Source organism: Desulfosediminicola sp. (genome assembly GCF_048381775.1).
GTDB lineage: Bacteria > Desulfobacterota > Desulfobulbia > Desulfobulbales > Desulfocapsaceae > Desulfopila > Desulfopila ganghwensis.
In genome coordinates this window covers 1-57,671 of record NZ_JBLXGE010000010.1, presented here as the reverse complement: position 1 = coordinate 57,671, position 57,671 = coordinate 1, and the positions used below count along the sequence as shown (strand labels likewise).

Here is a 57,671-nt window from a genome sequence, read left to right as displayed (position 1 = left end):
TTAAGTGAATTAGGCAAAAAACAGATGACAGCCGTAAAGGCTCGACTGGATCAGCACACGTACGATTTTGTCTATGTCAGCCCTTTGCTGCGTGCGTATCAATCGTATCAGATTGCCTCCCCGAAGGCGTGCTATGTGGAACTTGATAACCGCATCACCGAAAACAATGCGGGCAGAAATTGGTATCAGTCGATGGTCGGATATCTGCCGGCGGATCGACTTACCTGTCGATGTGGTGACGGCTGGCTGATTCCCTGTGAAAAACGGGCTGAAATGATTGCTGCAAACATAGCCGCCAACGGTGCGGAGAAAATCCTTATTTTCGGCCACCAGGAGATCATTAAATGTCTTATAGCGACCTGGCTTGGAGTAGATGGTGTCAAGCTGCATGAAAATCTGGTTCTCGATAATGGGTCATTCACCGGCCTACTGCTTGACTCGACGGGATGCAGGCGGGTGAAGTATGTGAACGACTCCAGCCATTTGACTTTCGCTCAAGCTCATCAGGCAAAGTCTATGAACCCGTGGGGGCAAGCTGAGTTTCAGGGCGCTGGGGCAATGCGTCAGCAAAAAAAGAACGATGATTGAAGGCGGACATTGAAAATACTTCCGTATGTACTGGGAATGTGTTGTGAATTTTTATGAAATATTCGGTGCGGGAGTTGAGTAATGAGCGATACCATCATCAGAAACGATCTCACTTTGAAGTTTGAAGATTCTGAAGAGATAAGCCGTCAGCAGGATGCGCCTGAGGCGATTGAGGCCAAGGCGTGGGAGATTATTTCAGGTGGTTGGCTGCACCACGGCTATTTTGATGAAGCCAATGTAGATGCCAGTCTGGCGGAGGGGGCTGAGCGATTTGCCCGGATGATGATTGATAAGACCTCCATTTCCGCCGGACAGACTTTTTGTGATCTGGGTTGTGGGGTCGGCCGTACGGCTATTATGCTGGCTGCAGAGCGGGGCTGCTTTGTAGAGGGCGTGACCAACAGTTATCACCAGCAGCAAATTGCGACTAGACATGCCTGGCTGGCGGGTCTGGATCATCTGGTGGCATTTCATCTTGAAGATGCCAGGGATCTGCCCTTTGCCGGAGAGTCGATGGCCGGTGGCTGGTTTTTCGAGTCGATCTCACGCATAGGCCATGAAAAGGCGTTGATCGAGGCAAGACGGGTCTTGAAAAGTGGTTCTACACTCCTCATTGCAGACCTTTACCTGCGGGGGGAGGCCCAGCGCGGCTTTTGCCAATATGCGGTTCGGGAGATGCAAACTCAAATCATCCGCTTGCAGGCGTATCGTGAGGTGCTCGCCGATTGTGGTTTTGAAGTTGTTGAACTGGAAGACGTGAGCACATTTGTCGGTAAACCTTTTCCGCAGAAATTTGCCGAGGCCTTTCACCTCCACCGACATGAGATCGCTCATCTTGTCGGGGAAAAAGAGGTTAAAAGATGGCTCGAGGTTCATGAGACAATTGCCAGAAATACCGGCTATATCACTGTTGCTGCCAAAGCTGTGTAACACCGGAGCCGACCTGTCTATGGGCCAGAAGTGCGGTTGACTGTGGTGAAGAAAGACAATCCTGCAATCCACACTGGGAGATGTTGACGTGCTAAAGAAACGAATGATGAAAACAGGGTACTTGATTACCGGCGGTTTGAAAATTTTCGCTCTGGTTTGCTCCATTACTTTCTTCTGTACAGGATTGTCGGCGGCGCAACTGGAACGCATTCCTTCTCCGAAATCTTTTTCAGCAGATGAGGTTCATTTCATAGTCTTCGGTGACAGCCGCAAGAACGTTCTGGTGGGGAAAGACAGGTATGACGAAGATAAGGTACGCAGTGCCCGCAGATACAACCATTTTCGACATCTGGTTTTTTCGGATGTGGCGGCAAGTCTGGAAAAGCGTGAGGCGGATTTTACACTTTTTACCGGAGATTTTATCTGGATGGGAGGCGATAAGAAACAATGGCAGGAAATCCATCGGTATTTCCCACGGGGGCTGCGCAGCAACGGTTCTGCGCAGATGTTTCCGGTACTCGGTAACCATGAGTTGCTGCAGGAGCCGGGCAAACAGGACGCGCTCAAGAATTACTTTGCAACCTTTCCCTATCTCACCGACGGCGGGAAAGGGCTGCATAACTACTATTTCACCGTTGGCTCAAACCTCTTCGTGTCTCTTTGCAGCGGTAATACCACTGATGATGAGAAAAAGGTGCGCCGTGAGTTGGACCAGTACTGGAATTGCGATTGCGTGGTCTCTTTCGATAGCCTGATGCTGGAATTACTGTCACTGCTCGATGGGGTGATGCTGGAAGATGGCTTGCAGAATGTTTTCGTGCAGTATCATAAGCCGTCATTCAGCAATTCGGTTCATCCGCCCCTGAACAGCTCATTCGACCCACTGATGGCTTTAGGGCAGTGGAAGAAAGAGCATCCGGAGGTGAATGTGGCTGTCTTTAACGGGCATAACCATACGACTGAGATGTATCGTACTCAGGAGGGAATTCTGGTGATGGTAACCGGAGGTGGCGGTGCTTCCCAGGATGGCTATCTGGCAGCACACCAGCACACCAAACAGACACCCGATGAACTGTTCTGGCAAACTCTGGGTAAGGTTGAACGTGAGCCGCGGATAAATTATTTCAGGGTCGATATCGATGCAGAAGGGCAGGCTGTCATCCGTGAGATGGTATTGGTGATAGACGGTGGGCTTTTCCCTCATCTGAAGACCCATTTCGCAGAAGGAGTGAGGATTCTGGCCAATGGGGAAATGTTGCCACCCGTTATTCAGCTGGAAAGCATCAGGATGAAAAGGCTGCTCCATGCCAGAATGGGAGCAAGGTAAGTTTCTTGCGTTATATGCTGGTTGAGTCGACTGGAGGGCCACTAGGCGCAAGGTTGCTGTTGCTTGACTAATAGCTGGGCGTCAAGCGATAATGAAGCACGTTTGGCCTCGTTTGTAACAGTTGATGCCCTGAGAAGCAGCTAAATGATTCTCTGAGTTCGTGTTACTTGAAAGATCACACGTTAGGTTCTCCGGGTTGATTCTCAATCTTTTCCATGGAGAGGTTGCTATGCGATGGAAAGTATTTTTTGCCTTCCTGTTGGCTGTCCTTTTGTGTGTAACAGTAGCCCAGGCCGAAAATCAGTGTCTGACTTGCCATGAGGGGATTGAGCCAATTTCCGAAGATCCGGAAGTACATGATATGGAGTGCGTGGAGTGTCATTTCGGTGACGCTTCTGCCACAGATGCTGAGGCGGCGCATAAGGGGATGTTTGCCAATCCCAGTGACATGCGGGTTATCGATCAAACCTGTGGTACCTGCCATGACGAGATTGTGGAGCATGTGAAAAAATCACTCCATGCCACCAGCGCCGGAAAAATTTCAGGCACGCGCTACGCCTGGGGGTTGCAGGATAAAATGGCTGCAGAGTACGCCACCTACGCTGTCGAGGATGACAGTCCGGAAGGTGAGCATGCAGTCAAATCCCTGGCCCAGCTCCCCATGTACAAGTATGACCAGCCAGAGAGCCCGGACAACCACCCGGCCAACGATTATTTACGGAACCAGTGCTTGCGCTGCCATGTCTGGAGTGATGGACACCAGCGCGATGGGGACTACCGTGCCAGTGGCTGTGCTTCCTGCCATGTGGAGTATTCTGATGCAGGGCTTTATGAGGGTGGTGACCCAACTATACCGAAGGATCAGAAGGATCGCCCCAAGCTGCATCGCATTACCAAAAAAATAACTGAGACCCAGTGTCTGCATTGCCATAATCGTGGTGGACGTACCGGCGTGAGCTATATAGGCACCATCGAAAGTGATGGCTACGGTACCCCATGGCGTGCCGATGGCAGCAAGCAACCCAAGCTGCATGGCAAGAATTACAACCATCTGCAGGCCAATATTCACTATGAAAGGGGAATGACCTGTATTGACTGCCATACCATGCTGGAGTTGCACGGTGACGGAAATATATATCTAAAACGGGAACATGCGCTGGAGGTTGTCTGTGTGAATTGTCATGGCACCCTTGAAGCCGCAACGGATATGAAGACCAGCCGTGGCAATGAGATGACGAATCTTGCCAAAAAGGGTGATTCGATTGTGCTTACTTCAAAGCTTGATGGCAAGGAACATGTGGTTCCGCAATTGGTGGAAGCAGAGCTTTCTCCTGAGGCGTATGTGGCCAAAAAGGCGGTGCCGGTACATATGGAGAAACTTGAATGTTATTCCTGCCATGCCAGGTGGGCTTCTCAATGTTATGGCTGCCATGCCAAGCAGGATGTCTCAAAGCCATCGGGCGATTGGCTGCAGGGCAAACCCGGTGGCGATCCGAGTAAGAATTCCATGAAGGGGAATCGCGAAAACAGTGCCTACGCCTGGGATGAGTCCCGCTCCTATGTGCGTTGGATAACCCCGGTTCTGGGGATCAACTCCAGGGGCAAGGTGAGCCCCCTTATTCCTGGTTGCCAGGCTATTTTCACCCAGGTTGATGGCGAAAACCCGCTGGTAAACAATAAGGTATTTACCACCAGGGATGGACTCACAGGTATCAGTCATACGCCGATTCACCCCCACACTACTTCTATAAAAGCCAGAAGTTGTATGGACTGCCATGCAAACCGCAAAACTCTGGGACTAGGAGGTGGAATATATGATATCGAAGGAAATTTCCCCGACGGAGCGCCCATCGATTTTGAGCTTGAGCGAATAGTGGATGAAAACGGTACGCAGCTACAGGCTATTCCCCATGAGGTCGCACGGCCATTTAACAAGGAAGAGTTGGAGCTTATGCAAAAGGCGGGGACCTGCATCGCTTGCCACAAGAAGGATCAGAAATTCTGGATGAGCCTTAAAGAGAAAAGTGGAATTAAAGGAGCGCCGAATGACGAATTGCACCAGAAGGCGATTGAGGCGATTCTGGAACATGGTAGCAAGTAGCTGAAACGGAATAAAAAGATGTAATGAGCCGACAGCCGCTACAATACATATCTGTGCTGTATATGGCTACTCCTGCACGAAGCTCTTAACATAGGCCAGGTGCTGGTTATAGCTGTCGGTTCCGAGTTCGTTGGTCATCAGGCTGAAGCCCAGTACCGAATCGGTTGACAGACGAACCATGCCCTTGGTGAGGTATTTAAAAACACCAGCGGGGATTTGCTCTTTATCTGCGAGCTGCCTGTCGGAGAGAATCGTCAGGTAGCCGCGTCGGTTTTTCCAGAAAAACTCCCGTAGCGCTACTTCCGTTTCAACGACATAAGGCAGGTATGGTGTGGCTGCCTGGTACAGGTTGTCCCGGATCTTTTGGGCAGTATCAAATTGGGCGAGATCGGGAGTGTCGCTTTTGAAAAAGAGCAGGAGGTCAAAATCTTTGCCATTTTGGGGAGTGACCTGAACATTGGCAAAGCGGAGGATAAGTTGCTTCTGGAGAGTGACCTTGTATTCCTCTGTATCCTTGACGATGAAATAATCATTAAGGCTCAGACGAATCCGGTATTCTTTGGGGCCGCTCGCAAAAGAACTGTTTTGCCAGAAAAGCGACAGTAGAATCAGTAACTGGAGAAGCCTCATGCGCTCTCCCTTTAGTAGAATATGTGTGAAACCCTATCACGTTACTGCATCAAGTTATCTCTTTTTCAATTGCAACGCAAGACTAATTTGTTTGTTATGGTCAGCTATAAATTTCTGAGGGAGGGGGACAAAGGGGGGAGGTGTGGCTTGATCGTAACAAGTAGGGCTGTAAATTTTTTACTATTTAATATCAATGCGATAGGGTGAATGACATAGTAACTCAACGCAAACTGCATCAGGGCTGCGCCTGACCAGCTCTTGTTGAGTCCCAGGGTGGAACAAAAAAATGAGTAAAAACAGTCCGTTGAGATCTTCTGGGGGCGATAATTATAATTTTCTCTGGATGTAGGAGCTGTAATCCTGCAGCTGTGGATGATACTCCTGCCGCATTAACGGCGATGAAATCAGGAAATCTGCGCTGGAGCGGTTATTCGCCGTGGGAAGATTGTAGAGTACGGTAATTCTCAAGAGTGCCTTTACGTCGACATCGTGCGGGTGTGGCTGCATCGGGTCCCAGAGGAAAATCAGCATATCCACTTTCCCTTCAGCGATCATCCCGCCCAGCTGCTGGTCACCGCCTAAAGGCCCGCTTTTCAGCTTGGTGATCAACGGGGCTGGCGCACCGTTTTGGCATAGACACTCCTCCACCAGTTTGCCGGTGGTGCCTGTGCAGATAAGTTCATGTTTTAGGAGTTCGTCACGGTTGTGATCAACCCATTCGATGAGTGCCTCTTTCCTGTTGTCGTGGGCCACCAGGCCAATTCTTTTTTGTACTTTCATAGTTGATCATTCTAATTCCTTCAGAATAAAAGGCTATATGATTTCGGTTATTTTTCCGATAAAGATTCGGTTCTGTCGTCTCGCTGTTGTAGAGTGTTTTATAACCCGTTAACCCTGAAAAGGAGTATCACATGTATATCGTAAGTGTATGTTTTGTTATAAAGGATACATATGTCGAACTGTTTAAAAAGGAGATGAGCCAACAGGCCAGAAGGTGTCTGGACAGGGAGGAAGGCTGTCTTCAGTTCGATCTGGGGCAGGACCCGGATAACCCCAGCCGTTTTTTCCTCTACGAGTTGTATACCGATGAGGCTGCCTTTGAGGTGCACAAAAAGACCGAGCATTTTGTCTCTTTTGCGGAGCTGGTGGGAGATTGGATTGCCGAAAGAAGCCTGGATACCTGGCAGAGGATAGAGCAGCAATAGCAGATCTGCATTTGCCCGGAAAGCAAATTGGCGGTTGAGCAAGATGGAATAGCAAAAGCCCCGTCGGGTGACGGGGCTTTTGCGTTTTTACAAAGAGTAAGGATGTGGTTTCGGATCAGTCTGTCTTGACTGGATTGCAGAGACGACCGGAATCTGCGGAAACTCTGCCGCAGGAGTCACAGGTAAATTGCATTTCAGTTATCTTCTCCTGGCATACAGGATCTTTTGCTGAGTCGCTGGTGCCGCACAGGGGGGCCCCTGGTACCTCGTCGATGGGATTGCAGAGATGGCCCGGGGCTTTTGCCGAGACTCCGCAGGTTTTACATGTATATGCCATTTCGTTACTCCTCCAAGCGCCTGATACAGATAGGCGCAATCGGGTCATCGTATAACGATCTTCAATCGCTGTGGCGGGTTTGAGTCTCTTGGACTGCTTTTAAGGAATTTCATTGAGCAATCAAGTTCTGTCGAACCCAGCTCAAAAATTAAAACTGTATCCTGCTGCTGTCAAGTTGGCGGGCTGGCGTCGCTCGCGGTATACAACCAACAAACCAGGAGCCGGCAGGTTGCCTGCGTCAATGTGTTTTGCCTTTTACCATTCATGTATTATCTCTTCTACAAGGCCTCTTGAAGGCTGCAAATATGATCAGCGCAAGACGTTATGAGGTACATACATGTTAGCATCAGATAAGATTGCCGGAGCTTTCCTGGCAATAGTCGAGGAAGCGGAAAAACTTCGTGGCACCAGTCTGAATGAAGAGCAGGAGAAAGCGGTGAAAACTATTATCTCCATCGCCAAACACCAAAGTGACATTAGAAATGCTAAAGCGGGCGAATGTCCGGCACATCCATGATGTGAATAGCCGATATTGAAATACCCTGCAAACAATGGGATTACCGACTCGTATCCGGTACTCCCATTGCTTTTCAGCGTGCCAGGTGCAGTTCAGTTTTTAAACCTGACATATATCAGCCAGTGCTCCTCGGGTAAGCGTCAGTAAATCATTGTGGTTCAGCTCAATTTCCAACCCTCTTCTCCCTGCACTTACATGGATGGTGGGGAAGGTGGCGGCACTCGCATCAATATAGGTTTTCAGCAGTTTCTTCTGGCCGAGCGGGCTCACTCCACCCAATACGTAGCCGGTGGTTTTCTCCACTTTTGCTTTATCAGCCATGGTAGCTTTTTTGGCGCCGGCGGCTTTTGCCAGCAATTTCATGCTGAGCATCTGATTGACGGGGATGATGGCAACGACCAGGGATCCATCACCGAGTTCCGCCACCAGGGTCTTGAAAACCTGATCAGGGTCCAGGCCAAGCTTTTCAGCCGCTTCAAGACCGTAGGATGGATGGTCGCCGTCATGGCTGTAGGAGTGAACTTTATGGGTGATTTTCTTTTTCTTCAGGATATTGATTGCGGGTGTCATAACAGGATTACGTAAGAAGTGGCTAAGTGCCGTGATTGATAATTGTTCTAGTCGGACTGGTCTGCAACGGATCATCAGGGAATTTCTCTGACAACAAGCCCGACAGATAATATGTCATGCATTTTCTCGTCTGTAAATCGTTTGTCGATATAATCATTCTTCCCGGCAGCAAGGCATCGCTTGCCTTCTCATCCGGAGGTACCGTCCAGCCAATCCCTGAGGGCACTACAAGTATACCTATGCCTGGGGAACTGAACAAGTTGAAAGCATAGTGGAAATTGGAACTTGAACCATTCTGGATGTATCCACGATAGTCCCGGTCCTTGAGCCTCAACCAGCCGGAGTGACGGAATCTGCACCGGTAATGAAGGGAGAGCCTGAAATTCCTACCTGTTTAAGATGCATAAACGCCCACCAATGATTACCATCTATTTTACGTAAACAATGAAATATGCTGTTGCGGCAGCAGTTCAGTATTTGCCGGTGCTGTCGTTAAGCCAAGCGCTGTTCGTTACTGAGCAGAGGTCCTATAACTCTATACTTTCAATGTAAAACTGGAAAATATGTGGCAGGCCATGACAACACTTTCGTAACTGCAAAAGTGGTTTGAACGAGAAGAAAAGTTTTTGAAAAATGGTTGACTTAAACGTAAAGGTACGGTATCTAGGGGTTGATGCATAAGTTTTCCGCGTGAGAGTGGGCAATAGTGTCAGTGTGAAAATTAGTGTGGAGCAGATGAATTATGAACTTTCTGTCATATCAGTCGGTCCCAGCAATTCTCAGAGACAATGCCAGGAAATATGCCGGAAGGACGGCTATCAGCTATAAAAAGCGTGGGGTATTTCTTTCCCTGACCTACCAGGAGTTTTATGAACGGGTAATACTGTTGGCGCGAGGTCTGAAGAAGGCTGGCGTCAAGCCCGGGGACAGGGTGGCGATTTTTTCCGAAAACAGATTGGGCTGGGCGATTTCCGATTTTGGAATTCAGTCGGCGGGGGCCATTACAGTCCCGATCTACGCAACAAACACCGGCAAGCAGGCGGCATACGTTATCAACCACTGTGAGGCCAAGGTAGTCTTCGTTTCAACCAAGTCGCAGTACGAAAAGCTTTTTGCCATACGGGATCAGATTCCCAACGTCGAACTGGTTATCTCATATGAACGTTTTATGGGAGACCGCTCTTTTCCGGTTTACACCCAGTATCAGCTTTCTGAAGTATCGACTCCGCTTTCTGAAGAAGATTGTAGTGTTATTGAAAAGGAGATCGATTCAATCAAGCAGGAAGATATCATCACCATTATTTACACCTCTGGCACCACCGGTGTTCCCAAGGGCGTGCTGCTCACCCAGAGGAACATCCTGGCCAATGCCCATCACGGTATCAAAAGAGTAAAAGTGACGGAGAGTCAGCAGACATTTTTGTCCTTTCTGCCACTCAGTCACGTGTTGGAGCGTACCGGCGGGTATTACACTACGCTGCTTACTGGCAATCACGTCGCTTTTGCCGAGAATGTGCAGAAGGTCATGGAAAACATGGTCGAGATACGTCCGACCAACATGGTCAGCGTACCGCGTCTGTTCGAGAAGATCTATTCCCGCATTTACGAGAACGTCCATCAGGCATCAAACTTCAAGCGTAACCTGTTCCACAGGGCGGTTGAGGTCGGGCGGGAATATGTGCATAAAAAGTATATTAAAAAAGAGCCACTCGGTTTGCTCGAGTTGCGCTATCAATTCTTTGACCGTCTGGTTTTCAAAAAGGTCCGAGAACGTTTTGGCGGTAAGCTCGATTACTTTATCTGCGGCGGTGCACCGCTTGACAAGACCGTCAACGAGTTCATGTGGATTATCGGTCTGCCGGTCTTTAACGGCTACGGTCTGACTGAAACCAGCCCTGCGGTAACGCTTTCAAGTTACCAGGATGTTCGTTTCGACTCTGTTGGTAAACCGTTGGATGAAACCGAGGTGAAGCTCGGTGACGACGGTGAGCTCTTTGTCAAAGGTCCGCAGGTCATGCGTGAGTATTACAAGAATGATGAAGCCACCAGTAAAAACCTCGAAGATGGTTGGTTCCGGACCGGCGATATCGCCACCATAGACGAGCAGGGGTTTGTCTATATCATCGACCGCAAAAAAGAGATCATCGTTACAGCGGGTGGCAAGAATATCGCTCCGCAACCAATCGAAAATGAATTGAAGCTTGATAAGTACATCTCCCAGGCCTACGTGTACGGCGACATGAAACCGTATCTGGTGGCACTGCTCACCCCGAATCTCGAACGTCTGATCGATTTGGGCCGTGAACTGGAGGTGGACTATATCGACATGGAAGAGCTTGTTACCCATAAAAAGGTGATGGAGCTTTATACCGAGCGTGTGGAGGCACTCAATGCGAATTTGCCTTCATATAAAACCATTAAACGATTTGCCCTTCTTCCTCGGGAATTCACCATTGAAGGAGGCGAGCTGACCCCCACTCTCAAACTGAAACGTAAAGAAATCTTCAACAAGTACAAAGACACCATTGAAGAATTGTACATGAAAGCTGGTAACGGCTTAGTCGGCCGGCCGAAAACAGATAATGGAGATAACAAATGAGGCAGATTAATCGTGTAGGTGTACTCGGCGCCGGAGTCATGGGAGCGACTATCGCTGCTCATCTGGCAAATGCTGGGCTTGAGGTTCTTTTGCTGGATATCGTGCCGAAGGAACTTACTGAGCAGGAGCAGGCAAAAGGCCTGACCATGGAAAGCCCCCAGGTGCGTAATCGCATCGCCCAGGCTGGTCGTGACGGACTGCTGAAGATGAAACCGGCCCCGTTTTATTTGAAAGAATATGTTGCTCAGATTGCAGTGGGCAACCTGGAAGATGACCTGGCTAAACTTAAAGAGTGCGACTGGGTTATTGAAGTCGTGGTCGAGTACATGCCTATCAAACTCGACTTGCTGAAGAAACTGGTACCTAATCTTGCTCCGGGTGCGATTCTTTCCACCAACACTTCAGGACTCTCGGCAAACGAGATGGCCGAGGTGCTTCCTGCGGAGATTCGCAAAAATTTCCTGGTAACCCATTTCTTCAATCCACCGCGCTACATGCGTCTGATGGAGCTGGTGCCAACCACTGCCACCGACCCGGCAGTTATGAAGGGCATGGCCGATTTTATCTCCAGCCGTCTGGGTAAGGGTATTGTTTTCGCCAAGGATACCGCAAACTTCATCGGTAACCGCATCGGTGTCTATGCCATTTACAAGGCCATGCAGCATATGGTCGAGATGGATATGACAGTAGAAGAGGTTGACGCAGTAGCAGGTCCGGCCACAGCACGGCCCAAGAGTGCCGCTTTTAGAACCGCTGATCTGGTTGGTCTCGATACCCTGGCCCATGTAGGGAAAAACTCGTATGATCTTTGCCCGGATGATGAGGAGCGTGAGGTCTTCAAGACACCTGATTTCATGGCCAAGCTGGTTGAGAATGGCTGGTTGGGTAACAAGACCAGGCAGGGCTTTTATAAAAAAGCGAAGGTAGATGGCAAGCGCCAGATCTTTTACTTCGATTACAAAGAAGGTGACTACAAGCCGTTGGCCAAGCCGAAGTTCGCTTCTGTAGGCATGGTCAAGCAGGTGGATGACCCAGCCCAGAAAATCAAGATGATCGTTGGTGCCGCCGACAAAGGTGCTGAGTTTGCCTGGAAATCAATCCGCGACACCCTCATTTATGCTTTTAACCGCATTCCGGAAATTGCTGACGACGTAGTCAATATAGACAACGCCATGAAGTGGGGTTTTAACTGGGAAATCGGCCCATTCGAGATGCTGGATGCAATCGGTATTGCTTCTTTCGTCAAGCGGGCGGAAAAAGACGGTGTGGTTGTTCCCGAGAAAATGAAGGGAATTGAGAGCTTCTATCGCTTCGCTGATAACGGAACCCAGGAATACTACGACGTTCTCAAGGGCGAATACGTACCTGTACCGTTGAAAGAGGGTCAGATCAAGCTCGATATCCTGAAGAAAGCCGGCAAGGTTGTCGAGAAAAACGCCAACTGTTCCATCATCGATCTGGGTGACGGTGTTTTCGGTTTCGAGTTCCATTCCAAGATGAACTCTATCAGTGGCGACATCCTGGCCATGACCCATAAAGCGGTCAAGCGGGCTGAAGAAGAAGGTGTTGGCCTGGTGGTCGGTAACCACGGGGCGAACTTCTCCGTAGGTGCCAATCTGATGATGCTGGCAGTCGCCATGGCCGAGGGTGCGTACGACGACATCAATATGGTGCTCAAGAATTTCCAGAATGCCACCATGGCTCTCAAATACGCCAAGGTGCCGGTTGTTGCAGCTCCATTTGGTATGGCTCTGGGCGGTGGTTGTGAGTTCAGCCTCCACGCCGATGCTATGAATGCCTATGCCGAAACATATATGGGGCTGGTTGAAATCGGTGTTGGCCTGCTGCCTGCGGGTGGTGGTACCAAGGAGATGTGTGTTCGTGCGGTTGATATCGCAGCTCAGTATAAAACCGACCCACAACCATTTGTCTTCAAACACTTCGAGCAGATCGCCATGGCAAAAGTGTCCATGGGTGCTGCAGAACTGGCTGGCATGGGCTACATGCGCAACGGCGATTCCATCACCATGGACATCGACAGACTGATTGGTGATGCCAAGCAGAAGGTGCTGGCTCTTGCAGTGAATTATCGTCCGAAACTCAAGCGCACTGATATCGCAGCCCCAGGTCGCAACATTGCTGCATCAATCAAGAGTCAGCTCTGGAATATGCAGCAGGGTAATTTCATCACTGAGTATGAGTCCCAGATGGGTGGCATGATTGCAGATGTTATCTGCGGCGGTGATGTGAACCCCGGCACCATCGTGACCGAGGATTATTTGCTGCAGCTCGAGCGTGAAAATTTCGTGCGGTTGTGCGGCAACAAGAAGACCGCCGAGCGTGTCCAGCATATGCTTAAGACCGGCAAGCCGCTAAGAAACTAGGAGAGCCTGTCGGAGAAAGCCCTTACTCCCCATTTCTGTGTCATGAGCTGGGAGAAGATGGCAGTTCTCCGACAATCTCCAAGGGTAGCGAAAGTGTCCGATCACATACGAAGAATACACTAAAAGAGGATCAGATATGAAAACAGCCTACATTCTGGCAAGCTACAGAACTCCTGGCTGCCGGGCGACTAAAGGAAAATTCAAGGATATGCGGCCGGATGACCTGGCGGCACTTGCCATAAAAGGACTGGTGGAGAGGACGGAAATCGATCCCGCCACCGTGGAAGATGTTTATCTTGGCTGTGCCTTCCCGGAAGGGGAGCAGGGCATGAACATGGGCCGTGTGGCGGCGATGAAAGCGGGCTTGCCCATCGAGGTATCCGGTCAGACAATAAACCGCTTCTGCTCTTCAGGTCTGCAGACCATTTCCATGGCGGCAGAGCGTGTCATGTGCGGTTTTGCCGACTGTATTATCGCAGGTGGCGCCGAGTCCATGTCCAGTGTACCCATGGGCGGTTTGAAATACTCCGCCAACCCGGGCCTGATGGTCAACTGGCCGGAGGCGTTTGCTTCCATGGGTGTTACCGCAGAAAATGTGGCCGCGCAATATGGCATCACCCGCGAGATGATGGATGAGTTCGGTGCTGCCAGCAATGCAAAAGCAGCCGCGGCAATCAAAGAAGGCCGGTTTACCGATGAGATCATCCCGGTAGAGATTGAGCACACCAAGCTGGTGGGCGGCAAGATCAAGCGCGAAAAGGAACTGGTCACGGTTGATGATGGTGTTCGCCCGGGTACAACTGCTGAGAGTCTGGGCAGGCTGCGTTCCGTATTCAAGGTAGGCGGCCCGGTTACAGCCGGTAACTCCTCTCAGATGACCGATGGTGCGGCGGTGACCCTGGTAGTTTCAGAAGATTACCTGAAAAAGATCGCTAAAGATCCTTTTGCCCGCTTCGTATCCTTTGCCGTGAAAGGTGTTGCCCCTGAAGTTATGGGTATCGGCCCTATTGCCGCTATCCCGGAGGCGCTGAGGCTGGCCAACCTGAAGAAAGAAGACCTGGACCTTATCGAGCTGAACGAGGCTTTTGCTGCCCAGGCCCTGGCCTGCATCAAGACACTCGGTCTTAATAAGGACATTATCAATGTCAATGGTGGCGCCATCGCTCTCGGTCATCCGCTTGGATGTACCGGTGCCAAGCTGACCGCAACCCTGCTGCACGAGCTGGGCCGCCGTCAAGGTAAGTATGGCATGGTTTCCATGTGTATCGGCGGCGGTATGGGCGCAGCCGGAATATTCGAAAAACTGTAAGTACGTCAAGCGCACGCGGGGCAATCCCCGCGTGCGCTACTTATAGAGATAAGAGCATCTTTGAAGGAATATAGGTGATTAAATGTCTGATAATATATTAAAAGGCGGCGAATATCTGATAGCGGAAACTCCTTGTGCGAGTGTCTTTACTCCGGAGGATTTCTCAGACGAACAGCGACAGATGGGGGAAACCACAGAGCAGTTTGTTCAAAACGAGATTTGGCCTCATGTGGAAGAGATTGATAAGCAGGATTTTGATATCGTAGTCAAGGGCTTGCGGCAGTGTGGCGAGCTCGGTCTGTTGATGATGGATGCGCCCGAAGAGTATGGTGGCCTTGAACTCGATAAGGCTTCATCAATGCTGGTTGCGGAAAAAATTTCCCAGGGCGGGTCGTTCTCTGTGGCATATACCTGTCACACTGGTATCGGCACCCTGCCACTTGTCTATTATGGAACCCCGGCGCAGAAAGAAAAATACCTGGAGAAGCTCATCTCCGGCGAATGGCCTGCCGCCTATTGTCTGACCGAACCGGGTTCGGGCAGTGACGCCCTTGGTGCTCAGTCGACTGCGACCCTTTCTGAAGACGGGAAGCATTATATTCTGAACGGTACCAAGCAGTTTATTACCAACGGTGGTTTTGCCGAACTGTTTACGGTTTTTGCCAAGATCGACAAAGAGCACTTCACCGCCTTCCTGGTTGAAAAGTCATTTGACGGTCTGGTCGTTGGTGCTGAAGAGAAAAAACTTGGTATCAAGGGTTCTTCCACTACCCAGATCATTCTCGATAACTGTAAGGTTCCTGTAGAAAACGTGTTGGGCGAGATCGGCAAAGGGCATAAGATCGCTTTTAACGTGCTGAACATCGGCCGCTTTAAGCTCGGTGCAGCTGTCGCCGGTGCGTCCAAAATGGCTCTTGTTGAAGGAATCAAGTATGCCAACGAGCGCTCTCAGTTCGGCAAGAAAATCTCCACTTTTGGCGCAATAGGTGAGAAGATCGCCAATATGACAGCCGAGATCTACGCCGCAGAATCTCTGGTCTACCGCATGGCCGGTGTACTTGATGAGACCATTGCCAAGATCGACAGATCCGCCGACAATTACTACGAACTGTATCTGAAGGCAATCGAAGAGTACGCCCCTGAGTGCGGTATCGCTAAAGTCTACTGTAGTGAGGTTCTGCAACGCACCGTGGATGAGGTTGTCCAGATTCATGGTGGGTACGGTTTTGTCAGCGAGTACCCTGCAGAACGTTACTATCGCGACGAGCGTATTAACCGGATATTTGAGGGAACCAACGAGATCAATCGTCTGCTCATTCCAGGCATGATCCTCAGAAAAGCCATGAAAGGTCAGCTGCCGCTGCAGTCAGAGGCAATGAAGGCCTTTGAGTCGCTGATGACCCCGAGTTTCGATGAGATTGACGACTCCATACCTTTTGCAGCGGAAAAAGCGTTGATCAAGAATCTCAAAACCCTGTTCCTCATTCTCGCCGGCGCTGGTGTCCAGAAATACATGGATAAGATTGCCGACGAGCAGGAAATCCTGATGGCGGCTGCTGATATCGCCATTCAGATCTACGCCCTTGAGAGTGCAGTGCTTCGTGCAGAGAAAATCATGCCGGCCGCAAGCGAGCGTAAGCAGGAACTGGTGAAAGCCGCAGTGAAAGTCTGTGCATTTACCATGACCGAAGAGGTCAGCAAAGCGGCAAAGCAAGGCGCTTTTTATATCGAAGAGGGCGACACCCTGACCATGATCCTCTCCGGTATCCGTAGATTTGCCAAGTACGATGCAACCGGCCTTTTAAAGGCCAAGCGTCTCCTGGCTGCAACTGCCTGTGAAGAAGAGAAATACCTCTTCTAGCAGCTCAGCACTTCCCGGGCCCCTTCTCCAATCCTCGCGCCCAGGCCCGGGGGGTGCTTTTTACACGCTGATACGGTCAGCTATCCTGCGTCGCCTTTGAGAACCACATACTCAAGGTAGAGTGATTTTCAAGGCTTCTCAGCCAGCAGGCCATCTCAACGTGTAAAATCCTCAAACTATCTGGGTATGAAACGTGGGGTTTTCCTCCAGAGCAACGACGAGTTAGAGGAAAAGAGCCGTTTCGGCCAAAACCTGGAAATTCCTCCGGGGTTCCTGTGGTACCGCTTACGCGACCGGTGCCGCGGGAATCCCGGTCTCGGAAAGTATGCTTACGCAACATACAATCAATACACCCTACATTGTCGGACCTGTTCACTGTTACACTTTAGAGCGTGACGGTGAGTTGCTGCTTTTCGATACCGGCCCCTACACCATGGACGCGATGGGCTTTATGCGTAACAACATAGATCTCAGCCGTCTTCGCCATATCTTCATTACCCATTGTCATATCGATCACTACGGATTGGCGCATTGGCTCGAAAAAGAGACCGATGCCACCATTTACCTGCCATATCGCGACGCCCTGAAAATGGAGCACCATCATGACCGGATGGAGTTGATGTATGACTTGCTGGTCAGTCTGGGGTTTGGGGAATCGTACCTGAGAGAGCTCAGGAGAATATTTGAAAGCGGCGTACTGTTTCCACCGTTTCCCAAAGAGTACCAAATAAGCGAAGAGTCTATACCAGAGGAACTTGGCATAGAGGTGATCAATTGTCCCGGTCACTCACAGAGTGACGTGGTCTATGTGGTGGATGATTACGTGGTGACCGGGGATACGTTGCTGCGTGGTATTTTTCAGTCCCCCCTGCTCGATATCGACCTGAACACGGGCAAGCGCTTCAAAAACTACGATGCCTACTGCAAAAGCATCGTGAAACTCGCTGCTCTCAACGACTACACGGTACTTCCCGGTCATCGTGAGAGTGTAAGCAGTATTGAAGATATCCTGCTCTTTTACATTGATAAGCTGCTGATTCGGGTTGAGCAAATGGTGCCGTTTCGTGATCAGGACAATGTTTCGTGGATCATAGAAAAGTTTTTCAACAAATCCATGACCGATGTATTTCACATTTACCTCAAAGCATCGGAGATACGTTTTATGCAGGATTTGCTGGCTGAACCCGAGCAACTGAAAAGATCTCTTGAAACAATAGGTCTGTTTGACAAGGTGGCCGATAAATATGCGCGTGTAGCATTGAAATAACAACGGAGACAAAATGCACGATCCTTTATTTCAACCCTGGAACATTGGGCAGTTAAGCATCAGGAATCGAATTTTCATGCCGGCTATGCATATGAATATGTGCCGGAATTTTGAGGTGACTGATCAGATCGTCGACTTTTACCGGGAACGTGCCTTTGGCGGTGCCGGCCTGATAAGTGTCGGTTATGCGACCGTTGACGAATTATCCGGAACCCCGCTGAATATCGGTGCTCACAGTGATGCATTTGTGCCGGGGCTCGCCAGGCTTGCTGCCGCGATCCATGAAGGTGGTGCCCTGGCAACAGTTCAGCTCAACCATGCAGGGCGATACAACGCTTCGTTCTTCCTCGGCGGTAAAAAGCCGGTGGCGCCTTCACCAGTGCCGTCCCGACTGACCAGGGAGACCCCCCGCGAGATGACCAGAGAGGAGATCGATGCGACGGTTACCCGCTTTGCCGATGCGGCGGTTCGGGTAAAGGAGGCAGGGTTTGACCTGGTCGAAATCCTGGCCGGTACCGGCTATCTCATCAGTTCCTTCCTGTCGCCGTTTACCAATCAGCGTGATGATGAATATGGCGGCAGTCTTGAAAACCGCATGCGCTTTGGCATCGAGGTGATCAAGGCCGTGAAAGAACGGTTGGCTGGCGCTTGTCCGATATTGGTTCGTATCAACGGCAACGACTACATGCAGGGTGGTATCGGTTCCAAAGATATGCAGGCCTTCGCTGTAGCGCTGGTCGAAGCCGGTGTTGATGCTTTGTGCGTCAATGTGGGTTGGCACGAGGCACAGGTGCCCCAGATTGTGACCAAGGTGCCGAGAGGTGTCTTCGCTTATATGGCGCGTGATATCAGGGAGAAGGTCGATGTACCCGTTATCGCTTCCCATAGAATAAATGACCCGGCCACAGCCCGGAGACTCATCAGCCTCGGGTATTGCGATGCGGTGGCAATCGGCAGGGCACTTATCACAGATCCCGAATTTCCGGAAAAAGCACAACGGGGCGAAGAGGATCAGATTGTTCACTGTATAGCCTGCGGCCAGGGTTGTTTTGACAACATCTTCAAGATGCGGCCGGTAGAGTGCGTCTGTAACCCGAAAGCAGGCTATGAGAAAGAACGAAAAATCGAGCTGAGTGATTCTCCCTGCAGGGTAATGGTTGCTGGTGGTGGCGCTGCCGGTATCAGCGCCGCGCTGGCTGCAGCGGAACGTGGCCACCGGGTAAGCCTCATTGAATCTTCGATGAGGCTTGGTGGCCAGCTGCATCTGGCCGGAGCGCCTCCAGGCAGAAATGAATTTCTGGTCTATGCGAATGATCTGAAAAGTAAATTGTCAGCCTCAGGTGTTGAAATTGTGCTGAACACGTCGGTGGATCGGGCGTTGCTTGATGAGCAAAGACCTGATGAACTGATTGTTGCTACCGGCGGCAAGCCGGTCACTCCGCAGATAGCCGGGGTCGAACAGGATCATGTGGTGCAGGCCTGGGATATTCTATCGGGTAAATACCAGGCGGGTCGCAGGGTGGTTGTTGTGGGTGGTGGTGCAGTGGGTGTTGAAACGGCACTGAAACTTGCGGAAGAGGGCACATTGAGTGGCGAGGAGTTGAAGTTCCTGCTTGTGAACCAGGCAGAGGACCCTGCTGAATTGGTCCGCCTGGCCACAGAGGGCGGCCGGGAAATCGTGATGGTCGAGATGCAGGAGAAGGTGGGGACAAATTTCGGTAAGACCACCCGCTGGGGCATGTTGCAGGATGTCGCCCGACATCGCGTTCAGGCACTGGCAGCAGCGAAGGTTCTGGAAATTACCGCAACCGGTGTATGCGTAGAGGTTGAGGGCAATAAACGTGAAATTCCGGCAGACACGGTAGTGCTGGCGGTGGGAACGGCTTCGGAATACTCGCTGAAAGCTGATGCTGTCGAGCTCGGTATCCGGGTCCGGACCGTGGGGGATGCTTCCCAGCCGGGTACTGTTTTTGAAGCGTGTCACCAGGGTTTTCTGGCAGGACGGGGGATCTGATGCAACTCTTTGATCTGCTCGACCCGCTGACCACGCGGGCACGGGTATCGAAGGGATGGCTGTGGGTGCTGAACCGTATCGTTATGTGGGTAATTCCGTTTAATGGAGCACATAATTTTGTTATCGCTGGCATCGGTGAAGATTTCGTGCGCACCAAGGCCCCGTACAGAAGAAAGAACTTCAATCATATCCGCGGAATTCACGCCTGCGGTATTGCGACTATAGCAGAATTTTCTGCAGGATTTCTATTGCTGACTCAGCTCGACCCATCCAGGTATCGTTTGATCATGTCCCATATGGAAGTTGAGTATACGTACCAGGCTAAAGAGGAGATCTATTCGGAATCACGGCAGAGTCTCGATAAACTGAACCGTGATGTGGTGGAACCGTTGAAAAGTAAGGATCTGGTCACTGTCACCATGGAGAGCAGGGTTACTGACAGTTCCGGCAATAATGTGGCGCTGGCCCACACGACCTGGCAGATCAAAAACTGGCGGAAAGTGAAGACCAAGGTGTGAATTCCGGACTATTGCCATACAGCAAAAAGCTTAGGAGACTTAAATGTTACTCAATCCAAAGAATTATGATCGTCCCCATATTGATGAACGCTATCGTGAGCTGGTGGAGAAAACCATCGAATATTTCGAGACCAAGGGGCTGAATAAGATCAAGGAAGATGATCAGTCCCAGGTCTGGTATGAAGATTTTCTGGAATTTATCAAGCATAAGAAGGTATTCGCTACCCTGCTAACTCCAGAAGCGTACGGCAAAGGTGAAACCCGCTGGGATATGTACCGTATTAGTGAATATAATGAAATTCTGGCATTTTACGGACTTTGCTACTGGTATGCCTGGCAGGTCACTATTCTTGGTCTTGGCCCGATCTGGATGGGTAAAAATGAGGAGCAGAAGCAGCTGACGGCAAAGCTTCTGCAAGAAGGTGGGGTGTTTGCTTTCGGCTTGTCCGAGAAGACCCATGGGGCGGACCTCTACTCTTCAGAGATGACCCTCACTCCGCAGGAGGATGGTACCTATCTGGCCAACGGTTCCAAATATTATATAGGCAACGGCAACTGTGCGGCCCTGGTCTCCACCTTTGCCAAGATGGCCGATACCGGTGAGTATGTGTTCTTCACCGTGAACCCAGAGCACCCTGCATATGAATGTGTTAAAAAGATCGACACCTCCGGTGTTCGCCAGGCCTATGTGGCTGAATATGCCCTGCACGATTACCCGATCACCGAGGCAGATATTCTCTCTGTCGGTGAACATGCCTGGAACTCCTCGCTCAATACCATTAATGTCGGCAAGTTTGAACTGGGCTGTGCTTCCATAGGCATTGCCACCCACTCATTTTACGAGGCGCTCAACCATGCGGCCGCACGAAACTTGTATGGTCGTTATGTGACGGACTTTCCCCATGTGCGTAAGATCTTTGTAGAGAGTTACGCCCGCCTCTGTGCCATGAAGCTGGTGGCCTATCGCTCTGCCGACTATCTGCGTGTGGCCAGTGACGAAGACCGCCGCTATCTGCTCTTTAACCCCATCGTCAAAATGAAGGTGACCGGCCAGGGGGAAAAGGTGGTGGCGCTCCTGCATGAGGTGATTGCAGCCAAGGGCTTTGAGCAGGATACCTATTTCGAGATGGCCATTCGTGATATCGGTATGTTGCCCAAGCTGGAAGGAACCGAGCATGTCAATATGGCGCTCATCATTAAGTTCGTGAAAAACTATTTCTTCGAGCCGGTAGAGTATCCGGAGGTCGGGAAACAGTGTGAGGCCAAAGATGACAGCTACCTGTTCAACCAGAAGACCGGCAAGCTGGCCTCTGTGCGCTTTGCCGATTACCGCCGTGCTTACAAAGGTTTTGAAACGGCAAACATCCTGTTGTTCAGATCACAGATGGAGCTGTTCAGAAAGCTGCTTATTTCCGCACCACCATCGAAAGAGCAGGCAGCTAATATCGATTATATGCTGAGTGCCGGTGAGCTTTTCACCCTGGCAGTCTATGCCCAGCTTGTTCTTGAAAACAGTAAGATCAATGGCGTGGACAGCGACCTTCTGGAGCAGATCTTCACCTTCCTGGTGCAGGATTTCTCCCGGGCAGCCCTGCAGATGATCGTCAGCTTTGACAACAGTCCTGAGCAGGAAGAGATGTATCGGGAAATGCTGAAGAAGCCGGTAAACGACAGCGACAGTTTTGACAGGGTCTGGCAGAACCAGGTCTATCCCTTGCGGGATACATATGTTATGAATGACTAGATAATTAAGCTGATAGAGTAGTCAATATATATACTTTGCATTTTCAGGGGTTGAGATGGGTCATCATATTAATGGTAAAGATTCGATAGTTCCGCTGATCGATCGATTGAACAGGTATCCGATCGGTTTGCCCGATAATGAAAAACTGCGGCAGATTCTGGCCATTCTCTTTTCTGAAGATGAAGCCTATGTCGGTTCGAGGTTTCCCTTGCAGGAATCGACCATGAAGGAGTTGATACGCGCCACCGGCTGGCAGGAAGAGAAGCTGACGCCGGTACTTGATTCCATGGCCGACAAGGGTCTGATAATGGATTTCAAGTATGGCCGTCGTGTCTACTACCTGCTCTTGCCCGGCCTGATCGGTTTTTTCGAGCTGACCTTTATGAAGCGTAGGCAGGATCTGCCGGTGGAGGAACTCGCGCAGCTGATGCACGATTACCTCTTTGAAGATCCCGATGATTCCATGGGCAATGAATTCTTCAACAGCCCGACTCCGCTGACCCGTTCGCTTACCTATGAAGAACATATTCCGGTGCACTCCGAGGTGACAACCTATGAAAGTGCCCGCGATATAATAAAAAAGGCGGGCTATGGTGCGGTGGGCATGTGCTATTGCCGCCACAAGAAGGAGCATCTCAACAAGAGTTGCGATAAAAATGCTCCGGTGGAAGAGATCTGCATATCACTTGGACATGGGGCAAAGTTCATGGTTCGCCGTGGCTTTGCTGAAGAGAGAAGTGTCGATGAACTGCTGGCAGTTCTGGATCGTGCCCGGGAATTGAACCTCACTCATATCACTGACAATATCCGCAATAAGCCGTCATTTATCTGCAACTGTTGTTCATGCTGCTGTGAACTGCTGGGCGGTGTACTGCGTGGTTTTCCAAACGGTGTGGCCAAGGCGAATTTTACCCTGGAGATTGAGGCTGAGAGTTGTAAAGGATGTGGGTTATGCGCCAAAGCCTGTAATGTTGAAGCGCTTGTCCGTGTGGAAAATCCGGCTGGTGGCAAACCGAAGTTCAAGATGACAGTTGATCCGGAGCGTTGCCTTGGCTGCGGTGCCTGTGTATCCGCCTGTAAAACAGACTCCCTGTCAATGGTTCGCGTTGAACGTCCCGAGACTCCGGAGAAGAAAAAGGATCTCTTTAAACAGATCTTAAAAGAGAAGAAGCGTCTTACTCCATTTGTGATCGAAGGGGTAAAAACAACGGTGATGAGGAAGATTGGTCTCAGTTAGTCCTATATCGTAGTTTCAAGTCATATTGCACTCCCAAAGCCCCTTGGATCCCGCCTGAATTTTGAATATCCTTGGGGCTTTTTTTCGCTTTATTCCAGTTCTGCTCCTCTTTTCTGTGCCAAAGTTATGTACTGCTGGAGGAGGTTGGTGTGCAAAAACTGAAATCACGCCTACCTCCTGCCGTTGTAGACATTACTTGTTGTACCGCTCTTCTTCCCGATAATAGTCATTAAAGCCGATCACATCCTTAACGTGCTCGAAATCACGGAGTCCTTGCGGATGGGCCCCTTCCAGCAACCCGGCGAGCGCATTCTCCATGGCGGTGATATTGGCCTGCAGCAGGGTGAGCGGATAAGCGGCAATGGAAAAACCCAGCTTGTGCAACTCTGCCGGCGAGAGCACCGGGGTGAGGCCATGCTCGATCAGGTTAGCCATCTTGACACCAGGAACAGATTCACAGAATTGCTGCATTTCTTCCATTGATCTCGGTGCTTCCAGAAAGAGGATATCTGCACCCAGATCGTGAAACGCCTTCATTCTGGTCAGTGCCTCCTGCATGCCAAGTACGCCACGGGCGTCGGTCCTGGCCATAATCAGGATATCCGCACCTTCCTCACGTGCATCAACAGCGGCCCGGATTCTCAGCACCGCTTCATCGAAATCGACCACCTGCTTGCCTTTGGTGTGGCCGCAACGCTTGGGGGACACCTGATCCTCTATCATGATGCATGATGCACCGGCGGCGCCATATTCACGCACGGTGCGTTTGATATTCATCGGGTTGCCGTAGCCGGTGTCACCATCAGCCAGTACCGGAATTGAGACACCGCTGGTGATGGTACGCAGCTGGTCGACCATCTCCCCAAAAGAGATTAAGCCGGTGTCCGGCATGGCCAGCCGGTTAGCAGAGACGGCAAAGCCGCTCATGAAGGTGATGGGAAAACCGGCACGCTCAATGATGCGTGCAGAGAGTGCGTCGTGGCAGCAGGGCATGGTCAGCATCTCCCCGCCCGCCAGCAGTTCTCGTAATTTTTGAGTTCTTGGGTTCATAACAATCACAGTTTAAACGGTATATAGAGAACGATATCCGGAAAGAGATAGATCAGGATAACAGAAGTGAACATGATAATGATAAATGGCCAGACGCCTCTGATTACCTCTGACAGTTTTGATTGGGCCACTGCCTGTATCACAAAGAGGTTCATACCGACAGGCGGAGTGATAAGAGCACATTCTATCATTACCACAAAGAGAATGGCAAACCATACCGGATCGATCATTAAGGCGCCGAGGGCCGGGTGAAGAACAGGAACCATGATGAGCAGCATGGACATCGATTCAAGGAAAAAGCCCATGACCAGGAGTACACAACAGACCATGACCACGAACATCAGCGGCTCTGAAAAGGTGCTGGTAATGGCCATGGAGAGTTCCTGCGGGATTCGATACAGGGTAATGGCTTTACCGAACAGCTTGGCACCGGCGATAATCAGAAAAATGGTGACGGTGGTAATCATTGAGCTGTAAATCGCTTCTTTAAACTTCTGCCAGTCGAGTCTTCGCATCAGGCCGACGATGAGAAGCGAAAGCGCAAGGCCTACACCTGCAGATTCGGTTGGGGTAAAGATGCCGAGGTAGATGCCGCCAATAACCACAGTTGCCAGGAGTATGGTGGGCAGTGCCCTGATGCTGGCACGCTTTCTCTCCTGCCAGTCGGCTTTGTCGCATGGGATGTAATTTTTATCGAAGCGTGAATAGATCATGCAATACAGCATGAAGAAGAAGGTCAGCATCAAACCGGGACCGACACCAGCCAAAAACAGATCGACAATGGACTCTTCGGCAATGACACCGTAGAGGATAAGCGGAATGGAGGGTGGAATGAGTATGCCGAGCGTTCCGCCAGCTGCCAGCAGGCCGAGAACAAAGGGCTTGTTATAGCCACGCTTGGTCATCTCCGGAATAGCCACGGTGGCGATGGTTGCGGCGGTGGCGACAGAAGACCCGGAGATTGCTGAAAACATAGCACAACTTATAATAGTGGCAACACCAAGGCCCCCAGGCCAGTGGCCTACCCAGGACTGAACTGCATTGAAGAGGTCTTTACCAACCCCGCCTTTAAGCAGAATATTCGACATCAGCAAAAAGAGCGGCACGGCCAGAAGCACAAAGTTATCAGTGGTGCTGTAGAGCGACTGGGGCACCATGATGATGTTGATATCCTTGAGCCAGAGCAGGAAAAGGCCGAGTCCACCAAGGGCAAAAGCTACCGGAACCCGAATGAGCAGAAGTGCCAGCAGGGCAATTAATATTAAGGCTGTAGTCATTTCGGTAAAAAGCTCAGTGGTGGTTATTGGTATTGGGCTGCGAATATGCGAAAATGGTTCGGTAAAGTTCGGCCAGACACTGCAATAACAGGAGACCAAATCCGATTGGAATGGCGATCTCAGTCATCCAGCTAGGTACTGCCATCATGGTGGAGGTAGCTCGACCGATCTTAACTGAAGCGATGACAATCTTGATGCCGTAGATGCAAGCCACCGATGAAAAAATCGCGATTATCACAAGGGACAGCGATTCGAAGAACTGCTGGGCACGATGCGGCATTTTGCTGACGACCACGTCGATTGCAATCAGCTTACGCTGGTGCAGGATGTATGCTGCTGCAAGGTAGGTGGCCCAGATCTGCAGAAAACGCGATATTTCCTCACTCCAGATGGTAGGTGAGAAGAACAGGTAGCGGGCGATTACTTCATAGACGATTATGCCGCCTATGACGAAAAACATCCACGCTGCGAGTTTGGCAAAGAAGGTAGTTGTGGTGTCAATCAGTTTAAGCATGGAATTATAGAGAGCGGGGACCGGGCAGGTCCCCGCTACGTAATGGGATTACATCGATTTTGCTGCTTCAACAAGTTGCTTGCCAAGATCACCCGCATTCTGGATGTACTCTTCAACTACCGGCTGGGCAAGTTCACGCCAGGCGACCATTTCCTCTTCTGTGAGGTGAACAACGTTCATCTTGTCATCGACAAAGTCAAAAGCTTCAGCTTCAAGGCCGCTCATCTGACTGCGCAGTTCTTCTTCAACTCTCTTGGCGGCGGCGGTGATGATCTCCTGCTGTTCGCCGGTAAGGCCTTGCCATACCTGGTCGTTGATCAATACCACCCACTCGATGTCAACCATGGATGGTGGCGCGGTGAGGGTATTCATTACCTGGTAGAGTTTACGCTTCTGCACTGCGGTTACACCGGTGGTGCCGACATCGACGGTGCCGCGCTGGTAGGCGATAAACTGCTCGGAACCGGAGATTGAAGTTGCCGCACCTCCGGCTGCCTCGATCATGGCACCAAGGGTTTTACTGAATACGCGAACCTTTTTACCTTTAAGGTCGTCAGGTGAGCGAAGCGGGGTGTCTTTGCTCAGGAAAACGGCATCACCATATGCCTGCCACCAGAGAACGCGAGCTCCGGTTTTGAGTATTTCATCATCAAGAGGTTGGCGAATTGGGCTGCCTGGAGCGACTGCTTTACGTACAGCTTCTTCATTTTTGAAGAGGAATGGCACATAAAAAAGATCAACAGCCGGGATGGTGCCTGCAAAGCGTGTGAGAGAAGCTACACCCATTTCGATAGCGCCGGAAGATACCGCTGCCGGGACTTCTGTATCTTTATAGAGTTGGGCAGAGGGGTAAACCTCGACATTGAGTTCACCGTTGGTCTTTTCCATCACTTCATCTGCAAAAGACTGGATATTGAGACCAAGATGATGGGATGCCGGAAGTTGCAGGGTGATTCTGATAGTTTTCTTGGCGTGGGCGGTTGTAGTAAAGATAACTAAGGCTGCAATTGCCAGGAACAGGCCTATTCTTGAGCTACGCATGACTTCTCCTTGTCTGAAAGTGGGAAACTGCTGACTATTGTTCGTAAAGAGTCGTGAAATATCATTTTTGATTAAGCAAAGTCAAGAAAAATGGCTAATCAAGTTCAATTGGTTGGGCCATAGAGGCAGCCTGAACGATTAAATCTTACCGTAACCTGATGATAATTATTCGTAAATACAGAAGATATAGTTGTTAAAGAAGGTGAGCCACGGTGTGAAAGTGTTTGCTTGTGTTGACCGGCCGGATGCAGAGCCAACCTTTTGCTGAGCAGGGGAAAAGTGTCGGAAAAAGAGCCGAAAAGGAAAACGCCCGGCGTTCAACCTGGAAGATGAATGGCAGAAGGGGGGAATCGGTGTTCAGGAGGGAACGATCCGGTCAATCAGGATAAAAAACCGACTGGAATTCTGTGGTTTCTGGTCGAAAAAGAAACGTGTTAAAATACAATATCTCTTATTTTACAGGATAAATTAAATGGGGAAGAGGATGCGGAATCATCATCGCTGAATTAATCGTTAATACGTTTGACACCCCAACCTTTAGTGCCATCAACATAGGCCAATTCATTCGTCATAGTTTTTTGATCAACGAATTCCTGAATATTACCTAAGGTGGTTGTAGCAATATTGCCCAATGCATCTTCAGTGAAATACGCCTGGTGGGAGGTGACCAGCACATTTGGGAACATAATCAGCCTGGAAAGTACATCGTCACCAATACCTTTTAAGGAAAAATCTTCATAGAAATATTCGTTTTCTTCTTCGTAAACATCCAAGGCTGCGCCACCGACTTTACCGGTTTTTAAGGCATCAATAAGATCTAAAGTGTTAATGAGTTTGCCTCGACCGGTGTTGACGATAATTACGTCATCTCTCATTATATTCAGCGTCTCGCGGTTAATCAGGTAATGATTGTCTCTTGTTAACGGACAGTGCAGGGAAATAATATCACTGTTTTTGAAAACGTCTTCCTGAGACATATATTCGAAACCGACTTTTTGGGCGTAGTCATGATCCGGGTACAGGTCATAGGCAATAACTTTACATTTGAATCCCATGAGGATTTCTATGAAAACCCGGGCGATTCGGCCGGTTCCGATGAGACCAACTGTCTTGTTACAAAGATCGTAGCCCAGCAGACCCTGGAGGGCAAAGTTAAGATCGCGTGTACGGTTGTATGCCTTGTGAATCTTCCTGATCAAGGTGAGAATCATCAGGATGGTGAACTCCGCTACGGAATTAGGTGAATATGCAGGCACATGTACTACCTGGAGTTTACCCTGTGCCGCCTCGAAATTGACGTTGTTATATCCTGCACATCTCAAGGCGATAAGTTTAACGCCGAAAGAATACAGTTGGTTGACAACTAATTCTGAAGCATCGTCCGCCACGAAAATACAAACTACGTCAAAACCTTTTGCCAGGACAGCACTTTGCTCTGTGAGACGTTCCTGAAAAAAACGTAATTCAAAGTTGAAATTTTTATTGTGAATTTTAAAGATTCTTTCGTCGTATCCTTTGGAATCAAAAAAAGCAATTTTCATGATGCACCTGATTTAAATCAAATATTACTGAAATTTAGCCTTTTATTTGGATATATTTCACTGTGTTAAAGTCTAATGCACAAGCTGGGTAAGTCAACGTTGTCTCTATGTTTGCATTACGACCAATAAAAGGTGTGTTGTTATATAATTATGTTGTGTTTTGAGCAGGAGTCGCAGGAAAAAATAGAGAGGAGAGAGTAGAGGGGATGGTGTGTCATGTTGCCGTGGCAGAATCGTCTCATGCCGACTCGACATGCTTCTTGACGGTTCTTCGGTCCAGCCTGGTTATGCGGGCTACTGCTTCGTAGGTTCCGTGCTGGCTGTAGAGCCGGGCGCAATATTTGGCCAGTAATTGTTGAGCACTGTAGCCCTCTTCGGCAAGACTGGCGAGATTGTGCTGCAGGGTGGCCTGGTGGGCTGATTTTTGCTGCCAGCTATAGCTCTTGTTGAGTAGCATGCGTCTGGCGCATTGTTCGAGTTCGCGGATGTTGCCCGGCCAGTGATAGTCAGCTGGTAAACTGTCCCTGATTGAACCATGCAGCTGTTCGGTAAGCTCCTCAGAGACACCGCCGATTATGCGTTTTACTACAACGGTAAGCAGTTCCTTCAACTCTTCAGGGTTCTGCATGATTCTGAGTCGAAGGGGCGGGATTTCAATGACATCAGAGCAAAGGCGATAGTAGAAATCGTCCCTGAAGTCACCGCTTTGCCGCAACTTTCTGAGATCCTTGTTGGTAGCTGCGATAATCCTGCCCTGGAACAGTTCTGTATTCCGGCTGCCGACTGGGGTAAATGTTCTGGATTGCAAAACCTGCAGGAGTTTCACCTGTACCGGCACGGTAACATCGCCGATCTCGTCTAAGAAGATCGCTCCACACGGGCTGCACCTGGAGAATACTCCATGATGGGACTCTATTGCCCCGGTAAAGGAACCTTTTTTATGGCCGAACAATTCCGATTCAATGAGCTGTTCAGGAAATTGGGAAAGATTTATCGAGGTAAAGGCTTTGGCGAAACTTTCACTGAACGTTGCTGTTTTGGCATTGAAAGGAATAAAGTTGGAGCGACCGATAGCAGTGGCTGAAACGCCTTTGCCTGTGCCGGTCTCTCCAAGGAGCATGGTCGAGAAATCTTCCATGCGATTCCAGAGATAACGATGGTATACCTTTATATCCCCGGTAAAGATGTTACTCCATAACGCGCTGCGAAGTTGCCGCACGCACTCACTGGAGCCGGTTATGGAGCGAATGAAAAAATAGGCCCGGCGCATTTGAAAGGCGAGTTCAAGAAACCTCCCGGCATCCGCATCATTGAAGCCGAACTGACTGAGCATACCGAGAAAACCGTCGGCAAATTTGACCGGGCAGCATTCATCTCCCTGCTTGATCTGGTCCTGAATGTGGGCGTCGATGTCCTCACAGAAGAGGTGAAAAGTGTAGAAGAGCTTGCCGTAACGCAACAGTTCTTTTTGCTCTGAGTCCAGCTGGTGCTGTTGGTACTCGACTTCCTGGATTGTGTTTCCTACTTTTTCTACAAGGCTTTTCAGAATTACCGGTAATGGGGAACCGCTGGTCATGCCGGTTGCCTGCAGGTCGTGTTCAAGCCTTGCCGAACCAAAGGGGTTTGCGAAAATTGCTTCCCTGACTGATGTGAAAAAATCCAGCTCACTGCCCAGCATAACGTTGTCTCCTGTCCATTAAATGTGCATCAACTATACAAAAAATGAACATTGCTTGCCAAGTGAACAACACTGTATATCAAGTGCGCCAAATGAATCCTGCGAAAAGACAGGGGTAAGTGATAAATATATGATATTGGTATGGTTCCTGCTACCTGGGTTAGCAAATGAGGTTTTTTTGAGAATTCAGGGAGAAAAATTATGACATTTCAAGACGGGGTAAGGACAGAGCAAATGATCTGTTTCAGGATGACACTGCTGGCTACGGCGCTGCTGTTCAGCTTTGCCGGAACAGGTTCAGCCGGGGTCACAGAGCAGAATGAGGTAGTGATTCTTCTGCATGGTCTTGGCAGAACTGATAGATCAATGGCAAAGATGGCCGATAATCTCCAAAAGGCTGGCTATGCGGTGGAAAACATAGGGTACCCATCCACTCGATTGTCTATTGGCCAGATCAGCGACCAATACCTGGTGCCGACTGTGCAACGGGCCTCAAAGAAATATGAAAAAATCCATATCGTCAGCCACTCCATGGGTGGCATTGTCATCCGTCAGTATCTCGCTGATAACGGTCCGGACAAGATCCGCAGGGTGGTAATGCTCGCTCCCCCCAATCATGGCAGTGAGGTTATCGATAACCTAAGAAAAATTGGCCTGATGAAGTCCGTGCTTGGGCCGGGTGCCGATCAACTCTCAACTGCTGCTGATTCACTGCCGAATACCTTGCCGCCTCTCAATTGTGAAGACTGCCAGGTGGGCATTATTGCCGGAACGCGTTCGTATAACCCCCTTTTTTCGTACTGGGTTAAGGGCAAAGATGACGGCAAAGTCTCGGTACAGTCTACCACCCTTGAAGGTATGTCGGACCATCTGGTGGTGAAGGCAAATCATTCATTTATCATGCGAAACAAAAATGTTATCGAGCAGACTATCTATTTTCTGAGCGCTGGTCGGTTCAGGACAGATTGAGCTGGAATTATCATCAGATCCAGATCGTGTCAGCCAAGGTGAACACGTTGGATATTTGATGCAAACCGGCATTTGACTGAAAAAGCTTGAGACACAGAGTTTTGTGAAATTGATTCGATGTTCATGGGAACTGCAGGTTAAAGGAGAACATAATGAGACCAGCTAACAGACAGAAATCACTGCCGGCAATGGCTGCTACGTATTGTCTGGGAGTTTTTAACGATAATTACTTCAAACAGGCTGCAATGCTCCTGGCCGTGGCGGCGGGTGCCAACCAGTTGCAGGGGTGGGCCGCCATTCTCTTTGCTTTGCCCTTCATCCTCTTTTCAGCACACGGGGGCTGGTGCGCTGACAGATTTGCGAAAAAGCGTGTGGTCGTCATGGCCAAGGGGCTTGAAGTGTTGGCGATGATGGTCGGTGCTGTAGGACTGATTACCGGCAGTTGGGCCTGCATTCTTATGATGGTTTTTGTGATGGGGCTTCAATCCACCTTTTTCAGCCCATCTCTGAACGGCTCTATCCCGGAGTTGTATCCTGCGGAGTCGGTTCCGCGCATCAACGCAATTATTAAGTTGGCAACCACCGTGGCCATTCTGGCGGGCATCGCTATCGCCGGCATCTCCCTTGATCAGAACTGGATGGATACCGATGCAGCCCCCTTCGGTGTACTCCTGGTGGCGGTGACGTCGGTTCTGGTGGCGGTGACGGGTCTTGTGGCCAGCTTCGGAATTCACAAGTATAAAGGGGCGACAGAGAATTCAGAGGTACCGTTTCCCTGGTTCGGGCCATACCGCTCGGTCAAAGATCTCATCGATATTTGTCGTGATCGACAGCTGCTGGTGGCTGTAGCTGGTGATGCCTGGTTCTATTTCATCGCCTCCATCGCGGTCCTGGTTATTAATGCAGTTGGAATCCAGCAATTCGGTTTTTCCCAAACCATGACCAGTCTGCTTTCCGTATCCCTGATGCTCGGTGTCTGTGCAGGTTCCTTTCTGGCAGCCCGTCTGACCCGTGTTGATAATTGGTCAGCCTATCTGGTTCCGGCAGTTTTGGGCATGGCAATCGGTTTGATTATGGCCGGCATGACTTCCAGTGTGCCGGAGAGTGCCCGTTTCTGGTGGCTGATGTTTGCACTCGGATTCGCAGGTATTGCCGGTGGATTGTTCCTTATCCCGATTACCAGTTTCCTGCAAATTCGACCGGCAGATTCAGACAAGGGCAGGGTACTCGCCGCTGCCGGTTTCACCGCTTTTGTGGCCATTCTGCTCTCTGGCATGCTCTATAATATTTTTGAGTCACTTCTTGCTCCCACCGCTTTCATGCTGGCACTTGGTGTGCTGAGTGTGCTGATGGTCTTTGTCTTCCAGCGGCTGGTGGCAAGCACCGGCAGCACTCCTCGCAGCTTTGTAGGAACCGTACTTCGCACTATGCTGTGTCTGCGCTACAAGATCACTGTGCAGGGACGTGAGGAACTTGTAAAAGCTGCAGAGCATGGTGGAGACCGCCCTCAACCTGGTACGATATTTTTGCCGAATCATCCGGCACTGATCGATCCGGTAATTGTGATGTCCATCCTGCATGACAGGTTTGCACCGCGACCTCTGTCCGATGAAGCGCAGCTTAGAAAGCCACTGACAAAACATGCCATGCGCTTTATAGACCCGATCGCTCTTCCTGATATAAAAACCAATGGGCGAGGCAGCAGGGAAGCTGTTCACCAGGCAATAAATGAGGTGGTCGCCTCCCTTAAACGTGGCGAGAATGTACTTTTTTATCCGGCAGGTCGTTTAAACCGAGGACCGCTGGAAGATCTGGGCGCAAATTCGGGTCTTGAGCTTATCCTGCGTAATGTGCCTGGTGTACAAGTGGTTCTGGTACGAACAACAGGTCTCTGGGGGAGCAGTTTCAGCCGGGCTTCAGGCAAATCACCAGCACTTGTTAAGCATTTGAAGCGTTATCTGACAGCGCTCCTGGCCAATGGACTCTTTTTCGGGCCGAAACGAGAGGTTCGTGTCGAGTTCAGACGGGATGACCTGGTGCAGGAGCTCGGTGAGAGAAACAGCATCAACAGGTATCTGGAGGAATTCTACAACGAAACTCCCCAGGCTAATATCAGTGTACCCTATTTCTGGTGGCAGGGAACAAAGCAGGTAGAGCTGCCCGAAGAAATAAAAAATACTGCCGAACAGGATCTTGCCGCAGTGCCAGTCTCATTGCAGCAACAGGTCAAGGCAAAAGTTGCCGAGCTTGCCGGTGTCGAAATAGACGCGCTCGGCACCAATCCGCGACTGGCCAACGACCTGGGCCTGGACAGCCTCACCATTATGGAGCTAGCCACCTGGCTGGAGAGGGAGTTTGGTACCAGGATTGATGATCTGGCAGTGTTGGACAGTGTTGAAGACTGTATTATGGCTGCGGCCGGTCAGCTATATCACTCTGAAGCGGTACAGCATGAACCGCCGCCGAAGAAGTGGTTTAAAGAGGATGCAGAGATTCTCAAGGTGAGCGGTGCGCAGACTCTCACAGGGGCATTTCTGGATAAGGCGCTGGCAAATCCGGGAAAAGTAATTCTGGCTGATCGTATTGCCGGAGTAAAAACCTACCGGGATATCCTTACAGCTGTCTTTATCCTGCAGCCTGTTTTAAAAGAGCTCAAAGGGCAACGGGTCGGCGTAATGTTGCCCGCCTCGGTCTCAAGCTCAATCGTTTACCTGGCCTTGCTATTTGCCGGTAAGACGCCGGTTATGTTCAACTGGACCTCTGGCCGGGTAAATATGCAACATGGGATAGAGGAGACTGGTGTCAACTATATCCTGTCAGCCACTCCGCTCTGTTCCCGCCTGGAAGAGCAGGGGCTTGATCTCGCCACGTTACCGGTAAAGTGGTTGCAGCTTGATCAGGTGCTGCCAAATCTTGGTAAAAAGGCAAAACTGCTTGGGGTTGCCAAATCGTACCTGTTGCCGCTATTTGCCGGAAAATTGCGAAGAGCAGAGGTGGGAGAGAACGCCGCCATCCTTTTCACAAGTGGTTCAGAGTCGAGGCCCAAATCCGTACCTTTGAGCCACGAGAATATTCTCACCAACCTGCGAGACCTGTCCGGTGTGCTTGAGCTTACCGGCGAACACAAATTACTGGGCATGCTGCCTCCATTTCACTCGCTCGGCCTGGTGGGTAATATTGTGCTGCCGCTGACCATGGGAATCCGCACAGTCTATCATGCCAACCCGACTGAACCGGTGATTATGGCGGATATCATCGACCAGTATAAAGTTTCCCTGGCCCTTTCAACTCCGACCTTCTTAAACGGAATTCTCCAGGCGGGTGAACCAGCCCAGCTGGAAAGTCTGCGACTGGCGTTTACCGGTGCGGAGAAATGCCCTGAACATGTGCGACGGAATTTATATGAAATGGTGCCTGAGGCGGAACTCTGCGAGGGGTATGGTATTACCGAATGCTCTCCTCTGGTGAGTTTGAACCTGCCGGGAGAGTCGCAGGCAGGGACTATAGGCCGGGTGCTACCTTCGGTGGAATTTGCCGTTGTCGACGAGGCTCAGACCAGAGAAGTGGAACCTGGAGAACGTGGGCAGTTATTGGTCAAAGGGCCATCCATCTTCAATGGCTATTTGAATAATGATAACCTGAAGGGGTTTTGTGAGTTTGATAATTCAATCTGGTATCAGACCGGTGATTTTGTGTCGGTGAATGAAGATGGTCACCTGGTCTTCAAGGGGCGCAAAAAACGCTTTGTGAAGCTGGCCGGTGAGATGATATCCCTGCCTGCAATTGAAACGACACTCTTTGAGATGATTACGGCAATAGATGAGCTTGATGGTCTACTTGAGAATTCAGGCCCGAGACTTGCTGTAGAAGCAACTACAGGTGATGGCCATCCTGAGATAGTACTGTTTACCACGGTTGGTTTAAAACGCCAGAAGGTGAATGCGTATCTCAAGCAGCAAGGGTTTTCTGCACTGCATAATATCCGGCGCCTGATTGAAGTTGATGAAATCCCGGTACTGGGAACAGGAAAAACCGATTATACCAGACTACGTAGTTCACTCGCTTGATTGGTCGCATATTCAACTCCTGAGCTTTGAAGTCCAGGAGTTGAATATGTCAGGCAACATTCAAAATCTCTTTCCTGCTGGATTCTCCTCTTCGTCTGCCGACCTGGCAGGCTGACAAATACCCCTGTTTGCACATTCCGTATAAAACCCACCGGCCAGTCTGGAGGTAGCGAGAATACCATTAACATTGCAAGCGTCTGGTTGCTTTTCTGCCATAATCAAATTTGCTTGTCTAGTGGGTAGAATTGAATTGATATATGCTTCAAGTAATCAAGATGTCAGGAAAATTATGGCCCACAAGTGTCACATTTCTGGACCATATGCCTTATATTGTGTATTTATATTGATATAACGCAAATTTATAGATACTATCAGTCGTTAGCGGGTTTGTGTTATGGACGGGCCGGTTCCCACCTGTACAAGGTGGTGCCGCTATCATTTATCAATTGCTGTAATACCAGACAGCTATATTAACAAAGAGGAGGTCGTCAGCGTCTATCAGCGAAAATCGATGGTTTTCCCCGATAGATACCAACACTTAAAGCAATATTGCAGAGGTATACGAACACTTAACCATCAGCACTTAAGGAGTCATCATGGTATTTGAGACGCGCGAGAAGAGTGGATCGGTTATGGTTGTAGGAGCAGGAATTTCAGGGATGCAGGCATCGCTCGATTTGGCTGAGTCCGGCTATTACGTTTACCTTGTAGAAAAATCTGCCGCCATCGGCGGAGTAATGTCACAGCTCGACAAAACCTTTCCGACCAACGATTGTGCAATGTGAGTAATTTCACCAAAACTGGTCGAGGTCGGCCGGCATCTGAATATTGAACTGTTGACGAATACAGAGATTCTGGAGCTTGAAGGCGAGCCCGGAAACTTCACCGCGAAAATTCACCAATCACCAAGATTTGTAGACCTGACAAAATGCACCAGCTGCGGCGAATGCGCCAAAGTCTGTCCGGTCTCCCGCCCCAACGAGTACAACGAGAAGCTCGACTTTCGTAAAGCAATCTATAAGCAATATCCCCAAGCGATTCCAGGCGGCTACGGCATCAATAAGGAAGGCACAGCCCCCTGTAAGGCTACCTGCCCTGCCCATGTCTCCATTCAGGGGTTCGTAGCACTCATCAACGAAGGAAAGTACGACGAAGCGCTCAAACTTTTCAAGCAGGATCATCCTTTCCCCGGCATCTGTGGCCGCGTATGTCACCACCCTTGTGAGAGTGAGTGTACCCGCACCCAGGTGGACCAGGCGTTGAACGTTCGGGAATTACACCGGTTCCTCGGCGATTATGAAAGAGAGAAGGGCGAGTTTTATATGCCTGAGATCGAGGCGGAGAAGCGCGATGAGAAGATCGCGGTCATTGGTTCCGGCCCAGCCGGCGTGACCGCGGCGTATGAGTTATTGCAGCAGGGGTATCAGGTAACCATCTTTGAAAAGCAGGAGGAACCTGGCGGCATGATGCGTTACGGCATCCCGGAATACCGGTTGCCGCGCGATATCCTGGCTGGCGAAATCGAGGTCGTTCAGAATATGGGCGCCGAGATCAGGTGCGGGGTAAATTTCGGCACCCATGTGACCTTGGAGAGCCTCAAAATGGATGGCTACTCTGCCGTGTTTCTGGCAATTGGTCTGCATGCCGGGCGAAATCTGGGCATCGAAAACGAAGAAATGACGGGCGTTTTGCAAGGTGTCGATTTCTTGCGCGATGCGGCCAGCGGCAAAAAAGTCGAGGTCGGCAAAGAGGTCGTTGTGGTGGGCGGCGGTAACGTGGCCGTGGATGTGGCCCAGACCGCTAAGCGTCTTGGCGCTGAGAACGTGACCCTTATCTGCCTTGAGCGCAGGGAAGAGATGCCTGCCTGGGAGTATGAGATAATCGAGGCGCTGGAAGATGACATAAAGATCGTCAACAGCTTCGGTCCCCGCAATTTCCATATAGATAAAACCACTCAAAAGGTCTCCGGCATCGAGTTCAAGAGCTGTAAATCTGTCTTTGATGAGAGCGGCCGTTTCAACCCGGAATATGACGAGAGTGTCTGTGAGATATTCAACTGTGATACGGTAATCGTGGCCATCGGCCAGGCCACCGACCTGAATGGCATCAAGGAGCAGGGGATCGCAATTTCACGACCAGGCGGCCTGGAAGCCGACCCGGTCACCCTGCAGACCCCGATCGACTGGGTCTTTGCCGGTGGCGATGCTTTCTACGGCCCGAAATCGGTGGTGGACGCGGTGGCATGCGGTAAGGAAGCGGCCATCTCCATCCATCGCTATATCAACGATATGGACCTGCGCGAAGACCGCGACAAGGTGTGGGAATATGTACGACCCGCTATCGAAGGGGAAGGAATCATCGAGCGGATCAAGGCCAGGCATCTCGACCCGGAAGTCAGGGCCGGAAATTTTCTGGAAGTTGCCAGCGGCTACAACGAAGAGCAGGCACGTCTGGAATCAGCCAGGTGCATGAGTTGCGGTATCTGTTCTGAGTGTTACCAGTGTCTCGATGCGTGTCTGGCCGGGGCCATCGACCATGAGATGCTGCCGGTTGACAAGGATCTTACCGTCGGTTCAGTAGTGCTTGCTACCGGTGCCAAACCCTACGATCCAAGCCCCCTCTCTGAGCTGTATCTGTATAAACAGAATCCCAACGTACTTACCAGCCTGGAATTTGAACGGCTGCTCTCTTCAGGTGGACCGACCATGGGACATCTGGTACGGCCATCTGATCATAAGGAACCGAAGAAAGTCGCCTGGCTGCAGTGTATCGGCTCGCGGGATAACAACAAGTGCGGCAACAGCTACTGCTCTTCCGTCTGCTGCATGTATGCCATGAAAGATGCGATGATCGCCAAGGAGCACGCCAGCGAAGACCTTGACGCTGCCATCTTCTATATGGATATTCGCTCGTACGGCAAAGATTACGAGATGTACTACGACCGGGCCCGTGACCGGGAGGGTATCCGTTTCGTCAAGGCCAGGGTTCATTCGGTGGTCGAGAACAAGGAGAACAAAAACCTTATCCTCCGTTTTGCCGACGAGAATGGCCTGATTCTGGAAGAAGAGTTCGATATGCTGGTACTCTCGGTGGGGCTTGAGGTCTCTAAGGAAACACTGGAACTGGCGGATAAGCTCGGTATTGAGGTCAATAAAAATAATTTCCTCAAGAGCGATCCATTTAATCCGCTGGAAGCTACCAGAAAAGGTATCTTTGCCTGCGGCACCTTCCAGGGACCAAAGGATATTCCGTCTTCGGTTACCGAAGCAAGTGCGGCCGCTGGTCTTGCCGGTTGTCTGATCGCCGAGGCCCGCGGAACCGATACCAAGGTGCTGGAGGTCCCGGAAGAGATCGATATCAGTGGCCAGGAACCACGGGTCGGCGTATTTGTCTGCAACTGCGGCTCCAATATCGCGGGCGTAGTCGATGTGCCGGCAGTTCAGGATTATTCAGCCACCCTGCCCGGCGTGGTCTTCACAGACAACAACCTCTTCACCTGCAGTCAGGATACCCAGGCCAAGATCAAGGATAAGATCCTGGAAGAAGGGTTGAACCGGGTGGTTGTGGCCTCATGTAGCCCCAAGACCCATGCACCGATGTTCATGGAGACCCTGGAGGCCTGCGGTTTGAATCGCTATCTCTTTGAGATGGCCAATATCCGCAACCAGGATTCCTGGGTCCATACCAATAATCCGGAACTTGCCACCGAAAAGGCAAAAGACCTGGTGCGCATGGCTGTGGCCCGCGCTGTTACGTTGCAACCGCTGCACGGTAAAGTTATCCCCGTGAACAAGCATGCTCTGGTGGTCGGTGGCGGTATCGCCGGCATGAACGCGGCGCTGGATCTGTCACGGCAGGGGTTTGAATCCACCCTGATCGAAAAGCAGGGCGAGCTGGGCGGCATGGGCAAGAAGCTGCACCACACCATCGAAGGTGCAGATATTAGAAACTATGTGGATAAGCTCTCCAGCCAGGTTGTGGCGGATGAAAAGATCACCGTGCTCACCGAGTCGGAGATTGTTGCATTTGAGGGCTTTCAGGGCAACTTCAAGACCGCTGTCAGTGCCGGCGGCCGGGAGGCGCAGCAGATTGAGCATGGTGTGATCATCGTTGCCACAGGTGCGGGCGAGAACACGCCAACAGAGCACCTCTACGGTGAAGACGACCGAGTGCTCACTCAGAGCCAGCTGAGCGACAGGCTGGCGGATAAAGGGGCTGCAGATCTTGACACCGTGGTAATGATCCAGTGTGTCGGTTCACGTAACGAAGAGCGGCCCAATTGTTCGCGGATCTGTTGTCAGGCCGCGATCAAAAATGCCCTGGATATCAAAAAGAAGAGCCCGGATACCCAGGTCTATATCCTCTATCGCGACATGCGTATGTACGGTCAGATGGAAGACTATTACACCGAGGCCAGGCAGCAGGGTGTGCTTTTCGTACGCTACACCAAGGACAAGCCTCCGGTTACCGTTTCTTCAGATGAAGGCGTGCTGATAACGGTGAAAGATCATGTGCTGCAAAGGGATATCGAGATCTGTGCCGACGTGCTGGCCCTGTCGGCAGGGGTGCTGCCCAATATCTCGGATGAGCTGGTGAACAGGATGAAGCTCAACACCAACCCTGAAGGCTATTTCCTTGAAGCGCATGTCAAACTGCGCCCGGTGGATATGGGTAGTGACGCAGTCTTCTTATGTGGCACGGCCCATAGCCCGCAGCTGATTTCGGAGGCAATCGTCCAGGCGAATGCTGCGGCATCGAGGGCGGTCACCTTCCTTTCCAAGGATGAGATCAAACTTTCGGCAATCAAGGCCGAGGTCTTCCCTGAAAATTGCGTCAAGTGTCTCACCTGTGTTCGGTCCTGTCCGTTTGAGGTACCGACGTTCAATTCTATAAAGGGCGAGATTGAGATCGATCCGGCACTCTGCCAGGGATGCGGTGTATGTGCCTGCGTCTGCCCGAGACAGACCATCAACCTCAATAACTACAAAGACGACCAGATAACCTGTGAGGTCGAAACTCTGCTGGCTGAGGAGCTGAAATGGACGATATCAAATTAAACATTGTAGCGTTTTGTTGCGATTATTGAGGGTACTCTGCAGCGGACCTGGCAGGTTCGATGAGGCTGACATACCCAACCAATATCAAGATCATCCGTGTTCCCTGCACCGGCAAGGTGGATGTGACCTATCTGCTCAAGTGCTTCCAGCAAGGTGCCGACGGCGTTTTTTGCGTTGGCTGCCTTGAAGGCAACTGTCACTACAACGAGGGCAATCTCAGATGCCGGGAGCGGGTCGAGTATATCCATGAGCTGCTGGAAGAAATCGGTATCGAGGGCGAACGGGTCAGGATGTATAATCTCTCTTCCGGTGAAGGACCGACCTTTGCCAGGTATGCCGAGGAGATGACCGAACACATCCGCGCTCTCGGGCCCAATCCATTGCGGGACAAACCCAGAAAAGCGGCTGAACCCGTGTTAGACGGGGAAAGTGCCGGGACTCTGAATTAGCAGATTTGGAAAGGATACGTCGAAAATAGCGGCACCTCATAAAAGGAGTCAATCATGTATGAAGGAGCTATTCGAATAGGCGGTAAAAAGAAAAGCAGGTTGATGGACCAGGTCAAGCAACTGCTGCCCGAGGGCGGCAATCTTGATATGTGCCTCACCTGCGGAGCCTGTACTTCAGGCTGCCCTGCAACGGGGCTGGAAGATATGGACCCGCGCAAACTGCTGCGCATGGCCGCCATGGGCATGGACGATGAGCTATTGGCCTCTGACTGGCCCTGGATGTGCACCATGTGCCAGCGTTGTATCTACGTCTGCCCTATGAAGATTGATATTCCCCAGCTGGTATTCAACCTTCGGGCTCTACGACCACGCGAGGAGCGCCCCAAAGGCATCCTCGGTTCATGTGATATGGCGCTCAGAAGTGACACCTGCAGTGCCATGGGGGCAAGCGAGGAAGACTGGAAGTTCGTGGTGGAGGACGTAGCCGAAGAAGTACGGCGGGATCAGCCGGGAATGGAGAACCTGCAGGCGCCCATGAATAAGGAGGGCTCCTACTTCTACCTTAACCAGAATTCCCGCGAACCGATGACCGAGCCGGATGAGATGGTTCCGCTCTGGAAGATATTAGATAAGGTCGGAGCCGACTGGACCTACGGATCCAAAGGCTGGGCAGCAGAAAATTACTGTCTGTTCCTTGCCGACAACAAGAGCTGGGAGCATATCATCAGGGTGAAAGCCAAGGCGGTGGATGATCTTGGCTGCAAGGTGTGGCTCAACACCGAATGAGGTCACGAACTTTTCGCAGTCCGGGCCGGACTGAAAAAATTCAACATCGAGCATAACTTCGAGATTGCCAGCATTATTACCTATTACGCCAAGTGGATACGGGAAGGCAAGCTACCGGTAAACTCCGACTGGAACAAGGAGAGAAAGATCACCTTCACAGTGCAGGACCCCTGCCAGCTGGTACGAAAATCTTTTGGCGACCCGGTAGCCGACGATCTGCGTTTTGTGGTGAAGCAGGTTGTGGGTGAAGAGAATTTCATCGATATGGCGCCGAATAAATCCAACAACTATTGCTGCGGCGGCGGTGGTGGTTTTCTGCAGTCAGGCTTCCCAGAAGCCCGGCGGGAATATGGACGTCTGAAGTTTGACCAGATCAAGGATACCGGAGCGCAATACGCCATCACCCCCTGCCATAACTGCCACGCCCAGGTGCATGATCTGGCAGAGCATTTCGGCGGCGAGTGGCACACCCTGCATCTCTGGACGTTAATATGCCTCTCCATGGGGATGCTAGGTGAGAATGAACGTGTATATCTTGGGCCGGATCTGGCTGAGGTCGGCCTGTAGCGCGAATATCTCAGGAGCATTTTGTCGAAACTCAAGAGGGGGATCCATTATCAATGTTTGAAAGAACCTACAAGAATAAGGGTTTCGACAAAATGCTCACCAGAGCTGCCCTGAAACAAATGCTCTTGGAGTGCAGCCCATGCGGTGCCATCTTCTTCAGTATTTTGGCTGTCAAAGTAGTTCACTATGATTTGCAGCCCAAAACTTCGAAGCTGACACCGCCTGAACTGACGAGAAATTCGAGCCAGCATACATTTTTTCAGAGGATCGGGGGGAAGGAATTGTTCAATTTCCCGGTCCATATTGGAGGACATTTTTATGATAGTTGCCAATAGAAAGCCTTTTGCCGAGATTAAGGAGATGCTTGAGGGGTATACCAAGGTCTTAAACGTCGGCTGCGGCACCTGTGTCTCTGTCTGTTTGACAGGTGGAGAGAAAGAGGTGGAGATTCTGAACACCGAGCTGGAGATGGCCAGGCGTCTCGATGACAACCCCATAGATATTCACGGTCATACCATCGAGCGTCAGTGTGATCGCGAATATCTGGCCGAGCTTGACGAGAAGATAGCAGAAGGTGAATTTGACGCGCTGATGTCCATGGCCTGTGGTGTGGGAATCCAGTTCCTGGCGGAACGATATCCCGATATCCCAACGTTTCCTGCAGTGGATACCAGTGGTCTTGCGGTTAATCAGGCGGTTGGCTGGTATGAAGAGCGTTGCAGATCCTGCAGTCAGTGTGTGCTCGGTTTTACCGGCGGTATCTGCCCAATCACCCTCTGTGCCAAAGGGCTGTTAAACGGCCCCTGCGGCGGGACGAATATGGGCAACTGTGAGATCTCAAACGATCAGCCGTGCGCATGGTTCAGGATTTATGAACGTCTCAAAGGTCAGGACAGGCTCGATGCGATAAAAAGCATTAACGTCACCCGTGGCTGGAAAGATCAGTCTCCAAGAGATCTGCTGCAGCCGGGATATAAAAAACCGGAGAGCATGGCCAAATAGTTGAAACCCGAAAGCGGTGCTTTTTCTCTAACTGATCGTTGTTCAATGATTTTTACCCTTGGGGGATTTGCTATATGGTTCCGGTAAAATGAATCGAATCTCTCGATTTAGAAGAAAATCAATCGCTTCGGGATAGATGCTAATTGACTGAACGTAAATGGTATCATTTCCTCGCTACCATCAATAATCAGAGGATTACATATGAGCACAGAAACGAAAGTAAATCCCAAGAGCAACCTGGAAAAGGTGCTGACAGGTGGCCACTTTGCTTTTACCGGAGAACTCGGTCCCCCAAGGGGTACCGATGCCCAAGAGGTAAAAGAGAAAGCCCGCTTTCTAAAAGGCAATGTCGATTCCGTCAACATCACCGATAATCAGACTGCAGTGGTGCGAATGTCAAGTTGGGCGGCATCGCTTCTGATCCTCGAAGAAGGTCTTGAGCCCAATTACCAGATGGTCTGCAGGGACAGAAACCGCCTTGCCATGCAGGCGGATATTCTGGGTGGAGCTGCCCTGGGCATAAAAAACATGCTCTGCCTCTCCGGTGACCATCAGCAGTTCGGCGATCACCCGGATGCCAAAGGTGTTTTCGACATCGATTCGATCCAGCTGATAGCCATGGTTAAACAGATGCGGGACGAAGGAAAGTTTTTAAGCGGTGGCGAAATTGAGCATCCGCCCGGGATGTTTATCGGCGCAGCTTCCAATCCTTTTGCTGAACCGTTTGAATGGCGTGTGGATCGTCTGGCCAAAAAGATTGAGGCGGGTGCAGACTTTATTCAGACCCAGTGTATCTACAACATGGATCGTTTTCGCGAATTCATCCATGTTGCCAATGAAGAGGGGCTGACGGATCAGGTCTATATTCTTGCCGGGGTAACTCCCATGAAGAGTATCGGTATGGCCAGGTATATGAAGAGCAAAGTTCCCGGCATGGATGTACCTGATGAGATCATCGATCGTTTAAAGGGGGTTGAGAAGAAGCAGGTCGCTGATGAAGGTATCAGGATAGCCTGCGAACAGATTGAAGAGTTCAAGGAAATGAAAGGGGTCCACGGCGTGCATATGATGGCGATCGAGTGGGAGCATAAAGTTCCTGAGATTGCCGAGAGGGCAGGGGTGTTACCTCGTCCGGGACTGTAGTCTTTCTTTTGGAGTGATACTGCCACAGATTCAAACCCGGCTCCTGTCGGAGCCGGGTCACTATTGAAGGTTTCGTCCCAATAGTAACCTGGGTGTAGTCGTATTTGCCAACGATGAAGTCACCGTTCAAACAGGCCAGGGGGGATGCATCTGCAGAAAGCCGGGCTTGTGAGGTATAAATGAAAATTTTCTAGCTATCAAAATTGTATAGAGCTCCCTTCATGGCAATTCAGATAGACGTTAATTGAACCTGGAGAGCCAGATGGGGCGTTGATAACCACTAAAGTTCAGCTTCAGGGAGTGAGGTTCGGAGAAAGGTGATTGGACTGACAACTTAAAGCTAAAAAGCTCTTCTCTACAAGCCGATTGCAGAATTGTCCAGGGATTGGGCACTGGCCAATCGGTCACGTTTCACAATGAACCTTTATAACCTCATCTTTTCAAGCTGAAGATCAGGGGCAAACAGATCTGATTTTACTCTGTCCTTCGTTGGTCGCCCTTCCTTAACATCACAAGCGGTTACTGTTAAGGAAGAATTTAACGTGTCGGGTGATGGCTGCAAGACGAAGATTGCCAAAGCAAATGTTTTCTAATTGAATACAATCTAAGTCATCACGCCAAAAGGGAATTTCTTGCCTCCCAGATCTCTGTTTTTTGAGTTCTTCACTGTATTCTGCCCCAGAAGCTTGACCTTTTTGGCAGTTAGGCAATGCTTGTCTATGTGGCACTCGAACTCGACCGTTACACCAATCTTCAAAAATTGACAGTTTACCAGATCAGCCTTACGAACCATTATGTCCGGACCATTTCCGTTTTCGAGAAATCCGGTGCCTTTGTCACGGAACCATTTTTTAACTACTGTTTGCAAAAATATACCTCCAATTTGTTATTGAATTCTATAGGTTTTCATAGAATTGAACATAATCATAGCCAATAACCAACATTCTTTTGTCGAACCAATGCGTTTTAGAGAATCTGCTAAAATATGAAAGAGGCAATTCTATTCTGAAGCCAATGAAACAAAGCAACGAGCCGTTGGATGGATGGGCAACTTCTTATCTGGGATTTGCCTGTATGTCTTCAATATTACAGAGCATGAGGCAATCAAGACCTATGAAATCTTAGTAAGATATTTTGAACCTTTGGCGATGGATATTTTCTTGTTGCCTTCAAAGATAACTCTAATCACACCACCTTTTTCTACAGTAACAATTTTTCCAATACCCCAATCCGCTTTCTTGTTGTGTCGAACTTTTTCACCTGCATATAATATTCCACTCATTAATTTCCCTCCAGGAAAATATTTAAACACCAACATACTATTATAAACCTTAATCGTATAAAGGTCCCAGGTTTTATAATAATTATAGATGTGGCCTCTTCGGGTAACACGGCAGTCCACAAATTATATTTGGCCGAAATTGATTAATCGCTTTAAAGATGCTGGTGGAGATCGCAACAAAGTAGGTCTCATCCAAGATGTTGTTTTACCAGGGGTTAACCTGGCAAATACGAGCCACTGAAACCTTTGGAACAAGGGCGTGGGGCACCTCAGCCTTGGTGCGAGTGTTTGGTATAAACGAGATGAAACCCCATCTTTTTTTCTGGTGATAAAAGGTCGTTCTCGGTTTTGAGGTACTTGGCCAAGTCCGCGGCCAGAGACTGCACCAGTTACTTTTCAGGTCGAAGTAAATTGATTGTAAGCAGTTAGATAATTTTATTTATAGACTCTCAGGCGGCAGGAAGATAAGAGAGTTCTGGTAAAAGCTGTATTTTTATAGGTCGTCGATCAGTTCTTAATTTTTGGATTCTGTGGTGGAGGTGTTCTCCTGATCCTCTTCCGGACTGTTCTGTTTATCTAGCTTGCGCTGCCTCTTATCCTCTTTTTTCTTTTTCTTTTCCAGTTCCTTTTGGCGCTTTTCAAATGAATAGTTTGCTTTTCTGGCCATGATTTTCCTCGGGAAAGTTTAATTCAATTGCTGCCAAGAATGTACAAAGTAAAGACCCTGCCTGGCAGGGTCTTTACTTTGTACGACAGCTATTACAGCTGGACTACATTCGCTGCGGCTGGTCCTTTCGGACCATCTACAATCTCGAAGCTCACGCGTGCATTTTCTTCTAGGGTCTTGAAGCCTTGAGCCTGAATTGCTGTATGGTGGACAAATACATCTTTGCCGCCATCTTGCTCAATAAAACCAAAACCTTTAGCATCGTTAAACCACTTAACTGTTCCTTCAACCATTTTGTGATACTCCTGTGTACCTGGTTCCCTTGGGAACCTTTTGTTAAAAGCCATGCCATCAGTTGTGGCTTGGCCGGTCATCCGGTTGTTCCGGATGGAATATTTTTATTCTCAGCTTGAAAGACTATTGATTCCAAAGTCAAAGGACGTAGCCTTGCTTCGATTGCTCTTTCTCGGAGCAGTACGAGCCGGATGCCTTTTCTGGCTAGTCTTTCTGTAAGGGGCTGAGGTACCCTTTGGGTTTGTTGTATTATCTTTGACGTCACCGAAAGATTCGATCTGTTCAAGATTCATCTTTTTACCGAGATTTTTTTCGATAAGAGAAATAATTATACGATCATCTCTGTCGGCAAAAGTGATGGCACTACCGCTTTTTTTAGCACGCCCAGTCCGTCCGGTTCTGTGGGTATATGTTTCTGCTGTATCAGGCACGTCGTAGTTTATTACGTGGGAAACGCCGGATACATCTATTCCACGTGCAGCAATGTCTGTTGCGACAAGAATCCTGTAGGTGCCGTCACGGAAGCCATCCATTGCACGTCGACGACTTTGCTGGGAAAGATTACCCTGGATAGAGGCTGCTTTGAGGCCTGCTTTTTCAAGCTGTAATGCAAGATTTTTCGCCTTATGCTTGGTTCGGGTAAATACCACGGTGCTCGTCATTTCCTGCCTGGTCAACAGATTTTTGAGTAGAGAGGTCTTCTGTGCTTTCCCGACATTGATGAGGGTATGGGAGATCGTTGCCGCAGGTAATGCGTGATCAATCTGAACGGTACATGGGTTTACCAGAATCTCTTCGATAAGGTGTCTGATTGCTTTGGGCATAGTTGCGGAAAAAACCAGAGACTGCCTTTTATTTGGTAACTGCTTGATGATTCGACGAATATCAGGGAGGAAACCTTTGTCGAACATATGGTCTGCTTCATCAAGAACAAATGTTTCCACGTCCCGAAGTGAAATACCCTGCTCTTTGAGGAGATCAAGAAGACGTCCCGGACAGGCTACGATTATGTCAACCCCGGAACGAATTGCTTTTATTTGGGGCTGCTTCCCTACACCGCCATATACGACGACACTGCGAAGTGCAGTCCCATTTGTCATACTGGTGATTGTATCATGAATCTGTTGTGCCAATTCTCGTGTGGGGGCGATGATTACTGCTCGTGTTTTTTTGGATGATCCTGTTATCAGTTTCTGCAGTATCGGTAAGACAAAAGCTGCAGTTTTACCGGTACCGGTTTGGGCAAGCCCAAGAACATCCTGACCCGCGAGGATCGGCGGTATCGTTTTTTCTTGTATAGGTGTTGGGGTGGTGTAACCACAGGAGGATATGTTGCTAGTGATGGAAGGGTGAAACCGAAAATGCTCGAAACTCATTAAAACTCCGTTGAGATCTTATAGTGTGTAGCCAAGGCTTACCAAGGCTTGAAAGTGCGTACAATGGGTGAGCGCCGATCAACTGCGAAACTCAGTTCAATGTGGAACCTGAGTGTAAATCAACAGCTATTGACCAGATGCAGAACGGTCATCAAAAGTACACCTTCATACTGATTCCTGTTTAAGTAAACAGTATAAACTTCTATGGTTGCGAACTACGCTAAGACATAAACGAGGTTTACGAGGAGAACATAAAGGAATTTAACTTCTACTTTGTAGGATTGTCAGGATTAATATACTCGTCCTGAGCAATAGTGCAATAAAATAATAATGTTTTCTTAAAATTACCATTTCCTGTATGAGCAAAAAGCTTTTTTTCCAGAGCTATTAGAAGCGTAATTTCAGCCAGATACATGGATGGTGATTTGATTATTGAACCAGCCGCATAGAATGCTGGTGATTAGCAGAAAAAGACAAATACGTGCTCGGTAGGGCAGTCACAGCGAATCGTGCCTGGCAGACTTTTAACTCTTTACTCACAAGAAAGCCAGGTCTCCCGGGTTGGGTTTGATTTCACGCAGATAAATCAGGTAGGCGGAAGGGGGTACGAGGTGCATGGTACGCCAATTGAGTTGGAGCATAAATCGCCGGAGATTGCTGAGAGGCCTTTGACTGGAGGTGTGATATTATTTTTGAATTCAACCTGCCAAATATTGAAACCCGGCTCCTTTAGGAGCTGGGGCCATATTCAAGGGCATGCCAGTCACCAATATATCGTTGGAATATACAAAGCATTCTAGCTCAAGCCAATAGAGTCATACCCAGGTCGACAAATCAAGTCTTTGCCTCATAATGCCCGTGGCAATCCCAACCACCCCCGTTCAGGAGATACTTGGATTACCATGAACATTATCATTTGCTTGCCATCTAATCGGTTTCCTGTATCATTTTGTTTTCAAAATACTCAATGATCGCCATTTCAAGATTAATTTTATCTTACCGGAATAGATGGAACTTCCATTAGTTCACTGGAGTATTGCGTGAAAAGCTTTTGTGGTGGAAACGGTGAGGGGAAAGGACCACTCTTGCTATTCTGAAGTGCTTTCAATAAGGCATTCTGACTATTGTGGCATATGTTTCTTTGATGATCTCCAGCCCACTTTCAATATTGATTGCAATAGACTTTTTAAGTCCCTCGCGATCCTGGTTTTTTAGGGCTTCGATAATTAAATCATGCTCTTTATTGAATTTCACGGAGTGCTCTTTATCTCGTCGATAAATATTGAGTACACTCTCCACTGCCCCTCTTAATGTCCTGGCAATATTGCATAAGTGAGGGAGGTTTGAAGCATCATAAATGAGAAAATGAAAATTGCTATCCAGGTGGTGATGATTCTTGGGGGTCTGCTGCATGGCAACATGGAGTTCCTCAAGTTTAAGGATATCCGCATCGGTTATGTTTTCCATTGCTTCAGCAGCAAGTTTAGCCTCTAAATCTATTCGCAGATCAAAAATGTGAAATATTTCCTTCTCGGTGGGAGGTGTCCCGACAATAGCGCCTTTATACGGAATATTTTTTATCAGTCCGGTTCGATCGAGCCTCATTAAAGCTTCCCTGATTGGACCACGCCCTATGTTCAGTTCCTCTTCAAGATCGTACAAGATAAGACGGGAACCTGGCAGTTTTTCGCCCCTCAGGATCATGTCCCGTATAATCTCATACGCTTTCAGTGATTTCATGGAAGACTTAGTGCTTTCCATTACAATACCTTTTTTAAATTTTAGAATGGTGTTTATTGCATTTTTTCAATATTCGGTTAATGCCACCGCTTTTCTTGTCACTGCAGACGATTGATCTTATTGAGAAATCAGAGTGATTTCAGCAGCAAATGTCCTGGGCTATTGGCTCACAGCAGCACAGTATGAGCGACACTTTTTATAATGTCGAGAATTATTTTACAATCCTCTTCACTAAATGTAAGCGGAACACGCATATCACACATAGTACTGAGAATACGATCTGTACGGGGAAGAGAAGGGATTTCGCTAAAATACTCCCAGCTTGAATAGACACTAGTAAACCCAACAGGCTCTTTGTTGCCGAACCATTTGAGCTCAACACCCCGGTCCAAACAGGCCTGGAGAAACGTTTTTATGGTCTCTTTATCTTCGACATCCAAAGAAAACTGGATGGAGCTTCCCACATACGATTCCCTGGGGTCTCTTCTCGGGCAGCTTATTCCATTAATATCATTCAGCCCTTTCTCCAGAATCCGGTAGCGCCTGTTCCAACGTGCACATTGCCCATCCAGCTTCCGCAATTGAGGCCGCAGTATGGCCGCCCGAAGGTTATCCATACGGCATGAATAGTTAGGAACTATACTTTTTATACATTCAAACACATCCCTGTCCGGTCGTGCAGTGTGACGTTCATATAACATATATGACCCTGAATGGAAGATAGCCCGGGCAATAACCTCGGGATCATCGGTCACAAGCAGTCCGCCTTCTCCGGAATTGATATGTTTATAAGTCTGGGTGGAAAAGCAGCCTACCTTGCCAAAAGATCCAGATTTCTTGCCGTTCCATGATGCCCCGAGGGTATGGGCACAATCCTCGATGAGGGTCAGGTCATAGGTCTTGCAGATCTCCATAACCCGGTCCATATTTGTAATGTGTCCCCTCATGTGAGAGAGCATAAACCATTTCGCTTCCCCGGCCTTGCTTTCCAAGTCATCAAGGTCAATGGTGTAGTCTTCTGTTATCTCGACAAGTTCTATGTCTGCACCTGCGTTTTCTATTGCTCCCGGAACGGGGGCTAAGGTATAGGCATTGCACAAAACTTTATCCCCGGGGCGTACACCCAGAGATTTCAGAGCCAGATACATGGCGCTCCCGCAGGATGCGCAGGCAAGACAGTATTTCTTACCCAGATATGCTGCAAATTCTTCTTCCAGGAGAGCAACATCACCTTTTTCTTCGCTATTGACATTATACCTGTGGAGTCTGCCGGTCCTGAGAATGTCGAGAGCTTTTCCCATCCCTTCCTCACAAATGGGCTCCTGTTTGGTGAAATCCTTTGTAAATACGTGTTCCGACATCTTCTCTTTTCCCTCCCGTAAGGTTAAGAGGCAGAATGTTAGCAGACTGTAAAATCCCAATTAATTTCAATCAAATGTATGGGCTGGAAATCCAGGGCCCCTGCTCTTTTTATGCGTGCCATGCCAGTGACAGGACCTGTGAACAGGTCCTGTCACCAGGAAACAGTCTTGTGTCTCCGGAAAGCCGCGACCCAAAAAAAATCTGGTAAGCACCTTGAATGGTATAATATATTTCTCAAAGGAAATTATACTTTTACCACCATGATGCACGATCGGCTACGCCGAATATTTGCTCGCGAACTGTTGCATGAAATCAGCGAGGGCGGCGGCGTCCTCCTCAGTGATTGCATTATACAAGCTCGCTCTGAGATAATCTCCCACCCCAAAGGGTGTGAGGGTGCGCAGCCCAACTATACCCTCGTTCCAGCTCTGAATGAGAAATTCTTCGGTTAATTTTTCGTCCCCCCCTTTGATATTGAAGGGGATATTCATACGGCTTCTCAACTTTTTATCTTGCACAGGTGTGCTATAGAAGCCGTCAGAGTTATCGATGACATCGTAAAGGATACGGCTTTTGGCGATGGAACGGCGCTCGTTCTCCGCTACGCCGCCTTCGCGCTCAAGCCAATCCATGAGGAAACTCACGACTTCGATGTTGAAGGTCGCGGCGGTATTCCAGAGGTTGTCTGCCTCCACATTGGTTGTGTAATTAAAAACCCCGGGGCAGAAGGGGGATGCCTTGTCTTTTCCAAGAAGATCCTTGCGCACGATGGTCAGGGTGACACCCGGGTGACCAATATTTTTCGACGCACAGGCAAAGAGTACTCCAACACCGTCGGCGTGCCAATCGACCGGCTTCGTTGTGAAGTCCGAACTTGCATCGATGACCAGGGGGATCTCCCGGCGCGACTCTGGAAGTCTGGGAAGCCTGTGCAGCTCAACGCCATTTACGGTCTCATTGGAGCAAAGAAAGACGTATTTACTCTTGGGATCAATATCCTCTTCTTTCAGCTCGGGGAAGGTCGTATACCCCCCCGTTTGAGGGTCCCTTCCATCAATGGCTTGAACGGTACAGTACCTCTGAGCTTCTTCGCTGGCCCTCTCTGTCCACGTGCCGTTAACGATGTATGTCGCAACGTCCGAGGTGTTATGGCAGAGGTTCAACGGTACGGCGGCAAACTGCCCGTGGCCGCCGCCATGTGTAAACAGCACCTCGTAGTCATCCGGTATCTCCATGATTCGTCTGACAGACGATGTTACGTGGTTGAGTATATCCAGGAACTCCGGTGAACGGTGCGATAATGCGAGAGAAGTGAGCCCGGGTTTTTGGAAGCTGGCAGCAATCTCGTCCTCGACCGCTTTGGGTAAGGATGTAGGTCCAGGACTGAAGTTGATGAGCTTTACCGAAGGGGAGGCTGGCCTGAGTGACCCAACAAGGGCAGGGTGAGAATTCTCATTTATTGTGGTTGTCATTTTCTTATTCCGAATTGTCATTATGGGTAAAAGGGACCAATATTCAGTCCGGTTAAATACGGGCTACAAGTGGTCTATCCCGACACCGATGACCAGAAGAGCCTTTTAGACATTGGACATCATACGCGCCGGCAAGGGCCGACAAGATACGCTGGGAGATACAGGGCAGGTTTGAATGGATCTGTAACAAGCTTGTAGGAAAAGGTGCTGATATTCAGGCTTTCGCTTGTACCGATTGTAGTATGATCTCCCCAAATGTACCAATTATGTACCTCGATGCTGCAAATCTTATCGCCAAAGAATTGGTACCACATCATTCTCTCTAAATTCGAGGGTGTTCAGGTACCACAAGTTATATACAAAGCCGAGCAAGCCCCTGGTCATAATTACATTGATGTTCCGGTAACTTCGTACAAACGTTTCGGGCGTATCTGTGTATGGTTGACTGCGGAGTTGCAATAAACTGGGCGTCACACCTGTATGAGTGAGGATACCCGGCTATAATTCACTGAAAAACAGTATTAAGAACATTGGGCAGCCATAAGGTCAGCCCTGGCAAATATGCTATGAGAAAGACAACAAAGACACTGACAAAGACAAACGGCAGGGCATTGACGGAGATCTCTTCCAGGGTAGCTCGTGCGACTCCGGAGGCAATAAACATATTTTCGCCAAGCGGTGGGGTGGCAAATCCAATTTCACAGCAGCATACCAACACAACACCAAAATGGATGGGGTCTACCCCTAAGGAGACCATCACGGGCAAGAGCACAGGAGTGACCAGCATTATGGTGGCCAGAGTTTCCATAAACATCCCCATGAACAGGAGGAAAAAGATTATCAATGCCCAGATCACGTAGAGGTTGTCGGTGAGATTCAGCAGTCCCTTGGCGATGAGATCAGGAATGTTATTGAGGGTGAGAAGATGGCCAAAGGCAAGGGCTGTGAACATGATGATCAGCACTCGGCCAGTAATCCATGTGGTGCTCTCCAGGGCCTTCATGACCCCGCCGAGTTCTATTTCTTTATAGATGAAAATACCGACAAAGAGAGTATAGAAAATCGAGACGATAGCAGCCTCGGTCGGTGTAAAAAAACCGGTGTAGATCCCGCCAAGGATAATGACCGGAGTAAGGAGCGCCCAGAACCCGTCTCTCATTGTCTTGAGAATTCCCTGGGCGGAAATCTCTTTGCCGTCTCCCTCATACTGTCTGCGCCTTGATATGAAATAGTTCATGCCCATGAGGCCAACAGCCAGCATCACACCGGGTATAAACCCTGCAATGAAAAGGTCTGCAATCGACTCCGATGCGGTAACACCATAGATAACCATGGGGATGCTCGGGGGAATGACTACACCCAGACCTCCGGACGATGAGGTAATAGCTCCGGAATAGCCTCTGTCATAACCGTGCCTGACCATTGCCGGAATCATCAACATACCTACCGCGGCAGTGGTAGCAGGACCTGAGCCAGAGATTGCGCCAAAGAACAGACAGGACAAAACCGTGGAAGCAGCCATGCCACCAGTGAAAGGCCCCGCTAAGGCTTCGGCGACTGCAACCAGTCGTTTTGATATCCCGGCTGATTCCATCAACGCCCCGGAAAGGATAAATGCGGGAAGGGCCATGATAGGGAAAGAATTGACGGAGGTATAGGCAATCTCAACAAGGCCTTCAAGAGGCTTGCCGCTGACAAGCATACCGCCCATTGCCGCAGCGCCAAGGGATAAGGTAATGGGAGCACCGAGGAGCAGTAACCCAATAAATGAGACGAAAAGAACCGCTGTAACACTCATTGCATCACCTTATCCTTTGAACTCATGCTTTCATATGCTTCAGTTTCGATTCTATCCACGTCAGCAATTTCAATTTTCAGGACATATTTCATTATATTTACCTGAATAATCCGCATGGTCATCAGAGTGAAGGCGATAGGAAAAATCAGGAATACATAGGCCATAATCCAGTCGAGAGTCGGAGAATATTCCGGATACTGAAACCCTTCTTTGATTACGTTGATACTGAAGAAAATCATGGTGGCGTTAAAAGCAATCCAGACAAGATCCGACAGCAACATCGAAATATTTCCGACGAATTCGGGAAACAGCTTGAACTGGAAAGTGACCCTGTTATGGGCAGCGAGTCGTGCCGCATACGTTGCACCAAAATAGACAAACCAGACAAAAGCGAATCGTGATAGCTCTTCACCCCAGGGCAGAGATGCAGGCAGGTCATATTTATCAAAAAAAACGATATAATGGGACAGAGTATCCATTAAGCCAAACACCAGCCTGAGAACAATCTGCAAAAAGAGCAGACACACAAAAAAAACCAGCAGGATCTGACAGAGATAGCTCTCTAAATTGTCCAATACTTTCAAAACTGTTTTGGCTCGCATAAATGACTCCGATCTTTCGTAATAACCTGCCCGCAAGTAACGGGCAGGTTATTAAAATCTAACGTCCAAGTGCTGTTACAACCTCATCCACGGCAGCTTTTCCGCCTACACTGTCATAAAACTTTGGCCAGACCTTCTCCATTGCAATCTTTGCCCACTGATCTTCATCTTCGATGTCGTTATATGCGACACCTTCTTTGATCATGTTTTGTTTTGCTGTTTCAGCTCCGGTAAGGCTGAACATGAGATTATACTGCTGCGCCTCTATACCAGCCCGGGTGAACATTGCCTGATCTTCCGGGGAGAGGGATTGAAAAAATTTCTCTCCGAAAACAAGGGGCTGCAGGGAAAAAAGATAATGGCATTCAGAGGTGTAATTCTGCACTTCATAAAACTTCATGGTGTAGTTGACCATATGGGGATTGTCCTGCCCGTCAACAACCTTTTGCTGCATGGCGGTAAAGGTCTCCGGCCATGCCATGGGCACTGGTTCCGCATCAAGTGCTTTCCAGGTTTCAATCATGATTGCATTCTTCGGAACCCTGATTTTAAGCCCTTTGAGATCTGCAAGTGTATTGACAGGTCTTTTGGAGTTGGTCAGGACGCGGAAGTTAGAATACCCCCATCCCAAGGGACGGATACCTGCTTCCTTAACAAGAATTTCTCTCCACTTATTGCCAAGATCACCAGTCGTTGCTTTTACCGCATCATCGAAGCTCTGTAAAAGATATGGCAAGGTCAGAACGCCTAATTTCTTAGCAAAGGGAGTGACGTTATTAATGGCCACAACCGCTCCATCAATGGAACCCCTTCTGGCATCCTTGACCATTTTTTGTTCGTCACCGAGTTGCCCGCCTGGGAAAATATCGACTTTGTATCTTCCACCACTGGCTTTTTCCACGATATCTTTAAAACGTAAGGCCAGAACACCCTGATCGGAGTCAATGGGATCTCCCAGGCCTATTTTCAAAGTCTTTTCTGCAAATGCAGATAGCGGCACTGTGAACGTCACAACCAACAGAGCCATCAAACACAACATCGTTAACCGTTTCATACATCCTCCAATTTTTTTCAGTTTTTACATCTGATTGTCTGCAAGCAGCAGGCAACCTCAGAAAGCCCAGTTATATAAAACGGGCACGAACTTATCGCCCAGGTACTGGTGATTCGATGTATGCCAATCAGTAGTCAGCAGGTAGAAAAATAACAAAAATGTTAAAGTTATGTAAAATTTTATAAAATGTTTTTTTTGTGTTGTCAACATTTTATAAAATATATTATAAAATGTTACTGGGTGTAGAACTGCGACCGGCGACTACCCAAACTTAACGGGAAGTCGGAGAGGATACGCGGCCTGCAGATTTGTGTTAATGAAGGTAATGCACCGATAAATTTATGGAATTGTTTGGAGATACAGGCAGTGTGGTCGTGACAGAAACAAAAGAATTATTTCTTAAAGGGATGACCGAATTGCCCGCCTTTAGGTTATGGCGAAGGCAGGAAAATCAAGCCGACACAGCGGCTGAAGATATTTTTCACTGTGATGTACCGTACCACAAATGGCTGTTTGATCGCAGTTGAGGCATCTGGTCTTCGTCAGTGCATCATGACAAGAATTTATGGGAGCGCGTAACAACATTGTGGCCACATTTGCCTGTCTGAAATCAGTGTCGTGGCCATATAAAGATATTGTCTGGAGTTTAACGGAATGAAAATTATTGATAAGTTATTTGACCTTAACGGTCGTGTTGCACTTGTTACCGGCGGCAACTCAGGAATTGGCAGAGCTATTGCGTTCTGTCTTGCCGAAGCAGGCGCTGCCGTTATCCATGTGGCAAGAAAAGAAGAACCATTAAAGGATGCTGTCAATGATGTGTTAAATATAAACGGGAAGGCAGCGTATTTAACCTGTGATGTGGCTGATATGGATGCTCTGGCTGAAACAGCAGAAAAATCGGCGTCATTTTTCGGAGCACCTGATATTCTGGTGAATGCTGCTGGTATTAACATGCGGCAGTCCTGGGAAAACATCAGCACCGATAGTTGGGACAAGCAGATTGATATTAATTTGAAGGCACCTTTCTTTCTGGCCCGACACCTTGTCCCTGGCATGAAAGAAAAAGGGTGGGGAAGGATCATCAATATTGCCTCACTTCAATCAGAACGTGCCTTTCCAAACAGTGTTCCCTACGGTGCCTCCAAGGGCGGAGTAGTGCAGTTGACCCGGGCTATGGCTGAGGCATGGTCCGCTGATGAAAGTGGTATCACATGTAATGCGATTGGACCTGGCTTTTTCAAAACAGGTTTGACTTCAGGCCTCTATGACCAGGAGCAGGTGATTGACGCCCTTGCCCGCCAAACCATTATTGGCCGAAATGGAGAGCTTGATGATCTGAAAGGCGTTGCAATATTTCTTGCTTCACCTGCGTCTGATTATATTACTGGCCAGACGGTTTATGTCGATGGTGGCTGGACTGCAAAATAAATAGCCACGCCAACGTTTCCGGATCGGTTCTTGATTTTTGCGAAGACCTCTTTCTCGTCAGAACTATCGGTATATCTGGTTCTAATACATTGAGTGCCAGGGTCGTGACCCACAACGAACTTCTCTTCTAGTTTCGGGTCACGATTCTACCAGTACGATTATCTCAAGTTCCCCAAGGACTCCTTTTGCTTTCAGGCAAAACTCATTGGTCTCCTGCCAGAATAATCCAGGGCATATACAGAATAGGTTTATCAATAGTTGCGCTCTGGCAGTCCTTCAATTCACAACAAAACATGCTGCAATTATTGATAAAC

At 49.4% G+C, this 57,671-nt stretch carries 46 protein-coding genes (1 of these 46 running past the window's edge); 24 read left to right on the top strand and 22 right to left on the bottom strand.

What is annotated here, in order from left to right; all coding sequences use genetic code 11:
• The 4 genes from ACN5NT_RS16275 to ACN5NT_RS16260 form a co-directional block, all read left to right on the top strand.
• Positions 1-588, top strand: partial view of a phosphoglycerate mutase family protein gene (locus tag ACN5NT_RS16275; RefSeq protein WP_136798891.1) — the 3' portion only. The gene continues 99 nt to the left of window position 1, outside the view; 588 of the gene's 687 nt are visible here — the last part of the coding sequence; its start codon lies off the left edge, out of view; the stop codon is at positions 586-588.
• 81 nt (positions 589-669) lie between these two features.
• Positions 670-1,518: an SAM-dependent methyltransferase gene (locus ACN5NT_RS16270; RefSeq protein WP_136798890.1), complete on the top strand. Its 849-nt coding sequence runs from the start codon at positions 670-672 to the stop codon at positions 1,516-1,518.
• An 88-nt stretch (positions 1,519-1,606) separates the two neighbouring features.
• On the top strand, positions 1,607-2,845 hold the full coding sequence (locus tag ACN5NT_RS16265; protein WP_136798889.1) for a metallophosphoesterase family protein: 1,239 nt from the start codon (positions 1,607-1,609) through the stop codon (positions 2,843-2,845).
• A gap of 229 nt (positions 2,846-3,074) precedes the next feature.
• Entirely contained in the window at positions 3,075-4,946 is a 1,872-nt protein-coding gene (locus tag ACN5NT_RS16260; protein WP_136798888.1) for a multiheme c-type cytochrome, read from the top strand.
• A gap of 66 nt (positions 4,947-5,012) precedes the next feature.
• Here ACN5NT_RS16260 and ACN5NT_RS16255 read toward each other — a convergent pair whose 3' ends face one another.
• Both ACN5NT_RS16255 and ACN5NT_RS16250 read right to left on the bottom strand, forming a co-directional pair.
• Positions 5,013-5,576: a hypothetical protein gene (locus tag ACN5NT_RS16255; protein WP_136798887.1), complete on the bottom strand. Its 564-nt coding sequence runs from the start codon at positions 5,574-5,576 to the stop codon at positions 5,013-5,015.
• Between the two features lie 327 nt (positions 5,577-5,903).
• Positions 5,904-6,356: a methylglyoxal synthase gene (locus ACN5NT_RS16250; protein WP_136798886.1), complete on the bottom strand. Its 453-nt coding sequence runs from the start codon at positions 6,354-6,356 to the stop codon at positions 5,904-5,906.
• A gap of 131 nt (positions 6,357-6,487) precedes the next feature.
• Between ACN5NT_RS16250 and ACN5NT_RS16245 the strand changes: the two genes are divergently transcribed.
• Entirely contained in the window at positions 6,488-6,781 is a 294-nt protein-coding gene (locus ACN5NT_RS16245; protein WP_419176122.1) for a putative quinol monooxygenase, read from the top strand.
• Between the two features lie 115 nt (positions 6,782-6,896).
• On the opposite strand, the gene ACN5NT_RS16240 is transcribed toward ACN5NT_RS16245, so the two are convergent.
• Positions 6,897-7,118: a hypothetical protein gene (locus ACN5NT_RS16240; protein WP_136798884.1), complete on the bottom strand. Its 222-nt coding sequence runs from the start codon at positions 7,116-7,118 to the stop codon at positions 6,897-6,899.
• 337 nt (positions 7,119-7,455) lie between these two features.
• Between ACN5NT_RS16240 and ACN5NT_RS16235 the strand changes: the two genes are divergently transcribed.
• Complete coding sequence (locus ACN5NT_RS16235) at positions 7,456-7,635, top strand: hypothetical protein (RefSeq protein WP_136798883.1); 180 nt, start codon at positions 7,456-7,458, stop codon at positions 7,633-7,635.
• 99 nt (positions 7,636-7,734) lie between these two features.
• Here ACN5NT_RS16235 and ybaK read toward each other — a convergent pair whose 3' ends face one another.
• The gene (gene ybaK / locus ACN5NT_RS16230) at positions 7,735-8,205 is read right to left on the bottom strand and encodes a Cys-tRNA(Pro) deacylase (RefSeq protein WP_136798882.1); all 471 of its coding nucleotides are present in this window, start codon (positions 8,203-8,205) and stop codon (positions 7,735-7,737) included.
• A 742-nt stretch (positions 8,206-8,947) separates the two neighbouring features.
• Here ybaK and ACN5NT_RS16225 point away from each other — a divergent pair.
• From ACN5NT_RS16225 to ACN5NT_RS16185, 9 genes are all read left to right on the top strand, one after another.
• Positions 8,948-10,804, top strand: coding sequence for an AMP-dependent synthetase/ligase (locus ACN5NT_RS16225; RefSeq protein WP_136798881.1), 1,857 nt, complete (start codon positions 8,948-8,950; stop codon positions 10,802-10,804).
• Positions 10,801-13,188: a 3-hydroxyacyl-CoA dehydrogenase/enoyl-CoA hydratase family protein gene (locus ACN5NT_RS16220; RefSeq protein ID WP_136798880.1), complete on the top strand. Its 2,388-nt coding sequence runs from the start codon at positions 10,801-10,803 to the stop codon at positions 13,186-13,188. The genes ACN5NT_RS16225 and ACN5NT_RS16220 overlap by 4 nt, the downstream gene beginning before the upstream one ends.
• Positions 13,189-13,324: 136 nt before the next feature.
• On the top strand, positions 13,325-14,497 hold the full coding sequence (locus ACN5NT_RS16215; protein ID WP_136798879.1) for a thiolase family protein: 1,173 nt from the start codon (positions 13,325-13,327) through the stop codon (positions 14,495-14,497).
• Between the two features lie 82 nt (positions 14,498-14,579).
• Positions 14,580-16,358 (top strand): acyl-CoA dehydrogenase family protein, encoded by a 1,779-nt coding sequence (locus tag ACN5NT_RS16210; protein WP_419176121.1) that lies wholly within the window; start codon positions 14,580-14,582, stop codon positions 16,356-16,358.
• A gap of 325 nt (positions 16,359-16,683) precedes the next feature.
• Positions 16,684-17,625, top strand: coding sequence for an MBL fold metallo-hydrolase (locus tag ACN5NT_RS16205; RefSeq protein ID WP_419176120.1), 942 nt, complete (start codon positions 16,684-16,686; stop codon positions 17,623-17,625).
• Between the two features lie 13 nt (positions 17,626-17,638).
• Positions 17,639-19,639 carry an FAD-dependent oxidoreductase gene (locus tag ACN5NT_RS16200; protein WP_419176119.1) on the top strand — a complete coding sequence of 667 codons (2,001 nt, stop codon included), beginning with the start codon at positions 17,639-17,641 and terminating at the stop codon, positions 19,637-19,639.
• The gene (locus tag ACN5NT_RS16195) at positions 19,639-20,157 is read left to right on the top strand and encodes a DUF4442 domain-containing protein (protein ID WP_419176118.1); all 519 of its coding nucleotides are present in this window, start codon (positions 19,639-19,641) and stop codon (positions 20,155-20,157) included. Before ACN5NT_RS16200 ends, ACN5NT_RS16195 begins: the two co-directional genes overlap by 1 nt.
• A 43-nt stretch (positions 20,158-20,200) precedes the next feature.
• Complete coding sequence (locus ACN5NT_RS16190) at positions 20,201-21,901, top strand: acyl-CoA dehydrogenase (RefSeq protein WP_136798874.1); 1,701 nt, start codon at positions 20,201-20,203, stop codon at positions 21,899-21,901.
• Positions 21,902-21,956: 55 nt separating this feature from the next.
• A complete protein-coding gene (locus ACN5NT_RS16185) occupies positions 21,957-23,138 on the top strand; it encodes a 4Fe-4S binding protein (protein WP_136798873.1) in 1,182 nt (393 codons plus the stop codon).
• Positions 23,139-23,330: 192 nt separating this feature from the next.
• Here ACN5NT_RS16185 and ACN5NT_RS16180 read toward each other — a convergent pair whose 3' ends face one another.
• The 6 genes from ACN5NT_RS16180 to ACN5NT_RS16155 all read right to left on the bottom strand — a co-directional run bounded on the left by ACN5NT_RS16180 (position 23,331) and on the right by ACN5NT_RS16155 (position 30,239).
• On the bottom strand, positions 23,331-24,188 hold the full coding sequence (locus tag ACN5NT_RS16180) for an isocitrate lyase/PEP mutase family protein (RefSeq protein WP_136798871.1): 858 nt from the start codon (positions 24,186-24,188) through the stop codon (positions 23,331-23,333).
• A 5-nt stretch (positions 24,189-24,193) separates the two neighbouring features.
• Entirely contained in the window at positions 24,194-25,465 is a 1,272-nt protein-coding gene (locus tag ACN5NT_RS16175; RefSeq protein WP_419176117.1) for a TRAP transporter large permease, read from the bottom strand.
• Positions 25,466-25,478: 13 nt separating this feature from the next.
• Positions 25,479-25,979 (bottom strand): TRAP transporter small permease, encoded by a 501-nt coding sequence (locus ACN5NT_RS16170; protein ID WP_136798869.1) that lies wholly within the window; start codon positions 25,977-25,979, stop codon positions 25,479-25,481.
• Between the two features lie 48 nt (positions 25,980-26,027).
• On the bottom strand, positions 26,028-27,020 hold the full coding sequence (gene dctP, locus ACN5NT_RS16165; RefSeq protein ID WP_419176116.1) for a TRAP transporter substrate-binding protein DctP: 993 nt from the start codon (positions 27,018-27,020) through the stop codon (positions 26,028-26,030).
• Between the two features lie 506 nt (positions 27,021-27,526).
• A complete protein-coding gene (locus ACN5NT_RS16160; RefSeq protein WP_419176115.1) occupies positions 27,527-28,561 on the bottom strand; it encodes a 2-hydroxyacid dehydrogenase in 1,035 nt (344 codons plus the stop codon).
• A gap of 238 nt (positions 28,562-28,799) precedes the next feature.
• Positions 28,800-30,239 (bottom strand): sigma 54-interacting transcriptional regulator, encoded by a 1,440-nt coding sequence (locus ACN5NT_RS16155; RefSeq protein ID WP_419176114.1) that lies wholly within the window; start codon positions 30,237-30,239, stop codon positions 28,800-28,802.
• A gap of 201 nt (positions 30,240-30,440) precedes the next feature.
• Here ACN5NT_RS16155 and ACN5NT_RS16150 point away from each other — a divergent pair, with 201 nt between their 5' ends.
• The 5 genes from ACN5NT_RS16150 to ACN5NT_RS16130 all read left to right on the top strand — a co-directional run bounded on the left by ACN5NT_RS16150 (position 30,441) and on the right by ACN5NT_RS16130 (position 42,134).
• On the top strand, positions 30,441-31,208 hold the full coding sequence (locus ACN5NT_RS16150) for a lipase family alpha/beta hydrolase (RefSeq protein WP_419176113.1): 768 nt from the start codon (positions 30,441-30,443) through the stop codon (positions 31,206-31,208).
• 152 nt (positions 31,209-31,360) lie between these two features.
• Positions 31,361-35,275 carry an MFS transporter gene (locus ACN5NT_RS16145; protein ID WP_419176112.1) on the top strand — a complete coding sequence of 1,305 codons (3,915 nt, stop codon included), beginning with the start codon at positions 31,361-31,363 and terminating at the stop codon, positions 35,273-35,275.
• A gap of 596 nt (positions 35,276-35,871) precedes the next feature.
• A complete protein-coding gene (locus ACN5NT_RS16140; protein ID WP_419176111.1) occupies positions 35,872-40,332 on the top strand; it encodes an FAD-dependent oxidoreductase in 4,461 nt (1,486 codons plus the stop codon).
• A complete protein-coding gene (locus ACN5NT_RS16135; protein ID WP_136798861.1) occupies positions 40,314-40,781 on the top strand; it encodes a hydrogenase iron-sulfur subunit in 468 nt (155 codons plus the stop codon). The genes ACN5NT_RS16140 and ACN5NT_RS16135 overlap by 19 nt, the downstream gene beginning before the upstream one ends.
• Positions 40,782-40,835: 54 nt before the next feature.
• A complete protein-coding gene (locus ACN5NT_RS16130; protein WP_136798860.1) occupies positions 40,836-42,134 on the top strand; it encodes a (Fe-S)-binding protein in 1,299 nt (432 codons plus the stop codon).
• 50 nt (positions 42,135-42,184) lie between these two features.
• Here the strand turns inward: ACN5NT_RS16130 and ACN5NT_RS16125 are convergent, their stop codons facing one another.
• Entirely contained in the window at positions 42,185-42,436 is a 252-nt protein-coding gene (locus ACN5NT_RS16125) for a hypothetical protein (RefSeq protein ID WP_419176110.1), read from the bottom strand.
• Between the two features lie 16 nt (positions 42,437-42,452).
• Between ACN5NT_RS16125 and ACN5NT_RS16120 the strand changes: the two genes are divergently transcribed.
• Positions 42,453-43,136, top strand: coding sequence for a methylenetetrahydrofolate reductase C-terminal domain-containing protein (locus tag ACN5NT_RS16120; protein ID WP_419176109.1), 684 nt, complete (start codon positions 42,453-42,455; stop codon positions 43,134-43,136).
• A gap of 201 nt (positions 43,137-43,337) precedes the next feature.
• Positions 43,338-44,279, top strand: coding sequence for a methylenetetrahydrofolate reductase (locus ACN5NT_RS16115; RefSeq protein ID WP_419176108.1), 942 nt, complete (start codon positions 43,338-43,340; stop codon positions 44,277-44,279).
• Between the two features lie 604 nt (positions 44,280-44,883).
• Here the strand turns inward: ACN5NT_RS16115 and ACN5NT_RS16110 are convergent.
• The 11 genes from ACN5NT_RS16110 to ACN5NT_RS16060 all read right to left on the bottom strand — a co-directional run bounded on the left by ACN5NT_RS16110 (position 44,884) and on the right by ACN5NT_RS16060 (position 55,926).
• Complete coding sequence (locus ACN5NT_RS16110; RefSeq protein ID WP_217907706.1) at positions 44,884-45,147, bottom strand: hypothetical protein; 264 nt, start codon at positions 45,145-45,147, stop codon at positions 44,884-44,886.
• Between the two features lie 243 nt (positions 45,148-45,390).
• Entirely contained in the window at positions 45,391-45,561 is a 171-nt protein-coding gene (locus ACN5NT_RS16105) for a DUF3553 domain-containing protein (RefSeq protein WP_167495850.1), read from the bottom strand.
• 514 nt (positions 45,562-46,075) lie between these two features.
• Positions 46,076-46,228, bottom strand: a complete 153-nt coding sequence (locus ACN5NT_RS16100; protein WP_167495849.1) for a hypothetical protein — start codon at positions 46,226-46,228, stop codon at positions 46,076-46,078.
• Positions 46,229-46,320: 92 nt separating this feature from the next.
• Positions 46,321-46,521, bottom strand: coding sequence for a cold-shock protein (locus ACN5NT_RS16095; protein ID WP_136798856.1), 201 nt, complete (start codon positions 46,519-46,521; stop codon positions 46,321-46,323).
• A 111-nt stretch (positions 46,522-46,632) separates the two neighbouring features.
• Positions 46,633-47,898, bottom strand: a complete 1,266-nt coding sequence (locus tag ACN5NT_RS16090) for a DEAD/DEAH box helicase (protein ID WP_419176107.1) — start codon at positions 47,896-47,898, stop codon at positions 46,633-46,635.
• Between the two features lie 1,104 nt (positions 47,899-49,002).
• Positions 49,003-49,659: a GntR family transcriptional regulator gene (locus tag ACN5NT_RS16085; protein WP_136798854.1), complete on the bottom strand. Its 657-nt coding sequence runs from the start codon at positions 49,657-49,659 to the stop codon at positions 49,003-49,005.
• A 146-nt stretch (positions 49,660-49,805) separates the two neighbouring features.
• On the bottom strand, positions 49,806-50,999 hold the full coding sequence (locus tag ACN5NT_RS16080) for a DegT/DnrJ/EryC1/StrS family aminotransferase (RefSeq protein WP_419176106.1): 1,194 nt from the start codon (positions 50,997-50,999) through the stop codon (positions 49,806-49,808).
• 276 nt (positions 51,000-51,275) lie between these two features.
• On the bottom strand, positions 51,276-52,472 hold the full coding sequence (gene serC / locus ACN5NT_RS16075) for a 3-phosphoserine/phosphohydroxythreonine transaminase (protein ID WP_419176105.1): 1,197 nt from the start codon (positions 52,470-52,472) through the stop codon (positions 51,276-51,278).
• A gap of 505 nt (positions 52,473-52,977) precedes the next feature.
• Positions 52,978-54,270 (bottom strand): TRAP transporter large permease, encoded by a 1,293-nt coding sequence (locus tag ACN5NT_RS16070; protein ID WP_136798851.1) that lies wholly within the window; start codon positions 54,268-54,270, stop codon positions 52,978-52,980.
• Positions 54,267-54,872, bottom strand: a complete 606-nt coding sequence (locus tag ACN5NT_RS16065) for a TRAP transporter small permease (RefSeq protein WP_136798850.1) — start codon at positions 54,870-54,872, stop codon at positions 54,267-54,269. Before ACN5NT_RS16065 ends, ACN5NT_RS16070 begins: the two co-directional genes overlap by 4 nt.
• A gap of 58 nt (positions 54,873-54,930) precedes the next feature.
• Positions 54,931-55,926: a TRAP transporter substrate-binding protein gene (locus ACN5NT_RS16060; RefSeq protein ID WP_136798849.1), complete on the bottom strand. Its 996-nt coding sequence runs from the start codon at positions 55,924-55,926 to the stop codon at positions 54,931-54,933.
• 341 nt (positions 55,927-56,267) lie between these two features.
• Here ACN5NT_RS16060 and ACN5NT_RS16055 point away from each other — a divergent pair, with 341 nt between their 5' ends.
• Positions 56,268-56,453 (top strand): hypothetical protein, encoded by a 186-nt coding sequence (locus ACN5NT_RS16055; RefSeq protein WP_136798848.1) that lies wholly within the window; start codon positions 56,268-56,270, stop codon positions 56,451-56,453.
• A 127-nt stretch (positions 56,454-56,580) separates the two neighbouring features.
• A complete protein-coding gene (locus tag ACN5NT_RS16050) occupies positions 56,581-57,357 on the top strand; it encodes an SDR family NAD(P)-dependent oxidoreductase (protein ID WP_419176104.1) in 777 nt (258 codons plus the stop codon).
• Positions 57,358-57,671: the final 314 nt, after the last annotated feature.

Coding starts and splice junctions, on each gene's coding strand:
- ACN5NT_RS16270 (WP_136798890.1), top strand. CDS start 670: ATGAGCGATACCATCATCAGAAACGATCTCACTTTGAAGTTTGAAGAT.
- ACN5NT_RS16260 (WP_136798888.1), top strand. CDS start 3,075: ATGCGATGGAAAGTATTTTTTGCCTTCCTGTTGGCTGTCCTTTTGTGT.
- ACN5NT_RS16255 (WP_136798887.1), bottom strand. CDS start 5,576: ATGAGGCTTCTCCAGTTACTGATTCTACTGTCGCTTTTCTGGCAAAAC.
- ACN5NT_RS16250 (WP_136798886.1), bottom strand. CDS start 6,356: ATGAAAGTACAAAAAAGAATTGGCCTGGTGGCCCACGACAACAGGAAA.
- ACN5NT_RS16245 (WP_419176122.1), top strand. CDS start 6,488: ATGTATATCGTAAGTGTATGTTTTGTTATAAAGGATACATATGTCGAA.
- ACN5NT_RS16240 (WP_136798884.1), bottom strand. CDS start 7,118: ATGGCATATACATGTAAAACCTGCGGAGTCTCGGCAAAAGCCCCGGGC.
- ACN5NT_RS16235 (WP_136798883.1), top strand. CDS start 7,456: ATGTTAGCATCAGATAAGATTGCCGGAGCTTTCCTGGCAATAGTCGAG.
- ybaK (WP_136798882.1), bottom strand. CDS start 8,205: ATGACACCCGCAATCAATATCCTGAAGAAAAAGAAAATCACCCATAAA.
- ACN5NT_RS16225 (WP_136798881.1), top strand. CDS start 8,948: ATGAACTTTCTGTCATATCAGTCGGTCCCAGCAATTCTCAGAGACAAT.
- ACN5NT_RS16220 (WP_136798880.1), top strand. CDS start 10,801: ATGAGGCAGATTAATCGTGTAGGTGTACTCGGCGCCGGAGTCATGGGA.
- ACN5NT_RS16215 (WP_136798879.1), top strand. CDS start 13,325: ATGAAAACAGCCTACATTCTGGCAAGCTACAGAACTCCTGGCTGCCGG.
- ACN5NT_RS16210 (WP_419176121.1), top strand. CDS start 14,580: ATGTCTGATAATATATTAAAAGGCGGCGAATATCTGATAGCGGAAACT.
- ACN5NT_RS16205 (WP_419176120.1), top strand. CDS start 16,684: ATGCTTACGCAACATACAATCAATACACCCTACATTGTCGGACCTGTT.
- ACN5NT_RS16200 (WP_419176119.1), top strand. CDS start 17,639: ATGCACGATCCTTTATTTCAACCCTGGAACATTGGGCAGTTAAGCATC.
- ACN5NT_RS16195 (WP_419176118.1), top strand. CDS start 19,639: ATGCAACTCTTTGATCTGCTCGACCCGCTGACCACGCGGGCACGGGTA.
- ACN5NT_RS16190 (WP_136798874.1), top strand. CDS start 20,201: ATGTTACTCAATCCAAAGAATTATGATCGTCCCCATATTGATGAACGC.
- ACN5NT_RS16185 (WP_136798873.1), top strand. CDS start 21,957: ATGGGTCATCATATTAATGGTAAAGATTCGATAGTTCCGCTGATCGAT.
- ACN5NT_RS16180 (WP_136798871.1), bottom strand. CDS start 24,188: ATGAACCCAAGAACTCAAAAATTACGAGAACTGCTGGCGGGCGGGGAG.
- ACN5NT_RS16175 (WP_419176117.1), bottom strand. CDS start 25,465: ATGACTACAGCCTTAATATTAATTGCCCTGCTGGCACTTCTGCTCATT.
- ACN5NT_RS16170 (WP_136798869.1), bottom strand. CDS start 25,979: ATGCTTAAACTGATTGACACCACAACTACCTTCTTTGCCAAACTCGCA.
- dctP (WP_419176116.1), bottom strand. CDS start 27,020: ATGCGTAGCTCAAGAATAGGCCTGTTCCTGGCAATTGCAGCCTTAGTT.
- ACN5NT_RS16160 (WP_419176115.1), bottom strand. CDS start 28,561: ATGAAAATTGCTTTTTTTGATTCCAAAGGATACGACGAAAGAATCTTT.
- ACN5NT_RS16155 (WP_419176114.1), bottom strand. CDS start 30,239: ATGCTGGGCAGTGAGCTGGATTTTTTCACATCAGTCAGGGAAGCAATT.
- ACN5NT_RS16150 (WP_419176113.1), top strand. CDS start 30,441: ATGACATTTCAAGACGGGGTAAGGACAGAGCAAATGATCTGTTTCAGG.
- ACN5NT_RS16145 (WP_419176112.1), top strand. CDS start 31,361: ATGAGACCAGCTAACAGACAGAAATCACTGCCGGCAATGGCTGCTACG.
- ACN5NT_RS16125 (WP_419176110.1), bottom strand. CDS start 42,436: ATGGACCGGGAAATTGAACAATTCCTTCCCCCCGATCCTCTGAAAAAA.
- ACN5NT_RS16120 (WP_419176109.1), top strand. CDS start 42,453: ATGATAGTTGCCAATAGAAAGCCTTTTGCCGAGATTAAGGAGATGCTT.
- ACN5NT_RS16115 (WP_419176108.1), top strand. CDS start 43,338: ATGAGCACAGAAACGAAAGTAAATCCCAAGAGCAACCTGGAAAAGGTG.
- ACN5NT_RS16105 (WP_167495850.1), bottom strand. CDS start 45,561: ATGAGTGGAATATTATATGCAGGTGAAAAAGTTCGACACAACAAGAAA.
- ACN5NT_RS16100 (WP_167495849.1), bottom strand. CDS start 46,228: ATGGCCAGAAAAGCAAACTATTCATTTGAAAAGCGCCAAAAGGAACTG.
- ACN5NT_RS16095 (WP_136798856.1), bottom strand. CDS start 46,521: ATGGTTGAAGGAACAGTTAAGTGGTTTAACGATGCTAAAGGTTTTGGT.
- ACN5NT_RS16090 (WP_419176107.1), bottom strand. CDS start 47,898: ATGAGTTTCGAGCATTTTCGGTTTCACCCTTCCATCACTAGCAACATA.
- ACN5NT_RS16085 (WP_136798854.1), bottom strand. CDS start 49,659: ATGGAAAGCACTAAGTCTTCCATGAAATCACTGAAAGCGTATGAGATT.
- ACN5NT_RS16080 (WP_419176106.1), bottom strand. CDS start 50,999: ATGTCGGAACACGTATTTACAAAGGATTTCACCAAACAGGAGCCCATT.
- serC (WP_419176105.1), bottom strand. CDS start 52,472: ATGACAACCACAATAAATGAGAATTCTCACCCTGCCCTTGTTGGGTCA.
- ACN5NT_RS16070 (WP_136798851.1), bottom strand. CDS start 54,270: ATGAGTGTTACAGCGGTTCTTTTCGTCTCATTTATTGGGTTACTGCTC.
- ACN5NT_RS16065 (WP_136798850.1), bottom strand. CDS start 54,872: ATGCGAGCCAAAACAGTTTTGAAAGTATTGGACAATTTAGAGAGCTAT.
- ACN5NT_RS16060 (WP_136798849.1), bottom strand. CDS start 55,926: ATGAAACGGTTAACGATGTTGTGTTTGATGGCTCTGTTGGTTGTGACG.
- ACN5NT_RS16055 (WP_136798848.1), top strand. CDS start 56,268: ATGGAATTGTTTGGAGATACAGGCAGTGTGGTCGTGACAGAAACAAAA.
- ACN5NT_RS16050 (WP_419176104.1), top strand. CDS start 56,581: ATGAAAATTATTGATAAGTTATTTGACCTTAACGGTCGTGTTGCACTT.